Below are 56,432 nucleotides of genomic sequence, written 5' to 3' on the forward strand. Positions count from 1 at the left end.
GCCTCGATGTCGAGGTCGAAGCGCGAGGCCAGCTCGTCGCCTGAGTGCGGCCCCGTGCCGCTCACCATGACGCCGACCACCACCAGGGTGAACGCGGCGGCGACCAGCACGTGGCCGAGCCGGCGGATGTCGCGGTGGACCACGCGCCGCACGGGCCCGTCACCCTCGCCGGAGCGGACGTACAGCAGCCAGCAGACCGACATCAGCCCGATGGACAGGATGAAGTGCATGCCGACCGTGAACGGGTTGAGCAGCGTGCGGACCACGACTCCGCCCCACAGGGCCTGCAGGAGGATGCCCACGGGCTGCAGCCAGGCCAGCGTCAGCAGCGAACGCCGCCGGGGGGCGAGCCGGAGCGCGGCGATCACGCAGGCGGCGCCCACGGCCAGCACGAGGAATGTGAGCAGCCGGTTGCCGAACTCGACCGCCATGTTGATCATTGAGACCTCGGGGTGCGCGACCGGGACGAAGCTGTCCGGCGTGCACTTCGGCCACGTGGGGCAGCCGAGACCCGAGCCGGTGACCCGGACGCCGGCGCCGGTGACGGCGATGCCGGCGTTGACGACCACGGACGCCATCGCCCAGCCCCGCATCGACCGCGCCGTGGGCGCCCAGAACGACCGCAGGAAGCGCGCGAGAGGGTGGGGATTGTCCGAGGGTAGCTTCACGCCATCGATGGTACGGGCCGATACCCACGGTCCCGCCACCGGGAACGGGCTCTCGAGCGGGAGCTCGCGGTCCCGTCACCGGGCGCCGGCTTCGCCAGGGGAAGCCGGCGATTCCGCTGCTGGGAACGGGCTTCTCAAGTCGAAGGGTATGTGACATATTACTTCGCGGGAGGTGGGGATGTCCGACGTGATCGTGGTCGGGGCGGGCGTCGTCGGCGCGGCCTGCGCCTACTACGCCGCGCGCGCGGGCCTCGACGTGACCGTGGTCGACCGCGGTCCGGTGGCCGGTGGCACGACGGGCTCCGGCGAGGGCAACATCCTGGTCTCCGACAAGGAGCCGGGGCCCGAGCTGGAGCTGGCGGTACTGTCCAACGGGCTCTGGCGGACGCTGGCCGAGCACGGGGGGTTCGAGTTCGAGGCCAAGGGCGGGCTCGTCGTCGCCGAGACGGACGAGATCCAGCGGCAGCTCACCGACCTCGCGGCCGAACAGGGCGTCGAGCACGTCACGGTGGGCGGCGCCGAGCTGCGCGACTACGAGCCGCATCTCGCCGGCGACCTGGCGGGCGGCGTCCTCTACCCGCAGGACGCGCAGGTGCAGCCCATGCTCGCCGCCGCCGCCCTGCTGCGGCATGGCGCCGAGAGCTTCGGCCACGGCACGCTGCGGCTGCGGCTCGGCGTCACCGTGACCGGCTTCGTCCGCTCCGGCGACCGCGTGACGGGCGTGCGCACCTCGCAGGGTGAGATCCTCGGCGACGCCGTGGTCAACGCGGCCGGCACCTGGGGCGGCGAGATCGCCGCGCTGGCCGGCGTGGAGCTGCCCGTGCTGCCGCGACGCGGGTTCATCCTCGTCACCGAGCCCCTGCGCGAGCCGCTCATCCGGCACAAGGTCTACACCGCCGCCTACGTGACGAACGTCGCCAGCGACTCGGCCGGGCTGGAGACCTCTGCCGTCATCGAGGGCACCCCCGCGGGCACCGTGCTCATCGGCGCGAGCCGGGAGCGGGTCGGCTTCGACCGCACGACCTCGGTGCCGGTGCTGTCGCGGCTCGCGGCCCAGGCCGTGGCGCTGTTCCCCGCGCTGCGCGAGGTGCGGGCCATCCGCTCCTACTGCGGCTTCCGACCGTACTGTCCCGATCACCTGCCCGTCATCGGCGCCGACCCGCGCGTCCCGGGGCTCTACCACGCGTGCGGGCACGAGGGCGCGGGCATCGGGCTCGCCCCGGCCACCGGGCACCTGCTCGCCCAGCTCCTCACCGGCGAGCGGCCCGACGTCGACCTGCGTCCCTTCCGTCCCGAGCGCTTCTCCGAGGAGGCCGCGTGACCTTCCACATCACCGTCGACGGCCGGGAGATCCCCGTCGTGCCGGGCCAGACCGTGGGCGCGGCCCTGCACGCCGCCGGGGTGCGCTCGTGGCGGACGACGAGGTTCGGCGGCCGGCCGCGCGGGCTGTTCTGCGGAATCGGGGTCTGCTTCGACTGCCTGATCTCGGTCAACGGACGGCCGCCAGAACGAGCCTGCCTGCTGGAGGCCGAGCCGGGGGACGAGGTGACGACGGCGTGACGCAGGACCTCACGTACGACCTGGTGGTCGTCGGCGGCGGACCCGCCGGGGTGGCGGGCGCGCTCACGGCGGCGCTGGCCGGGCTGCGCGTGACGCTGCTCGACTCCGGCGCCCGCCTCGGCGGCCAGTACTTCAGGCACGCGGCCGTCCCCAGGCGCGAACCGGGGCTCGACCGGTTCCTGCGCCAGGTCCGCGAGCTCGGCGCACGCGCCGACGTGCTGACGCGCCACCAGGTGTGGAACGTCTCCCGCGAACCGGACGGGGACGTCACCGTGCACGCCCACACCCGCGACGCCTCGGGCGAGCGGCCGGTGACCCTACGGGCGCGCAGGCTGCTGATCGCCACCGGCGCCCACGACCGCCCGCTGCCCTTCCCGGGCTGGGACCTGCCAGGAGTGCTCACCGCCGGAGGCGCGCAGGCGCTGCTGAAGGGCGGGAACGTGCTCGCGGGCCGGCGCGTGGTCGTCTCCGGGACCGGGCCGTTCCTGCTGCCGGTCGCGACGGGGCTCGCCGGGGCCGGGGCGCGGGTGCTCGGCGTGTACGAGGCCGGTGGCGGTCTCGGCCTCGCCCGCCACCCGCTGCTGGCGCTGGGCAAGGCCGCCGAGACCGCCGGGTACGCCGCCGCGCTCGTGCGCCACCGGGTGCCGTACCGGCCACGTCACGCGGTCGTCGCCGCGCACGGCGAGCGCGAGGTCGAGGCCGTCACCGTGGCCCGCCTCGACGCGGACTGGAACGTCCTGACCACCTCGATCGTCGCCTGCGACACGGTCGCCGTCGGCTACGGGTTCGTGCCGCAGATCGAGCTCGGCACGCAGCTCGGCTGCGACACCCGCGCCGAGCCCGACGGCAGCGTCGTGCTGGCCGTCGACGCCGCCCAGCGCACCAGCGTGCCAGGCGTCTGGGCCGCGGGCGAGCCCACGGGCGTGGCCGGCTGGGCGCAGGCCGAGGTGGAGGGCCGCATCGCCGGGCGGGCCGTGGTGGCCGACGCCCGCCCGCAGGCCGTCCGCGGTTCCGACGGGGTGCTGCTGCGCCGGCGCAGCCGCGGCCGCGCGTTCGGCGCGGCGCTGCACGAGGCCTATCCGGTACGTCCAGGCTGGCAGGGCTGGCTGCGCGACGACACGCTCGTGTGCCGGTGCGAGGAGGTGCCGCTGGCCCGCGTCCGCGAGGCGCAGGAGCTCGGCGCCACCGACGCCCGCTCCGTCAAGCTCCTCGCCCGCCCCGGCATGGGCTGGTGCCAGGGCCGCATCTGCGGCTACGCGGTGTCGTGCCTGGCAGGGGAGCCGCCGGCCCCGCCCCGCCGGCCCATCGCCCAGCCCGTCACCCTCGGCGCGCTCAGCGAGGCCGCACCCCCTGACGCCGGCTCACAAGACGATCCCGCACACTGACACCCCGCGGACAATGGAGGACTCCCCGATGGAACACCGCACCAAGCCCTGGCAGGGCGTCATGGTGGCCACCGCGCTGCCGCTGCGCGACGACCTGTCCGTCGACTTCGACGCCTACGCCGAGCACTGCCGGTGGCTCGTCGAGAACGGCTGTGACGGAGTCGTGCCCAACGGCTCGCTCGGCGAGTACCAGACGCTCACCCCGGAGGAGCGCGCCAAGGTCATCGAGACGGCCGTCGCGGCCGTCGGCGGTCCCAACGTGATGGCCGGGGCCGGCGCGTACGGCGCCGCCGAGTCGCGCCGCTGGGCCGAGCAGGCCGGCGAGGCCGGCTGCGGCTCGGTGCTGCTGCTGCCGCCGAACACCTACCGGGCCGACGAGCGGGCCGTCATCGCGCACTACCGCGAGGTGGCCAAGGCCGGTGTGCCGATCGTGGCCTACAACAACCCCTACGACACGAAGGTCGACCTGACCCCCGCGCTGCTCGCCAAGCTGCACGAGGAAGGGCTGATCGTGGCGGTCAAGGAGTTCACCGGCGACGTGCGGCGCGCGTACGAGATCGCCGAGCTGGCCCCCGGGCTCGACCTGCTGATCGGCTCCGACGACGTGCTGCTCGAACTGGCCGTGGCCGGGGCCGTCGGCTGGATCGCGGGCTACCCGAACGCGCTGCCCGCCTCCAACGTCGCCCTCTACAAGGCCGCGGTCGCCCGCGACCTGGAGACCGCGCTGCCGCTCTACCGCGCCCTGCACCCGCTGCTGCGCTGGGACTCCAAGACGGAGTTCGTCCAGGCGATCAAGCTGTCCATGGACGTCGCGGGCCGGCACGGCGGCCCCTGCCGCCGGCCGCGCGAGGCGCTGACCGACGAGCAGGCCGCCGTCATCCGCGCGGCCACGGAGAAGGTGCTCGCCGAGGGGCTCAGATGAGGACGAAGCGGGTCTTCCACGCGGTCGACTCCCACACCGAGGGCATGCCGACCCGCGTCATCACGGGCGGCGTCGGGGTGATCCCCGGCGCGAGCATGGCCGAGCGCCGCGTCTACTTCCGCGACAACCTCGACCACATCCGCAAGCTGCTGATGAACGAGCCGCGCGGCCACTCGGCCATGAGCGGCGCCATCCTGCAGCCGCCCACCCGGCCCGACGCCGACTTCGGGGTGCTGTTCATCGAGGTGTCGGGGCTGCTGCCGATGTGCGGCCACGGCACCATCGGCGTGGCCACCGTGCTCGTCGAGACCGGCATGGTGGAGGTCGTCGAGCCGGTCACCACCGTGCGCCTCGAGGTGCCCGCCGGGCTCGTCGAGGTGGACGTGGCCGTCGAGGACGGCATGGCCATGTCGGTGACGCTGCGCAACGTGCCCTCCTACAGCGACCGGCTGGACGCCACGGTCACCGTGCCGGGCTTCGGCGAGATCCCGTACGACCTGGCCTACGGCGGCAACTTCTACGCCATCGTCGACCTCGACCGTTACGGGCTGCCGTTCGACCGCAAGGCCAAGAACGAGATCCTCGCGGCCGGCCTCGCCACCATGCAGGCCATCAACGCCGCCGACGAGCCCGTGCACCGCGAGGACGACCGCATCCGCGGCTGCCACCACGTGTACTTCAAGGCGCCGGGCTCCGACGCGCACCACTCGCGGCACGCCATGGCCATCCACCCCGGCTGGTTCGACCGCTCGCCGTGCGGCACCGGCACCAGCGCCCGGATGGCGCAACTGCACGCCCGCGGCGAGCTGCCGATCGGCCGCGACTTCGTCAACGAGTCGTTCATCGGCACCCGCTTCATCGGCCGGCTGCTGGAGGAGACGACCGTGGGCGGCGAGCTCGCGGTCGTCCCGTCGATCACCGGGCGGGCCTGGGTGACCGGCACCGCGCAGTACTTCCTCGACCCCCGTGACCCCTTCCCTGAGGGGTTCGAGCTGTGACCGTCGTCACGACCGTCGACTACCACACCGGTGGCGAGCCGTTCCGGATCGTCACCGGCGGGGTGCCCGAGATCCCCGGCGAGGACGTGCTCACCCGGCGCGACACCGCGATGGAGGCCGTCGACGGCGTGCGGCGGCTGCTGTGCCACGAGCCGCGCGGCCACGCCGACATGTACGGCTGCTTCCTCGTCCCGCCGGACGATCCAGGGGCGAGCCTCGGGGCGCTGTTCTGGCACAAGGACGGCTTCTCCACCGCCTGCGGGCACGGCACCATCGCGCTGGGCGCGTACGCCGTGCAGGAGGGGCTGGTCGAGGCCGACCCGGACGGCGAGACCGACGTGGTGATCGACGTGCCGTCCGGGCGGGTCACGGCCCGGGTGCGCTGCGCCGGGGGCCGGGTGCGTGCGGTGACGTTCGTCAGCGTCCCGTCGTACGTCCTCGCCCGCGGGGTGCCTGCCGGCGGGGTCGAGGCGGACCTCGCCTACGGCGGCGCCGTCTACGCCTCGGTGCCCGCCGCGGCGCTGGGGCTGTCGGTGGAGCCCCGCCACCTGAACGAGCTCATCGGCCACGCCCGCCGCATCAAGGCCGACCTGGCCGGGCATCCGGCCACCCGGCACCCGTCCGACGAGCGGCTGTCCGGGGTCTACGGCGTCATCTTCCACGACGACCTGCCCGACGAGGACGGCGCGGCCCACCAGCGCAACGTCACCGTGTTCGCCGACGGAGAGGTGGACCGCTCGCCCTGCGGTTCGGGCACCGCCGCCCGGCTCGCGCTGCTGCACGCGGCCGGCCTGCGCCGGCCGCTCGTCCACAGCGGCATCGTGGGCAGCCGGTTCCTGGCGCGGGTGGCCCGGGTCACCGCCGACGGGATCGTCGCGGAGATCGAGGGCATGGCCTACCGCACCGGGCGGCACGCCTTCGAGCTCGATCCCGACGACCCGATCGGAACGGGGTTCACCCTGCGATGAACGCGCTGCCGTACCTGGACGCCGCCACCGTGGCGAGGCTGGTGCCGATGGGCCGGGCCGTGGACGTCCTGGAGGATGCCCTGCGGGCCGGGCTCGACCCCGAGGCCACACCGCAGCGGCCGATCGCGGACCTGCCCGCCGGGCAGCTCCTGCTCATGCCCGCCGCCGCCGGCCGGTACGCGGGCGTCAAGGCCGTCACCGTCGCCCCGGGGAACCCGGAACGCGGGCTGCCCCGCATCCAGGGGGCGTACCTGCTGTTCGACGGCGAGACGCTGGCCCCGCTGGCGATGCTGGACGGCAGCGCGCTGACCTCGCTGCGCACGCCCGCCGTCTCCGCGCTCGCCGTCCGGCACCTCGCCGAGCCGCAGGCGCGGCGGCTCGTCGTGTTCGGCAGCGGGCCGCAGGCGTGGGGGCACGTGCTGGCGCTGCGCGAGGTGCGGCCGGTCGAGGACGTCACCGTGGTGGGCCGCGACCTCGCTCGCGCGGAGGCGCTCGCCGGCCGCTGCCGCGACCTCGGCCTGACGGCGCGAGGGTTGCCGAGCGCGCGGCACGAGGCGGTGGCGGACGAGGTCGCCAGGGCCGACCTCGTCGCCTGCTGTACGACCTCCAGGGAGCCCTTGTTTCCCGGTAGGCTCGCCCGCGACGGCGCCACCGTCGTCGCGGTCGGCTCCCACGAGCCGGACGCCCGTGAGATCGACGACGACCTCGTCGCCCGGGCCACCGTGGTCGTCGAGGCGCGCACGTCAGCCCTGGAAGAAGCCGGAGACATCCTCCTCCCGATCCACCGGGGTACGATCACGTCCCGTCATCTCGCCGGGACCCTCGCCGATCTGGCCGCCGGGAGGGTGACCGCCGGTCCGGGGCCGCGCGTGTTCAAGAGCACAGGCATGGCATGGGAAGACCTCGTGGTCGCGGCCGCCGCCTACGAGGCCTGGACGTAGAGAGGATGGGCGGATGGCTGCCGACGACCGGCTCGACCTGCCGATGGTGGGCGAGCGGCAGAGCCTGCGCGAACAGGTCGCGCAGGCGCTGCGTGCCGCGCTGATCACCGGGGAGATGCGCCCGGGGGTGGTCTACTCCGCGCCCGTGCTGGCCGGCCAGTTCGGGGTCTCGGCCACGCCCGTCCGCGAGGCCATGCTCGACCTGGCCAAGGAGGGCCTGGTCGAGGCGGTGCGCAACAAGGGCTTCCGGGTGACCGAGCTGTCCGACCGCGACCTCGACGAGCTCACCGAGCTGCGCCACCTCATCGAGGTCCCGACGGTCGTGCGGCTGGCCGACTCCTCGCGGGCCGAGGAGTTCGAACGGCTGCGGCCCGCCGCCGAGAAGATCGTCGCGGCGAGCGACCGTGGCGACCTGCTCGCGTACGTCGACGCCGACCTGCGCTTCCACGTCGAGCTGCTGGCGCTGTCGGGCAACGCCCACCTGGTGACCGTCGTGCGCGACCTGCGCAACCGGGCCCGCCTCTACGGCCTGGCGCAGCTGGCCGAGCGCGGCACGCTCGTCGAGTCGGCGCGCGAGCACCTGGCGCTGCTGGACGCGCTCAAGAACGGCGACGCCGGCACCGTCAGGCAGATCATGATCGAACACATCGGCCATGTCCGCGGCATCTGGGCCGAACACTGACGGGCCGAACACTGACGGGCCGATAACCGACGGGCTTCACGCTGACAGGTCGCACGCCGTCGGGTCCAACGCCGACGGGCCGCGGGCTGGGGACAAGTTCCGACATTCCCGGATCGTCCGGCGCCTCCCGGCGGTAGTCTCGGAGTGGGCCTGCCGAGCGACGCCGCGCGAGAGCGCGAGCGGTCCCGGCGGCCCCGACTCATCGGATCGGCCGTCCCCGCGGCAGGGCCGCACGCCCGCCGCCGGGACTCGCTGCCCGGTCACGCGGACACCCGCACTCCGCTGACCGCCGAAGGGCTCGGCCCACCCCGCCCACCGAGGCCGAGCCCCCGCCGCGCGCCCGACCCCATCCCAGGGGCGCGCGGCGGCCCGGGACCTACACCCGCGCCGTACGCGTCGAGCCGAGGCTGGCGGCCACGACGCACAGGATCGCCGCCCACTGCTGCACGTGCAGCACCTCACCGAGGATCAGCAGCCCGATCAGGGCCGCCACCGCGGGCTCCAGGCTCATGAGGATGCCGAACACATGCTTGGGCATCCGCCGCAGCGCGTTCAACTCCAGCGAGTACGGGATCACCGACGACAACAGCCCGACGCCCAGCCCGATGAGCAGCAGGTGCGGCTGCAGCAGGTCGGCCCCGCCCGTCGTCACCCCGACGGGCGCCACGGCCAGCGCCGAGACGATCATCGCGAACGACAGCCCCGTCGTCCCTGGGAAGCGCTGCCCGGCCGCCGACGACAGCAGGATGTAGGCGGCCCAGCAGACCCCCGCGGCCGCCGCGAACCCGATGCCCGCCCAGCTCACCGAGGCCGACTCCGTCCAGGGCGCGAGCATCGTGACGCCCGCCGCGGCGAGCGCCACCCACAGCAGGTCGATCCGGCGGCGCGAGGCGGCCACGGCGACGCCGAGCGGCCCCAGGAACTCGATCGCCACCGCCACGCCCATCGGCAGCCGCGACAGGGCCTCGTAGAAGGTGAGGTTCATCAGCGCGAGCGTCAGGCCGAAGGCGATGCCGACCGCCCAGGCGCCCCGCGAGAGCCCCCTGAGCCGGGGCCGCGCGAAGGCCCCCATGATGAGCGCCCCCGCCGCGATGCGCAGGAACACCACGGCGCTCGGCGGCAGCGCCGCGAACAGCTCCTTGGCGAAACCCGCGCCGAGCTGCACCGACAGGATCCCGAGAAGCACGAGCCCGGAGGGCGGGATCGAGTCCGCCGCGGTGCGCAGCGGGCCGCCCCGCCAGGGCGTGCGGCGACCGGGTTCGGTCATGTCGGCGCCGGCGTCGTCCAGGTCGAAGGCGGTCACGGAGCTCCTCGGGAGATGTGCGGGTAACCGTCAGAGCCTACTGACCTCGGCCAACATGACCGCCCTTAAGGTGGTACTGCCGCCTCATTGATCATTTACTTGGACAAATGGATATATGAACCCCCCTGCCGCCGCGCCCCTGGCCCGCCCTCCGCTGGCCCTGTCCATCGCCTCGTTCGTCAGCTCCTTCGACCGGTTCGCCGTCAGCCCGATGATCGTGCTCATCGCGGCCGACCTCGGCGTCTCGCTGTCGGCGTCCGTCGCCGCCGCCAGCGGCTACTACCTCGCGTACGGGCTGACCCAGCCGCTGTGGGGCGTGCTGTCGGACCGGCTCGGCCGGGTGCGGGTGATGCGCCTCGCCCTCTACGGCGCCGCGGTGGCCGGGGCCGCGTCGGCGCTGATGCCGGTGCTCGCGGCTCTCGTGGTCGCCCGCGTCGTGACGGGAGCCTGCTTCGGCGCGGTGATCCCCACGAGCCTGACGTACGTGGGCGACACCGTCGCGCCCGCCGTACGCCAGCGTGCCCTGACCGACCTCATGGCCGCCGCGGCCCTCGGTACGGCGCTCGCCACGGGGCTGGGCGGCGCGGTCGCGGGCCTGGTGGACTGGCGGGTGGCGTTCACCGTGCCCGCCGCCTGCGCCCTGGTGTGCGCGCTCGGGCTGCGCACGCTCCCCGAGCCGCCCCGGGCCGCGGGAACGGGCCAGGGAGTGGCCGGCTACCTCGGGATGGTGCTCCGGCACCGGTGGGCGCTGCTGGTGTTCGGGCTGGCCTTCACCGAGGGAGCGATCATGCTCGGCGCGATGCCGTTCCTCGCCACCGCGCTGCAGCACGACGGGCTGGCCGCCGCCGTGGCGGGCCTCGCCATCACCGCGTACGGACTCGGGTTGTGGGCGTTCTCCCGGCTGGTCAAGCGCGTGTCGGTGCGCTGGCCGGCGCCGGTGCTCATGCTCGTGGGCGGCACGCAACTGTGCGCCGGTTTCGCTCTCGTGAGCCTGCACGTGAGCGTGCCCGCCGTGGCCGTCACCGCGCTGCTGCTGGGCGGCGGCTGGTCGTTCCTGCACTCCTCGTTGCAGACGTGGGCCACCTCGATCCTGCCGCAGGCCAGGGGCACCACGATCGCGTTCTTCGCCGGCGCGCTGTTCGTCGGCAGCGCCGTCGCCTCGTGGGCGGCCGGCCCGCTGGCCGAGCACGGCAGGTACGGGCTGCTGTTCGGGATCGCCGCGGCCGCCGCCGTGCCGCTCACCGCGGTGGCCGCCGTCACCCGCCGCCGTTACGGCGCGCTCGCGGCCGAGGGCGCCCACTCCGGCTGACGGCTACTCCCAGCGGAACGTACGGGACACCAGCGCCAGTGACAGCACCGCCCACGCGGCCAGCACGCTCAGCGGGACCAGCGGCAGCGCGGCGCCCTGCGTGAGGACGGCGCGCAACCCGCCCGTCAGCGCCGAGATCGGCAGCAGCTCCAGCGCCGAGCGCAGCCCGTCGGGGAACTTCGTCAGCGGGAACAGCACCCCGCCCGCGCCGAGCAGCACCAGGTAGACCAGGTTGGCCCCGGCCAGCGTGGCCTCGGCCCGCAGCGTGCCCGCCATGAGCAGGCCGAGGCCGCTGAAGGCCGCCGTGCCCAGCAGGATCAGCAGGGCCGCGCCCAGGAACGACCCGTGCGGCCGCCACCCCAGCGCGAGCCCCACGGCCACGATCACCGCGGCCTGGATGATCTCCACGCCCACCACCGCGGACGTCTTGGCCAGCATGAGCCCGCTCCTGGACAGCGGGGTCGCGCCCAGCCGCTTGAGCACGCCGTAGCGGCGCTCGAAGCCGGTCGCGATGGCCTGCCCGGTGAACGCCGTGGACATGACCGCGAGCGCCAGCACGCCCGGCACCAGGAAGTCGACCCGCCGGCCGCCCCCGACGTCGATGAGGGGCGCGAGCGAGAACCCGGTCAGCAGCAGCACCGGGATGATCAGGGTGAGCAGCAGCTGCTCGCCGTTGCGCAGCATCGCCCGCAGTTCGGCCGCCGCCTGCGCGGCCACCATGCGCCAGAACGGCGCGGCGCCGGGCGCCGGGGTGAAGTCGAGCCCGGGCGCCGTGTCATGGGCGGTCATCGCAGCTCCCTGCCGGTCAGCTCGAGGAAGACGTCTTCGAGGGTGCGCCGCTCGATGCTCAGGTCGTCGGTCGTGACGCCCTCGGCCGCGCACCAGGCCGTCACGGTGGCCAGCAGCTCGGGACCTACTTGGCCCTCGATGATGTAGTGGCCGGTGGGCGACTCTTTGGCGGCGCTCCCGGTGGGGAGCGCGTTGAGCAGCTCCTCCAGCGCGAGCCCCGGCCGGGCGCGGAAGCGGAGCTGGCGTTCGGCCCCCGTCAGCGTGGCGGGACTGCCCTCGGCCACCACGCGCCCCTTGTCGATGATCACCACGTGGTCGGACAGCCGCTCGGCCTCGTCCATGTGGTGGGTGGTCAGCACCACCGACACCCCCGCCGCGCGCAGCTCGCCGACGAGGTCCCAGCAGGCGTGCCGGGCCTGCGGGTCGAGGCCGGCGGTCGGCTCGTCGAGGAAGACCAGCTCGGGACGGCCGACGACGGCCGCGGCGAGCGACAACCGCTGTTGCTGGCCGCCCGACAGGCGCCGGAAGGGAGTGCGGGCGTGCTCGGCGAGCCCCAGCCGCTCCAGCAGCGCCCGCGGCGGCAGCGGACGGGCGTGGAAGCGCGCGGACAGCTGCAGCCACTCGGCGCAGCGCATCGCCGGCGGCACCCCGCCGGCCTGCAGCATCACCCCGACCCGTGGCCGCAGCGCGGGGGTACGGGGATCGAGGCCGAGGACGCGGACGGTGCCCGAGTCGGCGGTGCGGAACCCTTCGCAGATCTCGATCGTGGAGGTTTTGCCCGCGCCGTTCGGACCGAGGACCGCGGTGACCGCCCCGCGATCGGCCCGCAGCGTGAGGCCGTCGACGGCGGTCGCGCCCCCGTAGCGTTTGACCAGGTCGACGATCTCGACGGCTGGGGAATCCATGGCCACGAGTTTAGGGACTCCGCCGGACGGTCCTGGCCTCAGGTGCCCGGCCACGCCGAATGATCCGCGTTCCGCCCGGCACGCGGCCGCGCGCCCCACGCCGCAGGGGTTGCGTTCCGGCGAGGTCCTGGGAGGGGGAGCGTTCCAGGACTATGATGGTAAATATCTGATAACCGGGAATTAGGAGGATCCTTACCCCGGTTGGGAACCCCGGGCCCTCGTGGGCCACATGCCTGCGAGGAAAGGGTGATCCATGTCCGTGGCCGAGGCCGCGTCCACGTCCACGTCCACCGGTTCGCGGGGCGGCCGGGCGCTGTTACTGGTCATCCTGGGTGCGCTGTCGGCGATCGGGCCGCTGTCCATCGACATGTACCTGCCCGCGCTGCCCGCCATCACCTCCGAGATGCTGAGCGCCCCGGCCCAGGTGCAGCTGACCCTCACGGCCTGCCTCATCGGCGTCTCCGTCGGCCAGGTGATCGCCGGCCCGCTGAGCGACGTGCGCGGCCGCAGGGTGCCGCTCATCGTCGGCGTGGCGGGGTTCATGGCGGCCTCGCTGCTGTGCGCGTTCGCCCCCTCGGTGCCCGTGCTCATCGCCTGCCGGCTGCTGCAGGGCATTCTCGGCGGCGCGGCCCTGGTCATCGTCCGGGCCGTCGTCCGCGACCTGTACGACGGCGCCGCCATCGCCCGCATCTTCGCCACGCTGATGCTGGTCAGCGGCCTCGCGCCGATCCTGGCCCCCATCGCGGGGGCGCAGCTGCTGGCCGTCACGTCCTGGCGGGGCGTCTTCGTGGCGCTCAGTGTCGCCGGGCTCGTCCTGCTGGTGGCCGTGCTGACCGGCGTACGCGAGACGCTGCCCGTGGCCGGGCGCGAGAGCGGCGGCCTGCGCAACACCGTCCGCACCTTCTGGCACCTGCTCGGCGACCGCGCGTTCATGGCCTGCGCGCTGACCGCCGGGCTGGCGTTCGCGGCCATGTTCGGCTACATCTCCGGCTCGCCGTTCGTCCTCCAGGAGGTGTACGGCGCCACGCCCCAGCAGTACTCGCTCATCTTCGGCCTCAACGCCTTCGGCCTGACGCTCACCGCACAGGTCGGCGGACGGCTGTCGGGCCGGGTGTCCCCGGCGCGCCTCGTGTTCACCGGGCTGGCGATCGCCCTTGTCGGTGCCGTGCTGCTGCTGACCGCCGCGCTGACCGGCCTCGGCCTGTGGGGTATCGTCGGCGGCCTGTTCGTCATCATGCTCGGCCAGGGCCTGGTGATGCCCGGGGCCGGCGCGCTGGCGCTCGCCTCGCAGCCGCCCCAGGTGGCCGGCAGCGCCTCGGCCCTGCTCGGGGTGCTGCAGTTCGCGCTGGGGGCGCTCTCGGCCCCGCTGGTCGGCCTGGTGGGCGCCGGCACGGCCGTGCCGATGGCGTGCGTGATGCTCGCGCTGATTCTCAGCTCGGCGCTCATGTTCACCTTCCTGAGCCGGAGAACCGCGGCGCGGGCTTAATTAGGTAAGCCTAACCTGCGTGAGAAATTGCATTCCCGTCCCTTCCCCGATCCGTTTGTGAACGGGGAAGGAATTACGGCACACTGATGTTGTGAAAAACATGCCCACGATCGAGTCCGGTAGCGAGCGCGGTACGCGTGCCCGCGTGGCCAGGCTGATCCTTGAGCATGGCCCGGTCGCGGCCGCCGCACTCGGCGAGCGGCTCGGGCTCACCCCCGCAGCGGTGCGCCGGCATCTCGACGCACTGCTGGCAGACGGAATGATAGAACCCCGCACGGTCCGGCCGCGCGGCCAGCGCGGGCGCGGGCGCCCGGCGAAGCTGTTCGCGATCACCGACGCCGGACGCAGCGCCTTCGAACACGCCTATGACGACCTGGCCGGCAGCGCCCTGCGCTACCTGGCCGAGCGCATGGGCCGTGAAGCCGTGACCGACTTCGCCCGCTCGCAGGTGTCCAGCCTGCTGCGGCGGCTGGAACCGGTCATGCGGACGGTGCCGGCCGACCAGCGCGTACAGGTGCTGGCGCAGGCGCTGTCGGCGGAGGGGTACGCCGCCTCGGCCAGCAAGGCCAAGTCGGGCGGCGACCAGCTCTGCCAGCACCACTGCCCGGTGTCGCACGTGGCCGCGGCCTTCCCGCAGCTGTGTGAGGCCGAGACGGAGGCGTTCGCGCAGCTGCTCGGCACGCCGGTGCAGCGCCTGGCCACGATCGCCCATGGCGACGGGGTCTGCACGACACATGTGAGCCCGCAGAGTCTGGGCGATCCCGCACAGAGAGACAAGAGCAAGGAGACCGGAAGGTGACTGTCACCGACCGCCCGGAGCTGGAAGGCCTCGGGAATTACAAGTTCGGCTGGGCCGACCCGGATGCCGCGGGCGCGGCGGCCAAGCGCGGCCTGTCCGAGGAGGTCGTCCGCAACATCTCCGCGCTCAAGAACGAGCCGGAGTGGATGCTCGACCTTCGCCTGAAGGGCCTCCGCCTGTTCGACAAGAAGCCGCTGCCGACGTGGGGCTCCGACCTCACCGACATCGACTTCGACAACATCAAGTACTTCGTGCGCTCGACCGAGAAGCAGGCGGCTTCCTGGGACGAGCTGCCGGCCGACATCAAGAACACCTACGACAAGCTCGGCATCCCCGAGGCGGAGAAGCAGCGCCTCATCGCCGGCGTCGCGGCCCAGTACGAGTCCGAGGTCGTCTACCACAAGATCCGTGAGGACCTCGAGGAGAAGGGTGTCATCTTCGTCGACACCGACACCGGCCTGCGCGAGCACGAGGAGCTCTTCAAGGAGTACTTCGGCTCCGTGATCCCGGTGGGCGACAACAAGTTCGCCGCGCTCAACACCAGCGTGTGGTCCGGTGGCTCGTTCATCTACGTGCCGCCGAACGTCGAGGTCGAGATCCCCCTCCAGGCCTACTTCCGGATCAACACCGAGAACATGGGCCAGTTCGAGCGGACCCTGATCATCGTCGACGAGAACAGCTACGTCCACTACGTCGAGGGCTGCACCGCGCCGATCTACTCCAGCGACTCGCTGCACAGCGCGGTCGTCGAGATCATCGTGAAGAAGAACGCCCGCTGCCGTTACACGACCATCCAGAACTGGTCCAACAACGTCTACAACCTGGTCACCAAGCGCGCCGTGGCCTACGAGGGCGCGACCATGGAGTGGATCGACGGCAACATCGGCTCCAAGGTCACGATGAAGTACCCGGCCGTCTACCTCATGGGCGAGCACGCCAAGGGCGAGACGCTGAGCGTCGCGTTCGCCGGCGAGGGCCAGCACCAGGACGCCGGCTCCAAGATGGTGCACCTGGCGCCCAACACCAGCTCCAGCGTCATCTCCAAGTCGGTGGCGCGCGGCGGCGGCCGCACCTCCTACCGCGGTCTCGTGCAGATCGAGGAGGGCGCCCACGGCAGCGCCAGCACCGTCAAGTGCGACGCCCTGCTGGTCGACCAGATCAGCCGCTCCGACACCTACCCCTACGTCGACGTCCGCGAGGACGACGTCTCGATGGGGCACGAGGCCACGGTCTCCAAGGTGAGCGAGGACCAGCTGTTCTACCTCATGAGCCGCGGGCTCGACGAGGACGAGGCGATGGCGATGATCGTGCGTGGCTTCGTCGAGCCGATCGCGCGCGAACTGCCCATGGAATACGCGCTCGAGCTCAACCGGCTGATCGAGCTGCAGATGGAAGGAGCCGTCGGCTGATGGGCCTGAACGAGAAGCCCTTGTCGACCCTGCACGAGAAGGCGTCCTACGAGCTCGCCGACTTCGAGGTCCCGACCGGCCGCGAGGAGGCGTGGCGCTTCACGCCGCTGTCGCGGCTGAAGGGCCTGCACAACGGCAAGGCCGAGCCCGTGGGCGGCGTCCGGGTCGACATCGACGCGGCCCCCGAGGTCACCGTCGAGACCGTCGGCCGCGACGACCCGCGGGTGGGCACGTCGTTCGTGCCCACCGACCGGGTCAGCGCGCAGGCGTGGAACAGCTTCGAGAAGGCCACCGTCATCACGGTGGGCCGCGAGACCGTCACGTCCCGGCCCACGGTCCTGACGCTGACCGGCTCCGCCGGTGAGGGCGCCGTCTACGGCCACATCGTGGTCAAGGTCGAGCCCCTGGCCGAGGCCACGGTCGTGCTCGACCACAAGGGCAGCGGCGTCTACGCCGACAACATCGAGTTCGTCGTCGGCGACGGCGCCAACCTCAAGGTCGTCAGCCTGCAGGACTGGGACGACGACGCCGTCCACGTCTCGCACCACCACGCCCAGCTCGCCAAGGACGCGACGTTCCGGAGCTTCGTGGTGACGCTCGGCGGCGACCTCGTGCGCCTGTCGCCCAGCGTGACCTACACCGCTCCCGGCGGCGACGCCGACATGTCGGGGGTCTACTTCGTCGACGCGGGCCAGCATCTGGAGCACCGCCTGCTGGTCGACCACTCGCAGCCCCACTGCAAGAGCAACGTCGACTACCGCGGCGCGCTGCAGGGCCAGGACGCCCACGCCGTCTGGATCGGCGACGTGATCATCCGGGTCGAGGCCGAGGGCACCGACACCTACGAGCTCAACCGCAACCTGATCCTCACCGACGGCGCCCGCGCCGACTCGGTGCCGAACCTGGAGATCCTCACCGGCGAGGTGGCGGGAGCGGGGCACGCCTCCGCCTCGGGCCGCCTCGACGACGAGCACATCTTCTACCTCCAGGCCCGCGGCATCCCCCACGACGAGGCGCGCCGCCTGGTCGTGCGGGGCTTCCTCGGCCAGCTCATCGAGAAGATCCAGATCGAGGAGGTCCGCGAGCGGGTCCTCGGCGCGCTGGAGGCTGAGCTCTCCCGATGAGTTTCGAGAAGGTCTGCACGCTCGAGGACATCCCCGACGGGGGCGTCCTCGGGGTCGAGGTGGGCGAGACCCCGGTGGCGCTCGTCCGCCGGGGCCGTGACGTCTTCGCGCTGCACGACGTCTGCTCCCACGCCGAGGTGAAGCTGAGCGAGGGCGAGGTGTACGACGGCACGTTGGAGTGCTGGCTGCACGGCTCGTGCTTCGACGTCCGCACCGGCAAGCCGACCGGTCCGCCCGCCATCAAGCCCGTGAACGTCTACACAGTCAAGATCGACGGCGACGACGTTCTCGTCTCGCTCTCGAAGGAGTCATAAGTGTCAACCCTGGAGATTCGTGACCTGCAGGTCGCCGTCGAGGACAAGGAAATCCTGCGCGGCGTCAACCTGACCGTGAAGTCGGGCGAGACTCACGCCATCATGGGCCCCAACGGCTCGGGCAAGTCCACGCTCGCCTACGCGATCGCCGGTCACCCCAAGTACACGATCACCGGCGGCCAGGTGCTGCTCGACGGTGCCGACCTGCTCGACCTGTCGGTCGACGAGCGGGCCCGTGCCGGCCTGTTCCTCGCCATGCAGTACCCGGTCGAGGTTCCCGGTGTGTCGGTGTCCAACTTCCTGCGTTCGGCCGTCACCGCGGTCCGCGGCGAGGCGCCCAAGCTGCGCGAGTTCGCCAAGGACCTGAAGAACGGCATGGACGCGCTGTCCATCGACGCCGCCTTCGCCCAGCGCAACCTCAACGAGGGCTTCTCCGGCGGTGAGAAGAAGCGCCACGAGATCCTTCAGCTCGAGCTGCTCAAGCCGAAGATCGCGGTGCTCGACGAGACCGACTCCGGCCTCGACGTCGACGCGCTGCGCGTGGTCTCCGAGGGCATCAACCGCTTCCGCGCCTCCGGCGAGACAGGCGTCCTGCTGATCACGCACTACACCCGCATCCTGCGGTACGTGAAGCCCGACTTCGTGCACGTCTTCGCGGGCGGCCGGGTCGTGGAGCAGGGCGGCCCTGAACTGGCCGAGAAGCTCGAGGCCGAGGGCTACGAGCAGTACACGAAGGCATCTGCATGACTTCCGCCAGCTTCGATGTGGAGAAGATCAGGAAGGACTTCCCGGTCTTCTCCCGCGAGCTGCCCGACGGGCGACCGCTCGTCTACCTCGACTCGGGCAACTCCTCACAAAAGCCCACCCAGGTCATCGAGACCATGCGGGAGCACCTGGCGCTGCACTACAGCAACGTCGGGCGTGCCATGCACGTGCTCGGGGCCGAGTCGACCGACGCCTACGAGGGAGCCCGCGACAAGATCGCGGGCTTCGTCAAGGCGCCGTCCCGCGACGAGGTGGTCTTCACCAAGAACGCCTCCGAGGCGCTCAACCTCGTCGCCTACTCCTTCGGCAACCCCGCCAACACCGATCCGCGCTTCACGCTCGGCCCGGGTGACGAGATCGTCATTTCCGAGATGGAGCACCACTCCAACATCGTCCCGTGGCAGTTGCTCGTGCAGCGCACCGGCGCGACGCTGAAGTGGTTCGGTGTCACCGACGACGGGCGGCTCGACTACACGCCCGACCTCATCACCGAGCGGACGAAGATCGTCTCGATCGCCCACCAGTCCAACGTGCTCGGCACCGTCAACCCGGTCGCCGAGGTGGCCAGGCGGGCGCACGAGGTCGGCGCGCTGGTCATGCTGGACGCGTCGCAGTCGGTGCCGCACCACCCGGTCGACGTCACCGAGCTCGGCGCCGACTTCGTGGCCTTCACCGGTCACAAGATGGTCGGACCCTCCGGCATCGGCGTGCTGTGGGGCAAGGCCGAGCTGCTGGAGGCCATGCCTCCGTTCCTCGGCGGCGGCGAGATGATCGAGGCGGTCTGGATGGACCACTCGACGTACGCGCCCGTGCCGCACAAGTTCGAGGCCGGGACGCCGCCCATCGTCGAGGCCATCGGGCTCGGCGCGGCGGTCGACTACCTCACCGAGATCGGCATGGACGCGATCGAGGAGCACGAGCGCACGCTGACGGCGTACGCGCTCGAGGCTCTGAGCGCGGTCCCCACGCTGCGGGTCATCGGCCCGGAGACGCTGGAGGGGCGCGGCGGCACGGTGTCGTTCACGCTCGAGGGCATCCATCCGCACGACGTCGGGCAGATCCTCGACGACCAGTTCGGCGTCGCCGTACGCGTCGGTCACCATTGCGCGCGCCCCCTGCACCTGCGCTTCGGAATACCGGCGACCACGCGGGCGTCGTTCTACCTGTACAACACCACGAGCGAGATCGACGCGCTCGTGCGCGGTCTCCACCACGTCCAGAAGGTGTTCGCATAGCCATGATCGGCGAGTCGATGTACCAGGAGCTGATCCTGGAACACTACAAGCACCCGCAGGGGCGGGGGCTGCGCGAGCCGTACGACGCCGAGGTTCACCACGTGAACCCGACGTGCGGCGACGAGATAACGCTCCGGGTCAAGGTGGGCGACGCCGGCAAGGTCCTCGACGTCTCCTACGAGGGCCAGGGGTGCTCGATCAGCCAGGCCGCCGCCTCGGTGCTGCACGAGCTCGCCACGGGCTCGACGGTCGAGGAGACGCTGGCCGTGATCGATGAGTTCACCCGGCTGATGCAGGGCAGGGGCCAGGTGGAGCCCGACGAGGAGATCCTCGGCGACGCGGTCGCGTTCGCCGGGGTGGCCAAGTTCCCGGCGCGGGTCAAGTGTGCGCTGCTGTCGTGGATGGCCTACAAGGACGCTGTGGTGAGGAGCGCCGCATGAGCAAGCCAGTGCAGACCCCGACCGACTTCGACGGCGAGGCCACCACCGAGGAGGTCATGGAGGCACTGAAGGACGTCGTCGACCCCGAGCTCGGCATCAACGTCGTCGACCTCGGCCTCATCTACGGGCTCAACCTCGACCCCGTCGACGGTGGCAAGCCCATGGCCACCATCGACATGACGCTGACCAGCGCGGCGTGCCCGCTGACCGACGTGATCGAGGACCAGGCCCACTCGGCGCTCGACGGCATGGTCTCCGACGTGAAGATCAACTGGGTCTGGCTGCCGCCGTGGGGCCCGGACAAGATCACCGACGAGGGGCGCGAGCAGCTTCGTATGCTAGGCTTCAACGTCTGATCTTTTTCTGCTGACTCGGCCGGCGTTCTGCGCCGGCCCATTCAGGGTGTCGGCGGCCGGGTTGGGAAATCCCCGCTCCATAACGGTGGAATATCCGATAACATCCCGGTCGTTGGCACCAGGTACACATACACCGACGTCTCATCGCGCGTATCGCATCGCCTGCGGCCGATGCCCTGGTGTATCTCCCTCACTTTGATCCCGCCCTCATGGCGGCGGGTGCCCCTGAACGTGTGCGGCCGATGTGCCGCACGTCCCGGCTCGTCCTTTCGCAGAAGTGACGTGCCACTTCGATGGAAAGGCACGAATTTCGTGACCATGCTTGACGCTGTCATGCCCACGCTCGAGGAGACCCCCGAGCCCGGCCCGTCCGAGTTCGAGCTTCTCGGCCTCCCCAGGCCGCTCGTCAACGGGCTGGCCAAGCTGGGCTTCGACAGCCCGTTCCCCATCCAGAGCGCGACCATTCCCGACGTGCTCGCCGGCCACGACGTGCTCGGCCGTGGCCAGACCGGCTCCGGCAAGACGCTCGCGTTCGGCCTGCCCACCATGGCGCGCATCGCCGGTGTCCGCCCGGCCCCCGGCCGCCCCCGCGCGATGATCCTCGTGCCCACCCGTGAGCTCGCCCTCCAGGTGCACGACGCCCTCGAGCCTCTCGGCCGCGGCCTCGGGCTGCGCATGAAGGTCGTCGTCGGCGGCATGTCCATGGGCAAGCAGATCGAGGCCCTGCGCCGTGGCGTGGACGTCGTCATCGCCACCCCGGGCCGTCTGGGCGACCTCATCCGGCAGGGCGAGTGCTCCCTGGGCGACGTCGAGGTCAGCGTCCTGGACGAGGCCGACCACATGTGCGACCTCGGCTTCTTCCCCGTCGTCACCGACCTGCTCGCGCAGACCCCGACCGATGGGCAGCGGCTGCTGTTCTCCGCCACGCTCGACGGCGACGTCGACAAGCTGGTGCAGCGCTTCCTCAAGGACCCGATCACCCACTCCGTGGCCCCGGCGACCTCGCCGGTCGACACCATGGAGCACCACGTGATGCAGGTCTCGCGCGACGACAAGTTCGACGTCGCCGCCGAGATCGCCAACCGTGAGGGCCGGACGATCATCTTCGTCCGCACCCAGCACGGCGTCGACCGGCTGTGCAAGCAGCTGGCCCGGGTCGGCGTCAAGTCCGGCGGCCTGCACGGCGGCAAGCGCCAGAACCAGCGCACCCGCATCCTCGCCGAGTTCCGCGAGGGCGCAGTCAACGTGCTCGTCTGCACCGACGTCGCCGCGCGCGGCATCCACGTCGACAACATCAGCCTCGTGCTGCACCTCGACCCGCCGCAGGACCACAAGAGCTACCTGCACCGCGGCGGCCGCACCGCCCGCGCGGGCGAGAAGGGCACCGTCGTCACGCTGGTGCTGCCCAACGAGCGCCGCTCGACCGACGCGCTCACCCGCCGCGCCGGCATCCACCCGTTCCGGCTCAAGGCCACCCCGGGCCACCCGCGGGTCGCCGAGGTGACGGGCGCCCGCACGCCGAGCGGCGAGGCCATCCCCGTGTGGGAGCCCGACGTCCGCAAGCCGCTGCGCCCGCGTCGCGACGGCGGCCCCTCCGAGCGTCGTGGCGGCCGTCGCAACCGCCGCGACTTCGGCGACGACCGTCGCCCGCGTCGCCACGACGGCGACGGCGAGCGTTCGTTCCCGTCGGGTGACGACCGTCGTCCGCGTCGGCACGACGGCGACGGCGAGCGTCCGTTCCCGTCGGGTGACGACCGTCGTCCGCGCCGGCACGGCGAGGGTGAGCGGCCCTTCGGGCGTTCCCAGGAGCCGCGCACGTTCAGTGACGACCGGCGTCGTGACAGCAGGCCGCGCGGCGGCTACCGCTCCGACGACCGTCCCTTCCGCCAGGACGACCGTGGCCAGCGTGGGCCGGGCTTCCGTTCCGACGACCGTCCGTTCCGTCAGGACGACCGCGGTCAGCGTGGGCCGGGCTTCCGTTCCGACGACCGCGGCCAGCGCGGGTCCGGGTTCCGCCCCGACGACCGCGGCACCCGCTACGGCGGCTCCGACCGTGGCCGCCCGTTCTCGGGTGACCGCGACCGCGGCGGCTACCGCTCCGACGACCGCGGACCGCGCGACGGCCACCGCTCCGGCGGGCCGTCCGACGAGCGCGGCGGCTACCGCCGCAACGGCGGCCGTCGCTTCGACCGCTGACCCAGCCTGACCGCTGCCCGCCGTACCCCCTTTCGAGGGAGGTACGGCGGGCAGCGGCGTTTCCGTGGGAAAGAAGGGCATCTGACCTGGTCCGTCTCGCGTGGCGGACGTGTGACCTCGCCACCGCGTGGCGCAGACTAGGCTTGACATCGCACGTCAGCCGACCGACGAGAGAGATCATGAAGACCTTCGAAGAGCTGTTCGCCGAGCTGTCCGAGAAGGCCAGGACGCGACCCGCGGGCTCGGGCACCGTGGCCGCGCTCGACGCCGGCGTCCATGCCATCGGCAAGAAGGTCGTCGAGGAGGCCGCCGAGAGCTGGATGGCCGCCGAGCACGAGTCAGACGACAGGGCGGCCGAGGAGATCTCGCAGCTCCTCTACCACGTCCAGGTGCTCATGATCGCCAAAGGCATCGGCCTCGACCAGGTCTACAAGCATCTCTAGGGCGCGGCGCGCCCACCACCGCAAGCCCCTGGAGAAGCACCTAGCGAGACATCGAGGACCTGACATGCTGCGTCTTGCAGTACCCAACAAGGGCGCGCTCAGCGAGGGCGCGCAGAACATGCTGAAAGAGGCCGGTTACCGGTCGCGCCGCGACAGCAAGGAGCTCGTCGTCGTCGACGAGGAGAACGGCTGCGAGCTGTTCTTCCTGCGTCCGCGCGACATCGCCGTGTACGTCGGCGAGGGCACGCTCGACGCCGGAATCACCGGCCGTGACATGCTCATCGACTCCGGCGCCCCGGTCGAGGAGATCATGACGCTCGGCTTCGGCGCCTCCACCTTCCGCCTGGCCGCCCGAGCGGGCACGATGCGCTCGGTCAAGGATCTCGACGGCCAGCGCATCGCCACCTCCTACGCGGGCCTGCTGGAGAAGTACCTCTCCGACGAGGGCGTCGACGCTCGCGTGATCAAGCTCGACGGGGCCGTCGAGACCGCGATCCGGCTCGGCGTGGCCGACGCGGTGGCCGACGTCGTCGAGACCGGCACCACGCTGCGCAACGTGGGCCTGGAGGTGTTCGGCGACCCGATCATGCGCTCCGAGGGCGTGCTGATCAAGCAGCAGGGCGCGGTCGACACGCACAGCCTCGAACAGCTCGTCCGCCGCCTGCAGGGCGTCGTCCACGCGCGCGACTTCGTCATGATGGACTACGACATCCGTGCCGAGCGCATCGAGGAGGCCATCGCGCTCACGCCCGGCATGGAGGGCCCGACCGTCTCGCCGCTGCACCGCGAGGGCTGGGTGGCCGTACGCGCCATGGTCCGGCGCAAGGGCCACCAGCAGGTGATGGACAAGCTGTGGGACATCGGCGCCCGAGCCATCCTGGTCACCGACATCTACGCCTGCCGCCTCTGAGCGACGGCCACCGCTCATCAACACCGAGCCGCTGAGTTCCGACGAGCAGCTCGGGTTCCGCTGACACGACCCCTGGGCCCGCGCCAGGCGCGGGCCCAGGGGATTCGCGAGACTCCTTCCGGCCGCACGCAGTGGCGACGATCACCAGTCGAAGGTGAGGAGGTGCTTCGGCGGGGGAGTGATCTTGACGGGCTTTCCCCAGTCCCGGTAGATGACGTTCAGCGTCATGGTCTTGACGTCACCGCCCTCCGTGGGGGTGAACCTGATGATGGCGTGGAAGCGGCGTGGCAGGTTGTCCTGGCCCACCCAGAGCTTCCACGTGATCGGCCCGCGCCACGAGTACTCCTCCTCCCTGGTCCCGAACGAGATCCCCGCCTGCCTCTCGCCCAGCTTCGGAACCGTCACCGTGCCGCTGTGCAGGGTCGTCTTCACCCCCTCGAAGGTCCCGCCGTCCGCGCTGGTCGCACCGTGGGACGCGACGAGCCGGAGGAAGCCCGGGTTGATCCCGTTGACCAGGTCCTCTCCCCAGATGACCCCGGCGAGGTTCCTCCCGTGCGACCATTTGCCCAGCGTCCTCGGTGACTTCCAGACGTACTTGCCGTCCTTGGCACGTACGTACGCCTGGGAGTAGAAATCCCGGCCGATGCTGATTTCCCGTGATCGGCCCGTCCCCTCGATCTCAGGGCGGATCGTCGTGGTGTCGGCGGCGTACACGCCGGAGGCCCGGAAGCGGTACGCGCCGGATGTCTTGCTGTCCCAGGCGGCCGCGGGACCGCCGCGTTGCTTGACGGAGAAGCGTACGCTGCTCTTCTTCGCGAACTGCTTCTTGATCGCTGCGATGGCGGAGTCGAGAGAGCCCGATCTTGTGGCGGCGTGCGCGGCGCCGCCCGGGATCGTGACGCTCAGCAGGCCGGCCACCACCAGTGCGAGGCTCATGCGTTTCATGTGCCGATGATCACAGGAGATGATCTCCATCGCGTCACGTGAAGCCCCGGGCTCCGGGGGAGAGGCGCCGGGGCCCGGGGGCGGCGCTCAGCGCAGGGACTGGACCGCTTTGATCGCGAGGTCGACCTCTTCGGGGTTGGTCACGATGCTGGTGCCGAAGCGCAGCAGCGGGGGGCTGTACGGGGTCACGCTCGCCGCCACCTTCTGCGTGTGCAGGCGCTGCACGGCCTGCATCGGGCTCATGCCCGCCACCGCGCAGCACACCAGACCCGCCGACAGCTCGGGTGCGCTCGGGGTGGTCAGCGTGACGTGCGTGATCTCGGCCAGCCCGGCCTTGAGCCGGGTGGCGAGCTCCTGCGTACGCTGCTGCACGCGGTCCTTGCCGATCGCCGTCATGAACGTGAACGCCTCCGGCATCGCCCACCGGTGCTCGAACGCCTTGTAGCCGCCCGGGGTGACGAGTTCGGCCGTGCTCGCGCCCGGTGCGCGGTCGTACTGCCAGGCCATGAACGCGGCCTCACTGAAGCTCGGGACGACGGGCGCGATCGCGTCCCACGCGCGGCCCCACACGATGCCGGTGCCGCGCGGGCCGAACAGCCACTTGTGCGTGCCGCTGGCCAGGAAGTCGCAGCCCAGGTCGGCCACGCTGTCGGCCATCGCGCCGAACCCGTGCACGCCGTCCACGCACAGCAGCGCCCGGTCGTGCTCGTCGCGGTTCTTGTTCTCCTCGGCCAGCATGTCGGCGATGGCGCGGATCGGCACGAGCACGCCCGTGCTGGAGTGGACCCAGGTCACCGCCACCACCCTGGTACGCGGCCCCAGCCCCTCCTTGATGGCGGAGACCATGCGGTCGGCCGAGGCCGTGGCGGGGTCGTCGTACAGCTTGACCTTGCGGACCTTCGCGCCCGTGCGGGCGGTCAGCAGGCGCAGGCCCTCGTGGGTGGCCAGGAAGTCGTGCTCGGTGGTCAGCACGTCCTGGCCGGGGCGCAGCACGATGCCGGAGTACAGCAGGCCGAGGCCCATCGTGGTGCTGTCGGTGAGCACCACCTCGCCTGGCTCGCCGCCGAGGTAGCTCGCCGCGGCCTCGCGTACCGTCCGGTCGGGTTCCCCGCCGCCGGGCGGGAGGTACTCGGGGTTGGCATCCAGGGCGTCGCGGTGCCTGCGGATCGCCTCGCGTACCGGCGCAGGGGCGGGGGCCAGCACGAACGCCGCGAACTGCGCGACGGCCGGGTCGAGCGCGAACTGGGCCCGTACGGACGCCCAGTCGGACGGGTCGAAGGCGGGCGCCTGGGGCGGCGAGGGGTTGGCGGGGGAGGGGCTCACGGTGCACGCGCTCACCCCGGCGAGCATGCCCGCACCGAGCAGGGCGCGTCTGTTCAGCGGCCGGTTCATGGTCCTTTCCTATCCCGCCCGCGCCCGGCCGCCCAGTACTTCAGAGCAGGAGTCGTCAGGCCCTGAGCGCCGTCACCTGCCTGATCAGGTCGGAGACGCGGACGATGCCGAGGCAGCGGTTGAGCTCGTCGGTGACCACCAGGTCGTCGTAGACCCGCGCGGCGTCGCGGCCGGCGGCCTGCATGGCGGCCACCGTCGGGGTCGTCCGGGGAACCGTACGCGGTGGGTCGGCCAGCCGCCGCGCCGGTTTGGAACCGTGCAGCGCGTGGCCGTAGCGGTTGGCGAACGACAACAGGAACCGGCTGCGGTCGAGGCTGCCCGTGGGCCGCTGGTACTCGTCCACCAGGATCACGCTGGTGATCGTGGGTTCCTCGCCGAACGCCGCCACCGCGTCCTCCGCCCTGGCGTCCTCCGGCAGGGTCACGGCCGGCAGCAGCAGCTCCTGCACGCGCGGGCCGAGCACGGCCGAGGCCGCGGAGTCGTCGGCGACCGGCAGCGGGACGCGCACCCGGCCGTCGGGGCCCGGGGCGAGCAGGGGGCCGTGCGCGAGGCGCGCGCCGAGGCCGCGGAGCACCGCGACCTGCGCCTCGTCCTCGACTCCCGGGGCCATGAGGTGCGCGCCGGCGCCGCGGGCGAGCGTCGCCACCGACCGGGCCACCGCCGCCGCGCGGTGGTCGCCCGGGATGCGCGCCACCACGTCGGGGTCCAGGGCGATCAGGTACGGGGCGTTCTCGGCGACCACATCGAGCGTCGGGCCCGTGCCGCCGACGTCGGTGAAGCCGTACAGGTAGCCGATCGCGCGCAGGCCGTCGAGGCCCACCTTCAGCAGGGGACGCTCGTGCTCCTGGCACGGTCCTGCGAGAAGGAGGATGGCCTCGCGGGGATGCCGGCCCGCCCGCCGCAGCGCCTCGTGGAGCGGGGTCAGCGCGGCCGCGCCCGCCAGCACCGCCCTGGTCGGCAGCTCAAGGATCATGGGCAGCGGGGCCGCCCGCAGGGCGCCGCCGGGGTCCACGAACGCGGGGTGCGCGAGGACGGCCCCGGTGTCGAGATCCACCAAGGGGCTGGTGAGCAGGGAGGACACGTACTGATGGTGCTCCTGCGACAGAGGGAGCAGAAGTAGCAGGAAACAGAATTAACCGATATTTCGGTCTTGGTTCCCCAGAAGGGGTGACCGGCCGCCGCGATCGCGGTAAGAGGCGGTGCGGCTGATCGGTTAGCCTTCGGGGCATGAGCGCGCGTCCGGCGAGGGGTGGCGGCCGGTGGGTCACGGTGCCGCCGGAGCGCCTGCATCCCTGGATCGACGGGTTCGCCGACCGTCACGGCCCCTTCTCGGCGACCGGTGACGCGCGCGTGGTGCGGCTGCTCGCCGACGACGGCGCGCTGGCCGAGCTGCACGTGCCGTTCCCGCCCATGACGCCGCCCGGTCCGCCGCACGTCACCAGGCTCGTCGCGCACGCGGGCGCCGACCGGAAAATCGGGGTCTTCCTCGTCCGCCTCGGCGGTTACGCGGCGGGCGTCTTCCACGGGTCCGTGCTGGTGGCCTCCAAGGTGGGGTCGCGGCTGGTGCAGGGACGCACGGCCGCCGGCGGCTGGTCGCAGCAGCGCTTCGCCCGCCGCCGCCGCAACCAGGCCGACAAGGCGTTCGACGACGCGGTCGAGACGGCGCTGCGGGTGCTCACGCCTCACCTGGGGGAGCTCGACGGGGTGGTGCTCGGCGGCGACCGCCGCGCGGTCGACGCCCTGCGGCCCGACCGGCGGCTCGCGCCGCTGCTGGCGCTGGAGACGGAGCCGTTCCTCGTGGTGCCCGACCCGCGCCTCGCGGTGCTGCGCGACACGCCTGCCCAGTTCCGGGCGGTGCGCGTGCGGGTCGTCGACCCCGAGTGAACGACGATCGTTGAGACGATTCAAAACCATCTGGGCCGGGGCTATGATGGGCCGGGTTCCCGGCGTTCGGCAGGTCCGCACCCGGCAGCGCTGTTCCCGCACTCGTTCTGGCAGCACCGGCTCCGTGAGGATCGATGGCGACCAGCAGCATCAAGGAGGTCGCGCAGCTGGCGCGCGTCTCCGTCGGCACCGTGAGCAACGTGCTCAACCGCCCCGAGATCGTCTCGCCCGCCACCCGCGAACGCGTCTTCGACGCCATCAGGGAGCTCGGCTTCGTCCGCAACGAGGTGGCCCGCAGCCTGCGCGCGGGCCGCAGCCGCACGGTCGGCCTCGTCGTGCTCGACGTCTCCAACCCGTTCTTCGTGGACGTCGCCCACGGCGCCGAGGCGGTGGCCGACGAGCACGACACGATGGTGGTGCTGTGCAACAGCGCGGGCGACCCGGGGCGCGAACGCCGCCACCTCGACCAGCTCGAACAGCAGCGGGTGCTCGGCATCCTCATCACCCCGGTCAGGACGGACGACCCCTGGCTGACCAAGATCGCGGCCAGGGGGACGCCGGTGGTGCTGGTCGACAGCCCGGCGACCGGGTTGCGCTGCTCGGTGGCCGTGGACGACCGGCTGGGTGGGCGGCTGGCCGCGGCTCACCTCCTCGAACGCGGCCACCGGCGCATCCTGTTCGCCGGCGGGCCGCCGTCCGTCAGGCAGGTGGCCGACCGGCACGCGGGCGTCGCCGAGGTGGTCGCCGCGGCCGGCGGGGGAGCCGAGCTGGTCGCGTGCGCCGCGCCCGAGCTCACCGTGGCTGGGGGCCGGGCCATCGGGGAGCGCCTGGCGGCCATGCCCGCCGCCGAGCGTCCGACGGCCGCCTGTTGCGCCAACGACATGATGGCGCTGGGCCTGTTGCAGGCCATGGCCGCCCACGGGTTGCGGGTGCCGGACGACCTCGCCATCGTCGGCTACGACGACATCGACTTCGCCGCGGCTGCGGCCGTGCCGCTGTCGTCGGTGCGGCAGCCGCGTGAGCTGCTCGGGCGCACCGCCGTCGACCTGCTGCTGGACGAGGTGGCCGACCCCGGGCGGCACCGGCACCGGCAGGTCATCTTCCAGCCCGACCTGGTGGTCCGCGAGTCGAGCGCGCCGCGCCGTACGTCCTGAGGGTCTGCGGGACGGCGGCTCGGGCGCGGCCCGCACAGTACGGAAATATGCGGATTTAGCGTCATTGACTTTGAGTCGATTCAACACTACTTTCGCCTCACCGGCGACGGTTCGTCCTCCCGTGACGGGGAGGGCTGACCGCTGGAGCGACACACCCCCCCTGTCCGCGCACACGCCGTCAGAAGGTACTGCGTGATGAGCCATCCAGCCATGTCGATGAAGGTGCAAGCGGTCTGCTCCGAGATCTTCTGGGCGGCCAGGCTCAACCTGATGTGGATGGTCTTCACGCTGCTCGGCGGAGTGGTGCTGGGCCTCGGCCCGGCCACGATGGCCGCCTACGTGGTGGCTCGCAGGCATGCCAGAGGTGAATCGATTCAGTGGCGCGACTACGCGTCCGCCTACCGGCGGGAGTTCGTCCGCGGCTCCCTGCTCGTCCTGCCCGTCGCCGTCGTGGCCACGGTGCTGGTCGGCAACCTGCTGTACCTGTCCGCCCCCGGTACCAGCCCCGGTACCGCCGCCGGCGGCGGGCTGCTGGTGGCGACGTACGCGGCGCTGGTCGTCCTGGCCGCGGCAGGGGCGTACCTCGGGCCGCTGTACGCGCACTACGAGCTGCCGCTGCGGGACTACCTGCCGAAGGCGTCGCTCGTGGCCCTGACCCGGCCGGCCGCCACCGCGCTGTTGCTGTTCGCCCTGTCGGCCGTCGCCTTCGTCGTCGCGACGGCCCCCGTCCTCGCCCCGATCGTCGGCGTCGGCGCGTGGATCTCTCTGAACACGTGGCTCTGCCAGCGCTTCTTCGAGGAGAACGAGGCGCGCCTGCAAGCGAAAGGGAATCAATGAGCGCATCTCGCCGCCGGAGCCTCGCCGGAGCGTTGACGCTGGTGTCCGCCCTCGCCCTGTCCGCCTGTTCGGACGACGGCGGCGGCGGGTCAGGCGCGGACGCCGGCACGGTGACCATGATGGTCCCGCTGTTCGGCACCGCGCCCGACCCCAAGGGCGAGATCCACCAGGCCGTCGAGAAACTGGCCGGCAAGAAGCTCGCCATCACCTGGACGCCGAACGCCGAGTACAACGAGAAGACCAACGTGGTGCTGGCCTCCGACTCGATCCCCGACGTCATGGTCATCCAGGACAACAAGAGCCCGTCGTTCGTCCAGGCGGCCAAGGCAGGGGCGTTCTGGGACCTCACCGACAAGCTCGACAAGTACCCGAACCTGCGGCCCAAGTCGGAACAGGCCTGGATCAACGCGAAGACCGACGGCCGCAACTACGGCATCTACCGGGTGCGCCCGCTGCTGCGCTCGGCGATCATCCTGCGCAAGGACTGGCTGGACAAGCTCGGCCTGAAGCCGCCGCAGACCACCGACGAGCTGTACGAGATCGCCAAGGCGTTCACCGAGCGCGACCCCGACGGCAACGGCAAGAAGGACACCTACGGCCTCATCCTGCCGAAGTGGCCCGGCGTCAGCTTCGCCGCCTCCAGCCCGTACAACGCGATCGACGTCTGGTTCGGCGCGCCGAACAACTACGGGACGCGCGACGGCAAGCTCGTGCCCGAGTTCGACGTGCCGGAGTTCTGGGAGGCGCAGAAGTACATCAAGCGCTTCATCGACGAGGGGCTGGTCAACGCCGACTGGGCCACCCTCGACACCGCCAAGTGGAACGACCCGTTCGTCCAGGGCAAGGGCGGCATCATCATCGACGTCAACGTCCGGGCCGGCCAGCTGTTCGACGAGCTCAAGGAGCTCGACGCCGAGACCTACGACAGCAAGGTCGCGATGGCCGGCAACCTGTCGCGGCCGGACGGGCAGAAGTTCTCCCTGCCGTTCACCGGCTACAACGGCATCGTCGCGGTCTCCAAGCAGCGCGTCCGCACCGACGAGCAGCTCGACGACGTGCTGCGGACGTTGGACAAGCTGGCCTCCAAGGAGGGCTCGATCCTGCTGAACAACGGCATCGAGGGCCGCAACTTCCGGGTCGAGAACGGCTACGCCGTCAAGATCGACGACCAGGACCCCGGGATGAAGGTCGTCAACAACGACGTCGAGTACGCCTTCATCCAGCTCGGCACCACCTCCAGCGTCGGTGTGGCAGGCGACGCGTACGAGTGGATGCGGCCGAGCCAGGCCGAGCAGGACTGGCTCAAGCAGCGCGACGAGCTGATGAACCTCGACCTGCAGACGGCCGTGCACGACCCCTCGCTGCCGGTGATCTCGCAGACCGCGGTCGAGCGCGGCGCGACGCTCAACCCGATCCCGACCGACGCCCGCATCAAGTACCTGGCGGGAGAGCTCACCGAGGAGCAGTTCAGGGCCGAGATCAAGCGCTGGTACGACTCCGGCGGCACCCAGATCCTGACCGAGCTGCAGGACGGGATCTCGAAGATCGGCGGCTGAGCCGGCTCGACCGAGGGGTCCGGGACGTCCCGGACCCCTCCGCTGAAAGCTGAAAGGAGGCCGTCGTGGCCACCGACCTCGCGCCGCCGGAGGCGAAGGCGGCTCCCGGGCACACGCCGGGCAGGGTGCCGATCCGCACGGCGCTGCTGCGCTATCGCTGGCTGTACCTCATGCTCGTGCCGGGCCTGGTGTACTTCGCGCTGTTCAAGTACCTGCCGATGTACGGCCTGACGATCGCCTTCCAGGACTTCGTGCCGTTCCTCGGCTACTCCGGCAGCCCGTGGGTGGGGCTCAAGCACTTCGAGGCGCTGTTCACCGGCCCCGACTTCGGCCGCCTGCTGTTCAACACGCTCTTCCTCGCGCTGCTGACGGCGGTCTTCGTCTTCCCCGCGCCGATCGTCGTCGCGCTGCTGCTGAACGAGCTGCGCGTCGGCGTCTACAAGCGGTTCGTGCAGTCGCTCATCTACATCCCGCACTTCCTGTCCTGGACGATCGTCTTCTCCCTGACGTACCTGCTGTTCTCGGTCGACTTCGGGTTGGTCGCGGGCTGGATCCACGGCCTGACGGGAGGGGCCAGGGTCGACTACCTGGCCCAGCCGGACTGGTTCAGGCCGCTGGTGATCCTGCAGTTGCTGTGGAAGACGTCCGGCTGGGGCACGATCATCTACCTCGCGGCGCTGGCGAGCGTGGACCCGAACCTGTACGAGGCCGCCCGCATGGACGGCGCCGGCCGCTGGCGGCAGTTCTGGCACGTCACGCTGCCGGCCATCCGGCCCACGATCGTGGTCATGGCCATCCTCACCTCGGGCAACCTGCTCGACCAGAGCTTCGAGCAGATCTGGCTGCTCACCAATTCGCTGAACCGCTCGGTCGCCGACGTGTTCGACACCTTCGTGTACTACGTCGGCGTCCAGCAGGGCGGCTACAGCTACGCCACCGCCGTCGGCCTGTTCAAGGGCGTGGCCGGCGTGATCCTGATCTTCGGCTGCAACTGGCTGGCCAAGCGCCTCGGCCAGCGCGGACTGTTCTGAACGTCGAGGGAGCCCGAGCCGTGTCCGGTCCGACCAAGACCACCGCCGCCGTCCGGCACTACAGCTCGCCGGGCAGCAGGGTGTTCGACGTCCTGAACCTCCTCCTGCTCGGCGGCCTGGCGCTGATCACCGTGCTGCCGCTGCTGTACGTGCTGGCCGGGTCGTTCGCCACGGAGGGCGAGATCTCCGCGCGGCCGTTCTTCCTGTGGCCGGAGAACGTCGTCACCAGCACGTACGCGTACATCTTCGCCAACGACACGCTGCTGCGGGCGCTCGTCACGACGGTCGTGGTCACGGCCGTAGGCACGGTGCTGCAGCTGACGCTGACGTTCACCATGGCCTACCCGCTGGCCAAGCGGTATCTGCCGGGCCGCACGCTGGTGCTGAACCTGGTCATCCTCACGCTGGTGTTCGGCGGCGGGATCGTGCCGACGTACCTCGTGGTGCGCGACCTCGGCCTGCTGGACAGCTACTGGGCGCTGATCCTCCCGCTGGCGATCAACCCGTTCTACCTGATCATCGTGAAGTCGTTCTTCCAGGAGCTGCCGCAGGCGCTGGAGGAGGCGGCCCGCATCGACGGCTGCACCGAGCTCGGCGTCTTCTTCAGGATCGTCCTGCCGCTGTCGAAGCCGATCATCGCGACGTTCTCGCTGTTCTACGCGGTGGCCATCTGGAACGACTACATGTCGCCGCTGCTCTACATCAACGACAACCAGAAGTGGACCCTGCAGGTGCTGGTGCGCCAGCTCACCAGTCCGGACGCCGCCAACGCCATCGGGGCGCTCGACTCCGTGGTCTTCTTCCCGGCGCAGGGGCTCAAGTTCGCCGTCGTGGTGATCGCGACCCTGCCGATCCTGTGCTTCTACCCGTTCCTGCAGAAGCATTTCGCCAAGGGCGTGCTGATCGGAAGCGTGAAGGAGTGAGCGCATGACCCACACCACCGGTCTGCGGTGGCTGGACCGGCCGGGGGAGCAGGGCACGACCTGGGGGGTGCCGTGGCCGCGCGGCGCGCTGCGGCCCGGCACGCCGTTCGCGCTGACCGGCGCGGACGGCCGGGAGGTGCCGGTGCAGAGCTGGGTGACCGCGACCTGGCCGGACGGCTCGCTCAAGTGGACGGCGCACGCCGCCGGGGCGGGTCCCGCTGCGGAGGCGTACCGGCTCGAACCGGGGCGCGAGCCCGCCGTCCCCGGCACGCCCGTGACCGTCACCCGCGAGGACGGCGCGCTGCGCGTCGGCACAGGAGTCGTCACCTGGACGATCGGACAGCAGGGCGGCGGCACGCTGGCCCGCTCGATCGCGCACGGCGACCGCGAGGTCGCCGCCGACGTGCGCCTCGTGAGCCTGCGCCAGCGCGGCCCCACCCCCGACGAGGGCGGACCGGTCGCCCGTGAGCAGCTCACCGGCCAGGTCGAGCGGGTCACGGTCGAGCAGGACGGCCCCGTGCGCGCCGTCGTGCGGCTGGAGGGCCGGCACGGCGACTGGCTGCCGTTCACCGTGCGCCTGTACTTCTACGCGGGCGCCGAACACGTGCGGATCATGCACACGTTCGTGCACGACGGCGATCCCGAGCGCGACTTCCTCGCTGGGCTCGGTCTGCGCGCCGACGTCGTCATGCGCGACGAACCGCACGACCGGCACGTCAGGTTGGCCGGCAGCCACGGCTTCCACACCGAGGCCGTGCGCGGGATCACCGGCCTGCGCCGCGACCCGGGCGAGAGCGCCCGCCGCGCCCAGGTCGAGGGCCAGCCGGCGGGCGAGCTGCACCCCGAGGTCGCGAGCCGGCTGCACCTCGTCCCCGCCTGGACCGACCACACTCTCGACCAGCTCAGCGCCGACGGCTACACGCTGCGCAAACGCACCGGTGAGCGGCACGGCTGGGTGACCGTCCCTTCGGGCACCCGTTCGGCCGGTTACGGCTACGTCGGCGGCGTGAGCGGCGGCCTCGCCTTCGGGCTGCGCGACTTCTGGCGCCTGCACCCCACCCGCCTCGACGTCAGGAACGCCGCGAGCGACCGCGCGAGCGTCACCGTCGGGCTGTGGTCGCCGTCGGCCCCCGCCATGGACCTGCGCTTCTACCACGACGGCATGGGCCAGGACACCTTCGCCGAGCAGCTGGAGGGCCTGGAGATCACGTACGAGGACTACGAGCCCGGCTTCGGCGACGCCCGCGGGGTGGCGCGTACGCACGAGCTGGGCCTGCGGGCGCACGGCCGCACGCCGTCCGCGCGCGACCTCGCCGCGCACGCCGCCGCCGCGAACGAGCCAGGCCTGCTGACGTGCGCGCCCGAGCGGCTGCGCGCCGCGGGCGTGTTCGGCGTCTGGGACCTGCCCGACCGCTCCACCCCCGCCCGCGCCGCCGTCGAGGACCGTCTCGACTTCCTGTTCGACCTGTACGTACGCGAACGCGAGCAACGCCGGTGGTACGGGTTCTGGGACTACGGCGACGTCATGCACACCTACGACCCCGACCGGCACACCTGGCGCTACGACGTCGGCGGGTACGCCTGGGACAACTCCGAGCTGTCGCCCGACCTGTGGCTGTGGCTGCAGTACGTGCGCACGGGCCGGGCCGAGGTGTTCCGCTTCGCCGAGGCGATGACCCGCCACACCGGCGAGGTGGACGTCTACCACCTGGGCCGCTGGAAGGGGCTCGGCAGCAGGCACAACGTGCAGCACTGGGGCTGCAGCTGCAAGCAGGTGCGCATCTCCAACGCCGCCTACCGGCGCTTCCACTACTACCTGACGGCCGACGAGCGCACCGGAGACCTGCTGGACGAGCTGTGCGCGCCCGAGGAGACGTTCCTCACCCTCGACCCCTTGCGCAAGGTCCGCGAGGACGTCTACACGCCCGACCCCGCGGCGCTGTCGGTCGGGCTCGGCACCGACTGGGGGGCGCTGGCCGCGGCCTGGCTCACCCGGTGGGAGCGCCACGGTGACGAACGGGCCAGGGACCGGCTGCTCGGCACGATGGCCGACATCGGCGCGCTGCCGTACGGCTTCCTGACCGGTGAGGGCAGGCTCGACCTCGCGACCGGGCGGATCGACAGCACGCGCGAGGCGATCTCCGTCTCGCACCTGTCGGCGCTGTTCGGGCTGCCGGAGATCTGCGCTGAGCTGATCGCGCTCGACCTCGGCGTGCCCGGCTTCGAGCGGGCCTGGCTCGACTACTGCCGGCTCTACCTCGCGCCGCCCGAGCAGCAGGAGGCCGAGGTGGGACGCAGGCTCAGCGGCATCTCGCTGGTGCAGGCGCACAGCAGGCTGCCCGCGTACGCGGCGGCGCGCGGCGGCGACGCAGGCCTGGCCGCCCTGGCCTGGCGGGCGTTCTTCGTCGACGAGGGCGACCAGCTCAACAGCAACCCCCTGCAGCGCGAGGACGACTGGCGGCTGACGCTGGTCGACGGGCCGCACGTGCCGCACCCGGTGCGGGAGGCGCCGTTCGTCGGGACCAACGGCGCGGCGCAGTACGGCCTGGCCGCGATCTGCAACCTCGCGCTGGTCGGACGCTACCTGCCCCAGGCCGACCAGCGGGGATAACCAGAGGTGGAGCTCTGTAACGGGGCCTACACTGATCCGTATGCATACTCCCGATTGACCGGCGTCGCACGCGCCCAATCCTCGTCTCCTAGCTCGGGAGTGTTCCGCCAATATGATCATCGCCAGTGACATCGAGCTGCGTGCGGGTGCACGTCTGCTCATCGACAAAGCCTCCTTCCGGGTCAACCCCGGCGACAAGATCGGACTCGTCGGCCGCAACGGCGCCGGCAAGACCACCCTCACCAAGGTGCTGGCGGGCGAGGGCCTGCCCGCGGCCGGCACCGTGACCACCACCGGCAGCGTCGGCTACCTGCCCCAGGACCCGCGCAGCGGCGACCTGCAGGTGCTGGCCCGCGACCGCATCCTGTCGGCGCGTGGGCTCGACCAGGTCATCAAGGAGCTGCGCGAGGCCGAGCTCGGCATGTCCTCCGCCGACGAGCGCACGCGCGAGAAGGCGGTCAGGAAGTACGGCCGCCTCGAAGACCAGATGCACGTGCTCGGTGGCTACGCCGCCGAGTCGGAGGCCGCCTCCATCGCCTCCAGTCTCGGCCTGCCCGACAGGGTGCTGAGTCAGCCCTTGCAAACGCTTTCCGGCGGTCAGCGACGCCGTGTGGAATTGGCACGAATTCTTTTCAGCGGGGCGGAAACTCTCCTTCTAGACGAGCCGACAAACCACCTTGATGCTGACTCAATCAGCTGGCTTCGCGATTTTTTGCGAAGTCATCAAGGTGGCTTGGTGATCATCAGCCATGACGTCGGTCTTCTTGAAGCGACGGTCAACAAGGTCCTTCACCTCGACGCCAACCGATCCGTGATCGATCACTACAACGTCGGCTGGAAGGCCTATCTCGCCCAGCGTGAGACCGACGAGAAGCGCCGCAAGCGCGAGCGCGCCAACGCCGAGAAGCAGGCCGGGGCGCTGCTCACGCAGGCCGACAAGATGCGGGCCAAGGCGACCAAGGCCAAGGCGGCCCAGGACATGATGCGCCGGGCGCACCGCCTGCTGTCGACCACCGAGGAGGAGCGCCAGAGCGACAAGGTGGCGCGGCTGCGCTTCCCCGACCCCCAGCCGTGCGGGCGCACCCCGCTGACGGGGGTCGAGCTGTCGAAGTCGTACGGCTCGCTGGAGGTCTTCACGGACGTCGACGTGGCCATCGACCGAGGTCACAGGGTTGTCATCCTCGGCCTGAACGGCGCCGGCAAGACCACGCTGCTGCGGCTGCTGGGCGGCGTGGAAAAGCCCGACACCGGCGAGATCCGGCCCGGCCACGGCCTGAAGATCGGCTACTACGCCCAGGAGCACGAGACGCTCGACGGCGACCGCACGCTGCTCGAGAACATGCGGTCGGCCGGCGGCACGTACACCGACACCGAGCTGCGCAAGGTGCTCGGGTCGTTCCTGTTCACGGGCGACGACGTCGACAAGCCGGCCGGGGTGCTCTCCGGCGGTGAGAAAACCCGTCTCGCGCTCGCCATGCTGGTGCTTTCCAGCGCCAACGTCCTCCTCCTCGACGAGCCGACCAACAACCTGGACCCCGTCAGTCGTGAACAGGTTCTCAATGCTCTGAGGTCCTATTCAGGAGCAATCGTCCTGGTCACGCATGACGAGGGTGCCGTTGACGCCCTGTCACCGGATAGGGTGATCTTGCTACCTGACGGAACTGAAGACGCGTGGAGCGACGAATTTTCCGATCTTGTGGCACTTGCCTGATCTTAATTTGAGTGGGTACGGATCTTTTCCCGTGGAGTAGGTAGCCGATCCCGCTGAAATGACTGATCATGGCGGAGTAACGCTGCGGAAGTCCGGCACTACAGGAGGTACTCGTGGCCGAGACACTGAAGAAGGGCACCCGGGTCACCGGGGCCGACCGGGAAAAACTGGCCGGCGATCTCAAGAAGCGCTACGCCGCGGGTGAGAGCATCCGCGCCCTGGCCGCTTCGACCGGTCGGTCCTACGGGTTCATCCACCGCATCCTCAGCGAGTCCGGTGTGACTCTGCGCGGACGCGGAGGGGCGACCCGAGGCAAGTCCAAGCGCTGACGGCCGCCTCGGAACGTGCGACCGCAGCCGCTCGTCCCCAGTCAGCCGCCGTCGCGCCCGGGCCAGAATCATCTTCTGTAGGCTCGGGCGCGACGGTCAGCACTCCGACGACAGGGAGCGGGCGATGGCGGGAGCGCAGGCGCGACAGCGCGGGGGGAACGCGGAGGACGTCTCCACCGAAAGGCTGGCGGAGATCGGGCTTCGCTACGAGGTGGACGGTGAGATCGCGACGATCACGCTGGACCGGCCGGACAAGCGCAACGCACAGACGTTCGCGACCTGGTCGGCACTGGCTCGCATCGGCGAGAACCTGCCCGAGCAGGTGCGCGTCGTCGTCGTGAGAGGTGAGGGACCGTCCTTCTCGGCAGGCATCGACCTGCGAATGTTCACACCAGAGGGAGTGCCAGGACAGGGCTCATTCAGCTCGGCGGCCGCACGTGGCGGCACCGACGTCGAGCAGCGCGTGAAGCAGGCCCAGGCAGGATTCCTGTGGCTGCGCCGCCCGGAGATCGTTTCCATCGCCGCAGTACAGGGGCACGCCGTAGGCGCGGGGTTCCAGCTCGCGCTCGCCTGCGATCTGCGGATCGTGGCCGAGGACGCCGCGTTCTGCATGAAAGAGCCCGCACTGGGCCTGGTGCCCGACCTGACGGGGACCAAGCCCCTCGTGGAGCTGGTCGGACCGGCCAGAGCGATCGACATCTGCCTGACGGCCAGGACCGTGTACGCCGACGAGGCCCTGCGCATCGGCCTCGCCGAGAAAGTGGTCGCCGGGGGCGACCTAGAGCAAGCCGTACGAGACAAGGCCGCGGAGCTGCTGTCGACCAACCGTGACGCGGCGATCGCGACCAAGCGGCTTCTCCAGGGGGCGCGCAGACGTTCCCTGGAGGAGCAGTGCGCCGCGGAGGGAGCCGCGCAGGCCGCCCGGCTGAAGGCCCTGTTCGGCTGACCCCTGTCCGGCTGAGGGCGCGGGCGGTTTCGGGCGCGATTTCGCGGTCAGCGGACAGGGGAATCCCCAGGCGCCGCCGGGTGCTGAGGTGGCTGGACACCCCGGCCGCGCCGACGCCGGGGGCAGAAGGAGGGACCCCCGCATGGCGATGATGGGCGGAGGCTTCGGGCCGGGCGTGTGGTCGTCGCTGCGCCGCGACGGCTCGGTGACGAAGCAGCGGCTGCGCCCCGGCACCGTGCGGCGCATCGCCCGCTACGCCCGCCCGCACTCGCGGCACATCGTCGCGTTCCTGCTGCTCGTCGTCGTGGGCGCGGTCATCGTGATCGCCAACCCGCTGCTCATGAAGGCGATCATCGACGAGGGCGTCCTGCCCCGGCGCACCGAGGTGGTCGTCTGGCTGGCCGTCGCGATCGGCGCGCTCGCCCTGGTCGACGCCGGGCTGACGCTGGTTCAGCGGTGGTTCTCCGCCCGCATCGGCGAGGGCCTGATCTACGACCTGCGCACCGAGGTGTTCGACCACGTGCAGCGCATGCCGGTCGCGTTCTTCATGCGCGCCCAGACCGGCGCGCTGGTCAGCCGGCTCAACACCGACGTGATCGGCGCCCAGCGCGCCCTCACCAGCACGCTGTCGTCCGTCGTCGCCAACGTCGTCAGCCTGGTGCTCGTGCTCGGCGCGATGCTCGCGCTGTCGTGGCAGGTGACGCTCGTCGCGCTCGTGCTGCTGCCGGTCTTCGTCCTGCCCGCGAAGTACGTCGGCCGCCGCATGTCCGTGCTGACCCGCGAGCAGATGCAGCTCGACGCCGAGATGAGCTCGGTCACCACCGAGCGGTTCAACGTGGCCGGCGCGATGGTCGCCAAGCTCTACGGCCGTCCCGACGAGGACGCCGCGGTCTACGGCGCCCGCGCGGCCAGGGTGCGCGACGTCGGCGTGACCGTCGCCATGTACGGCACCGTCTTCCGGGTCGCGCTCGGCCTGGTCGCCGCGCTCGCCACCGCCCTCGTGTACGGCATCGGCGGCGTCCTGTCGATCTCCGGCGCCTTCGAGCTCGGCACCCTGGTGGCCCTCGCCGCGCTCCTCATGCGGCTCTACGGCCCGCTCACGTCGCTGTCCAACGTGCACGTCGACGTGATGACCGCGCTCGTGAGCTTCGACCGGGTCTTCGAGATCCTCGACCTGCGGCCCATGGTGTCCGAGAAGCCCGGCGCGGTCCCGGTGCCCGACGGCCCCGTCACGATCGAGTTCGACGACGTCCACTTCCGCTATCCGGCGGCCGAGGAGGTGTCGCTCGCCTCGCTCGAGTCGGTGGCCAAGCAGGACACCGGCCCGTCCCAGCCGGTGTTGCGGGGCGTGTCGTTCACGGCCCGGCCAGGTGCGCTCGTCGCCCTAGTCGGCCACTCCGGCGCGGGCAAGACCACCATCACCTCGCTGGTGTCGCGGCTCTACGACGTCAACGAGGGCGCGGTGCGGATCAACGGCTTCGACGTGCGCGACGCCACGCTCGCGTCCCTGCGCGACACCGTGGGGGTGGTCATGCAGGACGCTCATCTCTTCCATGACACGATCGCAGCCAACCTCCGCTATGCCAGACCGGAGGCGGACGACGAGGACATCTGGGACGCTCTCAGGGCCGCGCAGATAGGTGACCTGGTCGAGGGCCTCCCCGACGGGCTCGAGACGGTGGTCGGCGAGCGCGGCTACCGGCTGTCCGGCGGCGAGAAGCAGCGCCTGGCGCTCGCGCGGCTGCTGCTGAAGGCGCCGCGCGTGGTCGTGCTCGACGAGGCGACCGCCCACCTCGACTCGGAGTCCGAGGCGGCGGTGCAGGTCGCGCTGAAGACCGCGTTGCAGGGCCGCACGTCGCTGGTGATCGCCCACCGGCTGTCGACGATCAGGGAGGCCGACGAGATCCTCGTCGTCCACGACGGGCGTGTCGCCGAGCGCGGCCGGCACGACGAGCTGCTGGCCAGGGGCGGCCTGTACGCCGAGCTCTACCGCACCCAGTTCAAGGACTCAGGTAGCCCAGCCGGCTGAGCTCCTCCCTGGCCACCTTCTCGGCCAGCGCCAGGTCGTCGCGCCGCAGCCGGCGCCAGGCGCCCACCTGCGGGATCGCGGCGTCGTACAGGACGGCCTTGGCGACGCGGGTCTCCAGGAACTCGCCGAGCGCGGCCGTCGCCTGCGGGGGACGCCGTACGAGGTCCTCGTACCGCAGGGTGAGCAGTTGCCCGGCGGGCAGCGTGCGGCGCAGCTCGGCGCTCAGCCGCACGGCGCTGCGCCAGCGCAGCGCGCTCTTGCCCGCCACCGGCATGGCCTTCCAGCGGTCGAGATGCTCGTCCTTGTTGACGCCGAGGAACGCGTTGGGGAACTCGGTCTGCTCCGACAGCATCGCGGGCTTGAACCAGGCCAGGCACGCCGGGTCGGCCAGCATGTCGGCGACCACGTCGCGCCCGTCGCGGATCAGCTGGACGAACCGCGCGTCGGGGAACGCCTGGAGCAGCACGGGCGCGCTGTAGATCAGGTCGGGGCTGCCGTCGCCGAAGCGGGTGACCTCGGCGGTCGACACGCACGGGCCGGCTCCCGTGACGCCGCCGGCCTCGCGGCACGCCGCCGCGCACCCGGCGCACGAGCCGGGCAGGACCTGCCACGACTCGGCGAGCGCGTCGCGCAGCACGCGTACCGCGCCCGAGGTGGCGGCGATGGACGGCTTGCGGGCGAAGGCGTACACCACGTGGGCGACGCACGCGCGGCCCGTCGTCACGTGGAAGCCGGGGGAGCGCTTGAGGGCGCGGGCCAGCAGGTCCGTGCCGGAATGCGGGGCTCCGAGCAGGAAGACCGGCCGTCGGACCTTGATGCCGTTGACCACGAGGATGTGGGGCGGAAGTCGCATACGGAAAGCAAGTGTGACACCGTTTGCCAGGTGAACGAGCCAATGCCGGTGTCGCTTCTCACAGGAGCGGGCATCTCCACCGCATCCGGCATCCCCGACTTCCGGGGGCCCCAGGGCGTGTGGACGAAGAACCCGCAGGCGGCGGCCACCGTGACGATCGACAGCTACCTCGCCGACCCCGAGGTCCGGCGGGCCGCGTGGCGCGCCCGCCTCGACCACCCTGCCTGGAACGCCCGCCCGAACGCGGCCCACCTGGCGCTGGCCGACCTCGAGCGCGCCGGCCTGCTGCGCGCCCTCGTCACGCAGAACATCGACGGGCTGCACCAGCGCGCCGGGTCGTCGCCGGACAAGGTCGTCGAGCTGCACGGTACGCTCCACCGCGCCGAGTGCGTGTCCTGCGACCTGATCACGCCCATGAGCGAGGTGCTGGCCCGGGTGACCGCCGGCGAGGACGACCCGCCCTGCCCGCGCTGCGGCGGCGTCCAGAAGTCCAACACGATCTTCTTCGGCCAGGACCTCGATGCCGAGGTGCTCGACGCGGCGATCGACGCCGCCCGCTCGTGCGAGCTGTTCGTCGCGGTCGGCACGTCGCTGACCGTCCACCCCGCCGCCGGGCTCTGCGGGGTGGCGCTCGACGCGGGGGCCCGGCTGGTGATCGTGAATGCCGAGCCCACACCCTACGACCCCTTCGCCGACCGCGTCATCCGCGAACCGATCGGCGAAGCTCTGCCCATGTTCGTCAAGGAGTTGACCCATGCGACAAGGTGACACCGTCGCCGTCGTCTCGCCCTCGGGCCCCGCCGACGCCGCCAAGCTCCGGCGCGGCGCCGAGCGGCTGGAGAGCCTCGGTTACAAGGTCGTGGTGGGCGAGCACGCGCTCGACCGCCACGAGTTCGGCTACCTCGCCGGCGACGACGCCGCCAGGGCGGCCGACCTGCAGGCCGCCTGGTGCGACCCGTCCGTCTCCGCGGTGTTCTGCTCCCGTGGCGGATACGGCGCCGGCCGGCTGCTCGGCCTGCTCGACTGGGACGCCATGCGCGCGGCCGGCCAGAAGGTCCTGCTCGGGTCGAGCGACATCACCGCGCTGCACCTGTCGTTCGCCGTCGAACTGGGCGTGCCGACGCTGCACGGGCCGATGGTGGCCGGCGACGTCCTCGCCGCCGAGGACGGCCCAGAGCCGCGTACGTGGGAGAGCCTGCGCGCGGCGCTGTCCGGCGAGCCCGTACGGGTCGAGGGCGACCGCGTGCTGGCCGAGGGACGCGCCGAGGGCGAGCTGGCCGGCGGTAACCTGTCGCTGCTGGCCTCCCTGTGCGGCACGCGGTGGCAGCCGTCGTTCGCCGGCAAGGTCGCCTTCCTCGAGGACATCGGCGAGGAGCCGTACCGGATCGACCGGATGCTGACCCAGCTGCTGCACGCGGGCGCGTTCGACGGGGTGCGGGGGATCGCGCTCGGGTCGTGGGTCGACTGCGGCGATCCCTACCCGGTGCTGGCCGACCGCCTGAAGCCGCTCGGCGTGCCGATTCTCGCCGGGTTGCCAGTGGGACACGGGTCACCACAGATGAGCGTGTGGCTGGGGTCTCTTGGTGTTATCGATACCGAATCGTGCTCGCTGACTGGTCCGAACAGCGATGGGGAGCAGGCAAGGTAAGAGGGACGAATACGACAGAAAGGTACACGGCGTGTGAGTTGGTTCAGGCGTGAACGAGAGCCCTCCCGCCGGCCCGTCGAGGACGTCGATCTCGACTCGCTGCTGGCGCTCGTCGCGGAATCTCTCGGCTACTTTTTCGAATTCGCCCGTGACGGCGCGTCCGTGACGCTGCGCGGCGACCGGGAGGACGGGCCGGGAGGCAGCGGCGCCCTGATCGTCAAGCTCACGGGGCTGCGGCGCGAGGCCGGGCGCAGGGCCAGGGAAGACTGGCCCAAGCTGGTCTCCGAGCACCTCGCGCACGCCGTGGCCACCGCGGGCGACTGGCTCGACGTGTGCGACATCGAGCAGGCCAGGCCGCTGATGCGCACCCGTGTCGAGGCCGTGGACGACGTGGCCGACCTGACCCGCGTCGTCGGCCGCCACCTCAACGCCGACCTGGTTGAGCTGCTCACCGTCGGCGGGCGCGTCGTGCGGCCCGAGGAGGCCGGGTGCTGGCCGATGGCCGCCGGGCAGGCGCTCGACCTGGCCGCCGGCAACGTCCGCGGCGAACGGCTGCGTGCCGAGTCGATCGGCGTGTCGGGCACCTCGGTCACCCGGCTCACCGCCGAGAGCCCGTCGGCCGCCACGCACCTGCGCTGGCTGGACGACTACCTGGCCGTGCCGGACGACGGCGCGCTCGTCGTGCTGCCCGATCCGTACACGCTGCTCGTGCATCCCGTCGACGGCATCGGCGTGGTGCGCGCCATCGAGCGGCTGCGCGTGCACGCCGCCAGGACCGACGGGCTCAGCCCGCAGGTCTACTGGTGGCACGAGGGGCGGCTGACCCTCATCAAGGCCGAGATCGTCACCCGCCAGGGCCAGATCCGCCTCGTGGTCGCCCCACCCCCGGCCTTCGCGCAAGTGCTCGCCCGCCTGGCAGTCTGATCCCCGCGCACCGCTCCGCCCGCCTCCCGCACGGGCCCGCCTTGCGGTACGGCCCGCGCGCCTCTCGCACGGGCCCGCTTTGCCGTACGGCCCGCGCCGCCGCTCCTGCCACTCCGCCCGAACTCGCCTCGACCGCTGCTCAGGCGCGGCTCACGTAGTCGCGCAGATGGACGGCCGTCAGGGAGTCGCTGTCGGCCAGCAGCCGCGCCGGGGGACCCGAGAACACCACCTGGCCGCCGTCGTGGCCGGCGCCGGGGCCGAGGTCGACGATCCAGTCGGCGTGGGCCATGACGGCCTGGTGGTGCTCGATCACGATCACCGTGTTGCCGTCGTCGACCAGCCGGTCGAGCAGGCCGAGCAGCTGGTCGACGTCGGCCAGGTGCAGCCCCGTCGTCGGCTCGTCCAGCACGTACGTGGTGCCGCCCCGCGCCATGTTGATGGCGAGCTTGAGCCGCTGGCGCTCGCCGCCGGACAGCGTGGTCAGCGGCTGGCCGAGGCCCACGTAGCCGAGGCCGACCGCGGCGAGCCGGTCGAGGATCACCCCGGCCTGACCGCCGGGGAAGAACTCGCGCGCCTCGGCCACCGGCATCTCCAGCACCTCGCTGATGTTCTTGCCGCGCAGCCGGTAGGTCAGCACCTCGGGCGTGAACCGCTTGCCCTCGCAGTCCTCGCACACCGAGGCCACCCCGGCCATCATCGCGAGGTCGGTGTAGATCAGGCCGATGCCCTTGCAGGCGGGGCAGGCGCCCTCGGAGTTGGCGCTGAACAGGCCCGGCTTGACCCCGTTGGCCTTGGCGAACGCCGCCCGGATCGGGTCGAGCACCCCGGTGTAGGTGGCCGGGTTGCTGCGGCGCGAGCCCCTGATCGGCGACTGGTCGGCCACGACCACGCCCTCGCGGCCCGCGACGTAGCCGTGGATCAGGGAGCTCTTGCCCGACCCCGCGACGCCGGTGACCACGGTGAGCACGCCGAGCGGCAGGTCGACGGACACGTCACGCAGGTTGTGCAGGGTGGCGTTCGCGACCGGCAGCCATCCGGACGGCTCGCGCGTGGTCTCGCGCAGCCGTACCCGGTGGTCGAGGTAGCGGCCGGTGAGCGTGCCGGAGGCGGACAGCCCCACGAGATCACCCTCGTAGCAGACCTGGCCGCCGGCCGTGCCCGCCCCAGGGCCGAGGTCGACCACGTGGTCGGCGATCGCGATCAGCTCGGGCTTGTGCTCGACGACGAGCACCGTGTTGCCCTTGTCGCGCAGCTGCAGCAGCAGCGTGTTCATCCGCTGGATGTCGTGGGGGTGCAGCCCGGCCGTGGGCTCGTCGAAGACGTAGGTGACGTCGGTGAGGCTGGAGTTGAGGTGGCGCACCATCTTGACCCGCTGGGCCTCGCCGCCCGACAGCGTGGCGGACTCGCGGTCGAGGCTGAGGTAGCCGAGGCCGATGCCGACCAGGGAGTCGAGGGTGGACAGCAGCCCGTCGAGCACCGGGCCCACCGCGGCCTCGCCGATGCCGCGGACGAACGCGGCGAGCTCGTCGATCTGCATCGCCGAGCACTCGGCGACGGTGCGCCCGGCGACGCGGGCCGAGCGGGCGGCCTCGTTGAGACGGCTGCCGCCGCACGAGGGGCAGGTCGCCAGCCTGATCGCCCGGTCGGCGAACGCCCGCGCCGACGGCTGCATCGACTCGCGGTCCTTGCCGAGGTAGGACTTGCGCACCTTTTGGACCAGCCCCTCGTAGGTGAAGGTGCCGGCGCCGTACTTGAGCTTGGTGGCGGGTTTGTGCAGCAGGTCGTCCCACTGCTGGAGGGTGAAGTCGGCCAGTTTGACGGCGGGGTCGAACAGGCCGGAGCCGGCCACGACCTGCCACTGCCAGCCGCCGACCGCGAACCCCGGGATCTTGATGGCGCCGCCGTCGAGCGACAGCTCGCGGTCGACCAGCTCGTCGACGTCGATGTCGGACGCCTTGCCGAGGCCCTCGCACTCGGGGCACATGCCCTCGGCCCGGTTGAAGCTGAAGGCGTAGGCCGGGCCGACGTAGGGGTGGCCGACGCGGCTGAACAGGATGCGGAGCATGGTGTGGGCGTCGGTGACGGTGCCGACGGTGGAGCGCGGGTTGGCGCCCATGCGCTCCTGGTCGACGATGATCGACGCGCTGAGGTTGTGGAGCGCGTCGACGTCGGGCCGGCCGAGGCTCGGCATGAACGACTGGACGAACGCGGTGTAGGTCTCGTCGATCAGCCGGCGCGACTCGGCGGCGATGGTGTCGAAGACGAGCGAGGACTTGCCGGACCCGGAGACCCCGGTGAAGACGGTGAGGCGACGCTTGGGGATGTCGAGGGAGACGTCCTTGAGGTTGTTCTCCCTGGCGCCGCGGACCTGGATGTGGTCGTGGCTGTCAGCGGCGGTGTGGTCGTGGGGCTGGTTGGGGGACACGGCACCTTCCATGTCGGCTGACCGGTGATGTGTGAGGCCGGGACAGCGTACCCGCGGTGGCCGACGATTCTCGGGCCGCCAACGGCCCGTGAAATCACGACGAACGACCGGCGACCGCGTCCTGCGGGGCCGTGGCCTGGGGCTAACGTGGCAGAAATGCCGGTGGCTGTTCCGTCTGCGGAGTTCGTTGCGAATGCATGACATTGATCGGGGGACGCGCGCACGCGCGGTCCACGCGAGGGGAAGGCTCGTCTCGGTGGAGATCGAGCCCGGGCTGCTGCGCGAGCCGCCCGGCCGGATCACCGCCCACGTCGCCGAGGCGGTGGACGCCGCGTTCCGCCGGGCCAGGTCCGCCGACGGCGACGCCGCCCTGGTGGAGCCGCTGGCACTGGCCCGCGAGCTGCGGGCGGTGCGGGCCGGGCTAGACGCGCGGATGGCGCGGGTGACGGCCACGATCGAGGCCAGCCTGGCCAGCACGCGCACCGGGACGCACGTCGGCGCCGCCGCCGCCGACGGCGAAGCGCCGGGCGGCGTGCCCGTGATGGACTTCGGTGAGCTGTTCGGGCCGCTCGTCGAGGTGCTGGAGACCATCGGCGCCGTACCGGACGACGACGTGCGCGGCGTCTCAGGCGGGCCGGTGCGCGCGGTGTGCGCGCCGGGGCCGCGGTTGGTGTCGCTGCACGTGCCGGGACGCGCCCTGCACGGCGGGCCCGCGCAGGTGGGTGCCCGCGTGGTGACCGCGGTGAACGCCGCCCTGGACGACCTGGAGACCGGGCTGCGGCGGCGGCACGACGAGGCAGGCGCCGGCACCGAGCGGATCAGGGCCACGGTGGAGGAGCTGCGCGAGCTGGGTGTCGCCAGGATGCGCGCGTACATCGGGGGCATGGCCGGGCTGATGGCCGGGATCAGGCCGGAGCCCGGCTCCCGCTGACGGGTCTCACACGGTCAGGTCTCACACGGTCAGGTCGCCGCGGCTCGTACGGTCGCGGCGCGTTCTGGGCCGGGCGGGCGCCGTCCGGGTGATCGTGAGGATGGCGATGTCGTCGCGGGGAGTGCTCTTGGTGAACTCGCGCAGGTCGGCCGCCAGCGTCTGCGCCAGCGGCTCGGGCGGCGGGACGGCGGCCCACTCGCGCAGGCGCTCCTCCAGCGGGTAGAAGTCGCCGTCGGGGCTGCGGGCCTCGGTGACGCCGTCGGTGCACAGCAGCAGCGTCGCTCCGGGCGGGAAGGCGAACATGGCCTCGCTGCGCGGCGTCTCGGTCAGCGAGTCGAGGCCGAGCGGCACGGCGGGGTCGCCGAGGTTGACCTGCCTGGCCTGGCCGCCGGCGATGACGTAGGGGGCGATGTGCCCGCAGTTGACCGTCTCGACCAGGGTGCCGGTGCCGAAGTCGAGCGCGAGCGCGGTGACGAGGCGCTCGGGCTCGCCGGTCTGCGCGGCGAAGGTGTTCTGCCTGACCACGGAGTTCTCGAGGGCGGCCACGAGGCCGGTCAAGGTGTCCTCCCGGTAGGCCGCCTCGCGGAACGACCCGAGGACGGCGAGCGCGGTGCCGATCGCGGGCAGGCCCTTGCCCTGGACGTCGGCGATGAGCACGCGGGTGCCCATCTGGGAGACGGCGACCTCGTACATGTCGCCGCCCACCATCGCGTCCTCCTCCACCGGCTGGTAGAGGCCGTTGACGATGACATCGGCCGTGCGCAGGGGCAGCGGGCGCACGATGAGCCGCTGCAGGGCGGCGGCCGCGGAGCGCAGCCGGTGGACCTCCTCCTCGCGGCGTACGCGATAGCGGCAGCCCGCGACGCTCAGCGTGCCGAACAGCGCCGTGAACGAGGTCGCCAGGAGGCTGTCGTCGGGGGTGCCGCCCAGGAACTGGATGATCGCCACCTCGACGAGCACCACCCAGACGGACGCGATGACGGTCTGGCGGACGGTGCCGAGGCCGGAGACGATGGCGGGCAGGAAGATCAGCAGGGGGAAGAGCCGCACCGCCGGGCCCGTGGACGTCAGGTCGATGGCGATCACGACGGACGTGACGAGGAGCAGCCCCGTCACGAACGCCGTCATCGGCAGGCGCGGAGCGTTCCCGCGCGTGCCGTCTCCCGCCACTGGTTACCGTCACCCCCGTGTCGTACTCGTACCAGCGTATTGTCCTCCCGGCATGCCGACGCACGTTCGTGAGTAAAAGACGGAGGCCGCCCCAAGGCGACGGTGGTCGTTCACCGGGGCGGGAATTACGGGCGGGCGGCGGGCTTTTTCGCGGGAGCGCGTACGGGCGTTCCGGCGTTGTTTGTTTTCTCGGGAGTCGGTTTTCTCTGTAGCCGGGGGACCTGGGACGTTGACCCACCGTAATCGAACCGGCCACCCTTTGGCTACGGTCAGTAAACAGTCGTACCCTTTCTGCCGGGGTTTATGGATATTGGTGAAGAAATGCGCAGGGCCGTGTGGGCCGGAGGTTGCGAATCTCCTTCCCATCTCGCGGGAAACGCGTTGACAGCAAAAGATGATCTTGTAAACATCAGGAGTTGAGAGCGCCTCGCACATTCATGCCAGGAAAGGGAGCGTCCATATGGACATCGAACGCGCGGCATCCGGAGCGGAAGACCGCGCGGAGAAGAATCCGTGGACGCTGCTGCCGGTCATGGTGGTGCGGAATGCCGGCTCGCCCTGGGACCTCGTCCTCTCCCTGGCCTACCCCAGGGCCGCAGAGGCCGCCGGCCAGGTGGCCCGCCTGGAGCGCCGTGCCCAGCGCCTCCTCGCCGCCGCGACCGGCGAGACGACCTCGCCCGACCCCACACCCCCGCCAGGAGAGATCCCGTCTCCCGGCCTCGCGCCCGCCTCCGGCGCGGCTGCCGGCTCCTGCGAGGTGGTCCCCGGCGCGCCCGGGGGTGGACGGCTGTCGCGCGGGACGCGTGGCCGCCTGCGCGATCTGCGTCCGCTGCCCCCGCGGACGCCCGGCTCCGTCGCCTGGCTGGCCGACTGGAACCAGGCGACGCGGCTGCTGGAGGAGGCCCGCGCCGCCCTGGCGGGCGCGGTGGGCGGAGACGCGCCGCCCGTGCGGGCCGCCGTCGCCGCGATGGTGACCGACGAACGGTTCCTCGACGCGCTCGTACGCACCTCGCCCGGCCTCTACCGCGACCTGCGCCACGGGGCCGAGCCCGGCAAGGTCCGCAGGCAGCTGGCCTCGCGGGCGCAGCGGCTCTCGACCAGCTCCGGGACGTGCGGCTGCTTCGGGCCCGTCGGCTACGGAGCCGTCGAGCGGGCCGCCGCCCCCGGCTACACCTGGCAGGGGCCGTACGTGTGGCCGCGGCGCGCGGCCTTCACTTCGGCGCGGGTGGTCGAGGCGCTCCAGCAGCGCGTCCTGACCGATCCCGCGCTCCTCGCCGGGCTCGTCCCGCGGCGTACGACGTGGACCGGCGACGTGCCCGACGGGGCCGCGTTCGTGGCCTGGTGCGACGGTCGCCGCACCCTGGCCGAGATCGCCGCCGAGACGGGCATCGGCATGGAACGCGCCGCCGCCGCGCTGGCCGTGGCCGCTCGCCGTGGGCTGCTCGTCCACGACCTGTGCCCGCCCGCCGGGGTTTGCGACCCCCTCGGCTGGCTGCACGAGCGTCTGGCCGTCCGGGGCGTCACCGTCCCGCCCGGCACCGTCCCGCAGCAGGGCGCCCCCGATCGCGACGCCCGCCCTGGCATGGACGCTCCGGGCGCGGACGCCCCGGTGGCCGCCGAGGAGACCGGGTGCGCGAGCGTCGGCGAGTGCGGCCTGACCGGCGTACCAGGCCCGGCCGGGCGCGGGCGCGCGGGCCGGCGACGCTGCGGGTGCGGCAGGACACGAACGACGGGCCCGCCGCAAGAGGACGGATCGGGCGACGATGAGGCGGGCGCGGGGGGCGGGGTGGAGGCGTCGGGCAGGGGAGTGCCGGCGCAGCGGCGGGCGCTGCCGGCGACCTCGCAAGGCCGTGACGGGGAGTCGTTGCTCGGACGCCGGGTCGGGGAGATCGCCGAGCTGCTCGGGCAGTACCCCGTCGCCTCGCCCGACGTGAAACTCGCCGTGCAGCGGCGGATCGAGGCGCTGGCGGGCGGCGGGCCGGGCGACGGCCGTGTGATCGTGCACGAGGCCGTCGCCGGCACCCTGCGGGTCACGGCGGGCGGCGGGCTGGCCGCCGACCTGCGCGGTCGGGTGCCCCGCGTCCTCGACCTGCTCGCCGAGGACGCCGACCGCACCCGGCGACGCGCCAACCGGCAGCTCGCCGGGCGGCTCGGCCGCGGCACGTTCCCGCTGGCCGAGGCGCTGCGGACCACCGGCGAGCTCGGGTCCGGCCACGCCGACCCGCTGTCTGACCGCCTCGCCGCCCTGGTCAGGGACGCGCCCGACGGCGTCGCCGCGCTCGATCTGTCCGGTCTGCTGGACGAGCCCGCCGCGCCCGCCGCCCCGGTGCTCTGCACGGCCGACGTCCTGGTGGCCGCGTCGTCGCTGGAGGCGTACGAGGAGGGGGTGACGCCGCTGGTGGTGGGCGGGCTCCACGACACGGTGCTGCTCACGCCGTGGTCGCTGCAGTTCCACGAGCAGTCCGCCGCCCGCCTCGCCGAGCGCGACGCGGCGGTCGAGCGGGCGCTCGACGGGTTCACCGTGCTGAACGTCGTCCCGCACCGCTCGGGCGGTGCGCCGCCGCCGCAGCTGCCCGGCCCCGTCCTGGAGCTCGGCGGGGTGGCGGCCGGGCGGAGCCGCAGGATCGGCCTCGACGAGCTGTACGTGCGCAGCGACGGCCGGTGCGCCACCCTGCACGCCCAGGGCATGGACGAGCCGCTGCTGCTGCACGACGGCGAACACGCCACAGCCCTGAACGCGGAGCTCTACACGGCGCTGTCCCTGCCCGCGGTCCGGCTGCCGCGCCTGCCCGACCTGCCGCACGTCCCCCGGCTCACCTGGGGCAACGTCGTCGTCACGCGGCGGCGCTGGAGCGTCGGCCAGGCGTCGCTCGAGGCGCTCGGACGGGCCCGCGGCGACGGCGAGCTGCTGGTGGAGATGGCGCGGGTACGCGAGGCAGCCGGCCTTCCTGTGACGTTCTTCGCCGGCTCATCGCGGCGGCGCAAGCCCTTCTACGTCGACACCCGCTCGCCGGCGCTGATCGAGGCGCTCGGCCGGCTCGGGGTCACCGCCGGACGGCTCACGCTGACCGAGACGCTGCCGGGCCCGGAGGAGTGCTGGCTGCGTGACGGCGAGCAGCGCTTCGCGGCCGAGTTCCGCTGCGTCTACCTGCGCCCGGCGGCCTCCCGCCGCCACAGCCCGGCCTGATCACCAGCCTCTCCGGCGTGGTCGGCATTGCCCGGTTCGGGTGGGTGGTGAGGATGGTGTGGGGGTGAGGCACCATGGGAGGCGTGACTTCGAGCGCCGCGTACACCCTTGACGACAGCACCGCCGACCTGGCCGGACTGGTCGAGCTGGTCGGCAGGGGAGAGGTGGCCGTCCTCAGCGGGGCCGGCCTGTCGACCGAGTCGGGCATCCCCGACTACCGCGGTCCGACAGGTCTGGCCAGGCGCGCCGACCCGATGACCTACCAGCGGTTCGTCGGCGGCGAGGAGGCCCGGCGGCGCTACTGGGCGCGCAGCCACGTCGGCTGGAGCCAGATGCGCCGCGCCCAGCCCAACGCCGGGCACCGCGCCGTCGCCGAGCTGGAGCGGCGCGGCCTGCTGGCCGGCATCGTCACCCAGAACGTCGACGGCCTGCACCAGGCGGCAGGAGCGCGGCAGGTGATCGAGCTGCACGGCGGCCTCGACCGCGTCGTGTGCCTGTCGTGCCGCGAGCGCACGCCCCGCGCCGAGCTCGACCGCCGCCTGCGCGAGGCGAACCCCGGCTGGCGGGCCACCAGCGACGCGATCAACCCCGACGGCGACGCCGTGCTCACCGACGAGCAGGTCGCCGGGTTCCAGGTGGTCGGCTGCGCCACGTGCGGCGGGGTGCTCAAGCCCGACGTGGTGTTCTTCGGCGAGAACGTACCGAAACCCCGCGTCGACGAGTGCTTCGACATCGTCGGCCGCGCGCGGGGCCTGCTGGTGCTGGGGTCGTCACTGGCGGTCAGGTCGGGGCTGCGGTTCGTCATCAGGGCGGCCGAGCTCGGCATCCCCGTCGCGATCGTCAACCAGGGGACGACCCGCGGCGACGCGCACGCCGAGCTCACGCTCGACGCCCCGCTCGGCCCCACCCTCAGCCGCCTCGCCGCCCGGCTCGCCGCGGAACAGGGAGAATAGCCGGTATGCCTCCGCGTACGTGCCCGTGCGGCCTGCCCGCCCCCTACCGCGACTGCTGCGGCCGCTTCCACCGGGGCGAGGCCGCGCCCGCCACCGCCGAGCAGCTCATGCGCTCCCGCTTCAGCGCGTTCGCGACGGGCGACGAGGCGTACCTGCTGCACAGCTGGCACCCGTCCGACCGCCCGGCCCGCGTGGGCCTCGACCGGAAGGTGCGCTGGACGCGGCTGGAGGTCCTGCAGACCACCGGCGGCAGCGTCGTCCACACCGAGGGCACCGTACGCTTCCGCGCCCACTACCTCGACCGCGGCACCCCAGGTGAGATGGAGGAGAACAGCAGGTTCGTCCGCCTCGAAGGGCGCTGGGTGTACGCCGGCGCGCTCTGAGGCCGGGTCAGGCCGACGCGCGGATCACCAGCTCGGTCGGCAGGATGACCGGCTCGACGTTCTGCTCGCCGTCGATGAGGGCCAGCAGCAGGCGTACGGTCTCCTGCGCCACCTCGGCCAGCGGCTGGCGGATCGTGGTCAGCGGCGGGTGGGTCGAGACGGCCACCGAGGAGTCGTCGAAGCCGCCCACCGCCACGTCGTCGGGTACCCGGCGGCCGGCGGAGCGCAGCGCGGCGAGCGCGCCCGCCGCCATCAGGTCGGAGGCGACGAAGACGGCGTCGAGATCGGGGGCGCGCTCCAGCAGCTCGGTCATGGCCCGTTCGCCGCTGGCCCGGGTCCAGTCGCCGTGGGCGATCAGCTTCTTGCTGGCCTTGCGGCCGAGCACGTCGGCGAACCCCTCGAGGCGCTGGATGCCGCCCGGCGTGTCCATCGGGCCGGTGATCATGGCGATCCTGCGGCGGCCCTGGGCGACGAAGTACTCGGTCATCTGCCGCGCGCCCAGCCGCTCGTCGGCCGCGGCGTACGGGATGACGCCCTCGCTGCCGACGACGGCGCCGCAGGAGACGGCGGGCGGGCCGGAGCGCAGGGCGTCGATGAACGGGTCGCCGGCGTGGGTGGACATCAGCAGCACGCCGTCGGCGTGGCCGCCGCGGACGTAGCGGACCACGCGCTCGCGGTCGCCCGCGTCGCCCGCCAGCATCATCACCAGCGACATGTCGCGCTCGGCCAGCATCCGGATCGCGATCCGGATGGTCGTGCTGTAGTTGGGGTCCTCGAACAGCTTCTCCTGCGGCTCCGACAGCACCATCACGACCGAACCGGTGCGCTGGGTGACGAGGCTGCGGGCGGCCCGGTTGACGACGTAGCCGGTCTCGGAGATGGCCCGCTCGATCGCCACGCGCGCCTTCGGGCTGACGTACTTGTCGCCGTTGAGCAGGCGCGACACCGTGCCGCGGGACACGCCCGCGGCGGCGGCGACGTCGTGGATCGTGGGGCGTTTCATTTGACGGCTCCGGAGGACAGGTCGGTCCTCCAGTATCGCTGCATCGTGAGGAACAACGCGATCAGCGGCAGGAGCGACAGGAACGCCCCCGTGAGGATGAGGTTGTAGAGCGCCGGCTGGTTGGCCCCCGAGGCGAGCAGCGTGAACAGCCCGACCGTGAGCGGGAACTTCCCGTCGTCGCCGAGCATGATGAACGGCAGCAGGAAGTTGTTCCAGATGGCGACGAACTGGAAGAGGAAGATCGTCACCATGCCCGGGACCATGAGCGGCATCGCCACCCGCGACATCAGCCGCCACTCGCCGGCCCCGTCGATCCGTCCCGCCTCCAGCAGCGAGTCGGGGACGGCCGCGGCCGCGTAGATGCGGGCCAGGTAGATGCTGTACGGATGCAGGATCTGCGGCAGCAGCACGGCCCAGTACGTGTCGGCCAGGCCGATCTTGGAGAAGAGCAGGTACTGCGGGATGGCCAGCACCACCGCGGGCACCAGGATGCCGCCGATGAGCAGGTTGAAGATCAGGCCCCGGCCCGGGAAGCGGTACTTCGCCAGCGTGTAGCCGGAGATCGCCGACACGGCGGTCGACAGCAGCGCGCCGCCGCCCGCGTACAGCAGGGTGTTGCCGGCCCACAGCCAGAACACGCCGTCGCGGTAGGCGAACAGGTCGGTGACGTTGTCGAGGAAGCCGGTGCCGAAGGAGAGCGTCGAGGTGCTGAACAGCTCGCCCGGTGACTTGGTGGCCGCGATCAGGACCCAGATCACCGGGAAGACGCAGTAGAGCGCGCCGATCAGCAGCAGCGCCGTCGGCACGACGCCGAGCGGCCGGCGCCCGCCCGCGGCGCGGTGCCGCGCGGCGACGGTTTCGGTGGGGGTGCTCATCAGCCCTCCCCGAAGGCGCGGTTGCGGACCACGCGCAGGAACCCGAACGACAGGACGAGCGAGATCGCCGCGATGACGATCGAGGTCGCGGCGGCCGAGTACAGGTCGCCGGTGACGAACGCGTCGCGGTAGACCTTCATGAGCGGGCTCCAGGTCGAGCTGATCGTGTTGGTGAGCGGTCGCAGCGTGGTGGGCTCGGTGAACACCTGGATCGTGGCGATGATCGAGAACACCGTCGTCAGGATGATCGCCGGGGTCAGCAGCGGCACCTTCACCCGCAGGGCGATCTGCAGCTCCGAGGCGCCGTCGAGGCGGGCGGCCTCGTACAGGTCGCGGGGGATCGCGCGCAGCGCGGTGTAGAGCACCAGCATGTTGAAGCCGACCCCGCCCCACACCGCCACGTTCGCCATCGAGTACGTGACGGTGGTGGCGCCGAGGAAGTCGACGTCCAGGATCGCCCGGAAGGGGCTGAGCGAGGGCAGGTAGAGGAACCCCCACAGCAGGGTGGCCGCCACGCCCGGCACGGCGTACGGCAGGAAGATGGCGATGCGGGAGAAGCGCGCGAGCCGGACCCGCGTCGCGTCCAGCATGAGCGCGAAGACCAGCGCCAGCCCGAGCATCACGACGAGCACGAGCGTGCCGTAGCCGAGGACGCGCAGCCAGCCCTGCCAGAGCTCGGCGTCGGACAGGGCGGCGGCGAAGTTGTCGAAGCCGACGAACACCTCGCGGCGCGCCCCCTTGCCCAGCCCGAGCCCCGACACCTTGGTCCTGCGCATCGCCAGGTAGACGGTGTAGCCGATGGGCACCGCGAGGAACAGCGTGAAC

The 56,432-nt window shown here is 71.8% G+C and carries 52 protein-coding genes (2 of these 52 running past the window's edge); 39 read left to right on the forward strand and 13 right to left on the reverse strand.

All coding sequences use genetic code 11. From position 1 onward, the window contains the following. Positions 1-668: the 5' portion of a COX15/CtaA family protein gene (locus tag BLR04_RS15925; RefSeq protein ID WP_090764985.1), read on the reverse strand. Its footprint begins 319 nt before the window's first position; only the first 668 of its 987 coding nucleotides appear in the window; it begins with the start codon at positions 666-668; the stop codon falls past the left edge of the window. 178 nt (positions 669-846) lie between these two features. Here BLR04_RS15925 and BLR04_RS15930 point away from each other — a divergent pair, with 178 nt between their 5' ends. The 8 genes from BLR04_RS15930 to BLR04_RS15965 are packed head-to-tail and all read left to right on the forward strand — an operon-like array spanning position 847 to position 8,124. Next, positions 847-1,989, forward strand: a complete 1,143-nt coding sequence (locus BLR04_RS15930) for an NAD(P)/FAD-dependent oxidoreductase (protein WP_090764988.1) — start codon at positions 847-849, stop codon at positions 1,987-1,989. Beyond that, entirely contained in the window at positions 1,986-2,228 is a 243-nt protein-coding gene (locus tag BLR04_RS15935; RefSeq protein WP_090764991.1) for a (2Fe-2S)-binding protein, read from the forward strand. The genes BLR04_RS15930 and BLR04_RS15935 overlap by 4 nt, the downstream gene beginning before the upstream one ends. Then, complete coding sequence (locus BLR04_RS15940) at positions 2,225-3,613, forward strand: FAD/NAD(P)-dependent oxidoreductase (RefSeq protein ID WP_090764994.1); 1,389 nt, start codon at positions 2,225-2,227, stop codon at positions 3,611-3,613. Before BLR04_RS15935 ends, BLR04_RS15940 begins: the two co-directional genes overlap by 4 nt. 28 nt (positions 3,614-3,641) lie before the next feature. Next, positions 3,642-4,535 (forward strand): dihydrodipicolinate synthase family protein, encoded by an 894-nt coding sequence (locus BLR04_RS15945; RefSeq protein WP_176903113.1) that lies wholly within the window; start codon positions 3,642-3,644, stop codon positions 4,533-4,535. Beyond that, positions 4,532-5,533 carry a proline racemase family protein gene (locus tag BLR04_RS15950; RefSeq protein ID WP_090765000.1) on the forward strand — a complete coding sequence of 334 codons (1,002 nt, stop codon included), beginning with the start codon at positions 4,532-4,534 and terminating at the stop codon, positions 5,531-5,533. Before BLR04_RS15945 ends, BLR04_RS15950 begins: the two co-directional genes overlap by 4 nt. After that, a complete protein-coding gene (locus BLR04_RS15955) occupies positions 5,530-6,501 on the forward strand; it encodes a proline racemase family protein (protein WP_090765002.1) in 972 nt (323 codons plus the stop codon). The genes BLR04_RS15950 and BLR04_RS15955 overlap by 4 nt, the downstream gene beginning before the upstream one ends. After that, a complete protein-coding gene (locus BLR04_RS15960) occupies positions 6,498-7,442 on the forward strand; it encodes an ornithine cyclodeaminase family protein (protein ID WP_090765004.1) in 945 nt (314 codons plus the stop codon). The genes BLR04_RS15955 and BLR04_RS15960 overlap by 4 nt, the downstream gene beginning before the upstream one ends. Positions 7,443-7,455: 13 nt before the next feature. Continuing rightward, positions 7,456-8,124, forward strand: a complete 669-nt coding sequence (locus tag BLR04_RS15965) for a GntR family transcriptional regulator (RefSeq protein WP_090765007.1) — start codon at positions 7,456-7,458, stop codon at positions 8,122-8,124. A 376-nt stretch (positions 8,125-8,500) separates the two neighbouring features. Here the strand turns inward: BLR04_RS15965 and BLR04_RS15970 are convergent, their stop codons facing one another. Continuing rightward, on the reverse strand, positions 8,501-9,427 hold the full coding sequence (locus BLR04_RS15970) for an EamA family transporter (RefSeq protein ID WP_425413440.1): 927 nt from the start codon (positions 9,425-9,427) through the stop codon (positions 8,501-8,503). A gap of 115 nt (positions 9,428-9,542) precedes the next feature. On the opposite strand from BLR04_RS15970, the gene BLR04_RS15975 reads away from it, so the two are divergent. Beyond that, positions 9,543-10,736: an MFS transporter gene (locus BLR04_RS15975; protein ID WP_090765009.1), complete on the forward strand. Its 1,194-nt coding sequence runs from the start codon at positions 9,543-9,545 to the stop codon at positions 10,734-10,736. Positions 10,737-10,739: 3 nt separating this feature from the next. On the opposite strand, the gene BLR04_RS15980 is transcribed toward BLR04_RS15975, so the two are convergent. Together BLR04_RS15980 and BLR04_RS15985 are read right to left on the reverse strand one after the other, a co-directional pair. Next, entirely contained in the window at positions 10,740-11,525 is a 786-nt protein-coding gene (locus BLR04_RS15980; protein ID WP_090765013.1) for an ABC transporter permease, read from the reverse strand. Next, positions 11,522-12,430: an ABC transporter ATP-binding protein gene (locus BLR04_RS15985; RefSeq protein WP_090765016.1), complete on the reverse strand. Its 909-nt coding sequence runs from the start codon at positions 12,428-12,430 to the stop codon at positions 11,522-11,524. The genes BLR04_RS15980 and BLR04_RS15985 overlap by 4 nt, the downstream gene beginning before the upstream one ends. Positions 12,431-12,683: 253 nt before the next feature. Here BLR04_RS15985 and BLR04_RS15990 point away from each other — a divergent pair, with 253 nt between their 5' ends. The 12 genes from BLR04_RS15990 to hisG all read left to right on the forward strand — a co-directional run bounded on the left by BLR04_RS15990 (position 12,684) and on the right by hisG (position 23,907). Further along, on the forward strand, positions 12,684-13,916 hold the full coding sequence (locus BLR04_RS15990; protein WP_090765019.1) for a multidrug effflux MFS transporter: 1,233 nt from the start codon (positions 12,684-12,686) through the stop codon (positions 13,914-13,916). Positions 13,917-14,016: 100 nt separating this feature from the next. Beyond that, positions 14,017-14,715 (forward strand): helix-turn-helix transcriptional regulator, encoded by a 699-nt coding sequence (locus BLR04_RS15995; protein WP_090765022.1) that lies wholly within the window; start codon positions 14,017-14,019, stop codon positions 14,713-14,715. Next, positions 14,712-16,124: a Fe-S cluster assembly protein SufB gene (sufB, locus tag BLR04_RS16000; RefSeq protein ID WP_090765024.1), complete on the forward strand. Its 1,413-nt coding sequence runs from the start codon at positions 14,712-14,714 to the stop codon at positions 16,122-16,124. Before BLR04_RS15995 ends, sufB begins: the two co-directional genes overlap by 4 nt. Beyond that, positions 16,124-17,248 carry a Fe-S cluster assembly protein SufD gene (gene sufD / locus BLR04_RS16005; protein ID WP_090765026.1) on the forward strand — a complete coding sequence of 375 codons (1,125 nt, stop codon included), beginning with the start codon at positions 16,124-16,126 and terminating at the stop codon, positions 17,246-17,248. The genes sufB and sufD overlap by 1 nt, the downstream gene beginning before the upstream one ends. Next, complete coding sequence (locus BLR04_RS16010) at positions 17,245-17,562, forward strand: Rieske (2Fe-2S) protein (RefSeq protein WP_090765029.1); 318 nt, start codon at positions 17,245-17,247, stop codon at positions 17,560-17,562. The genes sufD and BLR04_RS16010 overlap by 4 nt, the downstream gene beginning before the upstream one ends. Further along, positions 17,563-18,309: a Fe-S cluster assembly ATPase SufC gene (sufC, locus tag BLR04_RS16015; protein ID WP_090765032.1), complete on the forward strand. Its 747-nt coding sequence runs from the start codon at positions 17,563-17,565 to the stop codon at positions 18,307-18,309. Next, positions 18,306-19,562, forward strand: coding sequence for a cysteine desulfurase (locus BLR04_RS16020; protein WP_090765035.1), 1,257 nt, complete (start codon positions 18,306-18,308; stop codon positions 19,560-19,562). The genes sufC and BLR04_RS16020 overlap by 4 nt, the downstream gene beginning before the upstream one ends. A gap of 2 nt (positions 19,563-19,564) precedes the next feature. Beyond that, a complete protein-coding gene (gene sufU / locus BLR04_RS16025) occupies positions 19,565-20,002 on the forward strand; it encodes a Fe-S cluster assembly sulfur transfer protein SufU (RefSeq protein ID WP_090765038.1) in 438 nt (145 codons plus the stop codon). Then, positions 19,999-20,358 carry a metal-sulfur cluster assembly factor gene (locus BLR04_RS16030; RefSeq protein ID WP_090765041.1) on the forward strand — a complete coding sequence of 120 codons (360 nt, stop codon included), beginning with the start codon at positions 19,999-20,001 and terminating at the stop codon, positions 20,356-20,358. Before sufU ends, BLR04_RS16030 begins: the two co-directional genes overlap by 4 nt. Before the next feature lie 318 nt (positions 20,359-20,676). Further along, positions 20,677-22,554 carry a DEAD/DEAH box helicase gene (locus BLR04_RS16035; protein WP_218128991.1) on the forward strand — a complete coding sequence of 626 codons (1,878 nt, stop codon included), beginning with the start codon at positions 20,677-20,679 and terminating at the stop codon, positions 22,552-22,554. Positions 22,555-22,733: 179 nt separating this feature from the next. Next, complete coding sequence (locus BLR04_RS16040) at positions 22,734-22,997, forward strand: phosphoribosyl-ATP diphosphatase (protein WP_020547470.1); 264 nt, start codon at positions 22,734-22,736, stop codon at positions 22,995-22,997. 64 nt (positions 22,998-23,061) lie between these two features. Further along, complete coding sequence (gene hisG, locus BLR04_RS16045; RefSeq protein WP_090765046.1) at positions 23,062-23,907, forward strand: ATP phosphoribosyltransferase; 846 nt, start codon at positions 23,062-23,064, stop codon at positions 23,905-23,907. A gap of 141 nt (positions 23,908-24,048) precedes the next feature. Here hisG and BLR04_RS16050 read toward each other — a convergent pair whose 3' ends face one another. The 3 genes from BLR04_RS16050 to BLR04_RS16060 all read right to left on the reverse strand — a co-directional run bounded on the left by BLR04_RS16050 (position 24,049) and on the right by BLR04_RS16060 (position 27,325). Continuing rightward, a complete protein-coding gene (locus BLR04_RS16050; protein ID WP_143022062.1) occupies positions 24,049-24,852 on the reverse strand; it encodes a hypothetical protein in 804 nt (267 codons plus the stop codon). A gap of 87 nt (positions 24,853-24,939) precedes the next feature. Then, positions 24,940-26,244 (reverse strand): aminotransferase class V-fold PLP-dependent enzyme, encoded by a 1,305-nt coding sequence (locus BLR04_RS16055; protein WP_090765054.1) that lies wholly within the window; start codon positions 26,242-26,244, stop codon positions 24,940-24,942. Positions 26,245-26,299: 55 nt separating this feature from the next. Continuing rightward, positions 26,300-27,325 (reverse strand): EAL domain-containing protein, encoded by a 1,026-nt coding sequence (locus BLR04_RS16060; RefSeq protein WP_090765057.1) that lies wholly within the window; start codon positions 27,323-27,325, stop codon positions 26,300-26,302. Between the two features lie 146 nt (positions 27,326-27,471). Here BLR04_RS16060 and BLR04_RS16065 point away from each other — a divergent pair, with 146 nt between their 5' ends. The 11 genes from BLR04_RS16065 to BLR04_RS16115 all read left to right on the forward strand — a co-directional run bounded on the left by BLR04_RS16065 (position 27,472) and on the right by BLR04_RS16115 (position 41,255). Then, complete coding sequence (locus BLR04_RS16065) at positions 27,472-28,128, forward strand: acVLRF1 family peptidyl-tRNA hydrolase (protein ID WP_090765060.1); 657 nt, start codon at positions 27,472-27,474, stop codon at positions 28,126-28,128. 134 nt (positions 28,129-28,262) lie between these two features. After that, the gene (locus BLR04_RS16070) at positions 28,263-29,282 is read left to right on the forward strand and encodes a LacI family DNA-binding transcriptional regulator (protein ID WP_090765062.1); all 1,020 of its coding nucleotides are present in this window, start codon (positions 28,263-28,265) and stop codon (positions 29,280-29,282) included. A gap of 195 nt (positions 29,283-29,477) precedes the next feature. Further along, positions 29,478-30,119 (forward strand): YesL family protein, encoded by a 642-nt coding sequence (locus tag BLR04_RS16075; RefSeq protein WP_245740284.1) that lies wholly within the window; start codon positions 29,478-29,480, stop codon positions 30,117-30,119. Further along, positions 30,116-31,675, forward strand: coding sequence for an extracellular solute-binding protein (locus BLR04_RS16080; RefSeq protein WP_090765065.1), 1,560 nt, complete (start codon positions 30,116-30,118; stop codon positions 31,673-31,675). Before BLR04_RS16075 ends, BLR04_RS16080 begins: the two co-directional genes overlap by 4 nt. Before the next feature lie 65 nt (positions 31,676-31,740). Next, positions 31,741-32,706 (forward strand): ABC transporter permease, encoded by a 966-nt coding sequence (locus BLR04_RS16085; RefSeq protein ID WP_090765068.1) that lies wholly within the window; start codon positions 31,741-31,743, stop codon positions 32,704-32,706. A 20-nt stretch (positions 32,707-32,726) separates the two neighbouring features. Further along, the gene (locus BLR04_RS16090; RefSeq protein WP_090765071.1) at positions 32,727-33,629 is read left to right on the forward strand and encodes a carbohydrate ABC transporter permease; all 903 of its coding nucleotides are present in this window, start codon (positions 32,727-32,729) and stop codon (positions 33,627-33,629) included. 4 nt (positions 33,630-33,633) lie between these two features. Then, entirely contained in the window at positions 33,634-36,240 is a 2,607-nt protein-coding gene (locus tag BLR04_RS16095) for an exo-rhamnogalacturonan lyase family protein (protein ID WP_090765074.1), read from the forward strand. 112 nt (positions 36,241-36,352) lie between these two features. Next, a complete protein-coding gene (locus tag BLR04_RS16100) occupies positions 36,353-37,951 on the forward strand; it encodes an ABC-F family ATP-binding cassette domain-containing protein (RefSeq protein WP_090765076.1) in 1,599 nt (532 codons plus the stop codon). Positions 37,952-38,064: 113 nt separating this feature from the next. Next, on the forward strand, positions 38,065-38,280 hold the full coding sequence (locus BLR04_RS16105; protein WP_020547488.1) for a helix-turn-helix domain-containing protein: 216 nt from the start codon (positions 38,065-38,067) through the stop codon (positions 38,278-38,280). Positions 38,281-38,404: 124 nt separating this feature from the next. Then, on the forward strand, positions 38,405-39,226 hold the full coding sequence (locus BLR04_RS16110) for an enoyl-CoA hydratase/isomerase family protein (protein ID WP_090765079.1): 822 nt from the start codon (positions 38,405-38,407) through the stop codon (positions 39,224-39,226). Between the two features lie 142 nt (positions 39,227-39,368). Further along, positions 39,369-41,255 (forward strand): ABC transporter ATP-binding protein, encoded by a 1,887-nt coding sequence (locus tag BLR04_RS16115; RefSeq protein WP_090765082.1) that lies wholly within the window; start codon positions 39,369-39,371, stop codon positions 41,253-41,255. On the opposite strand, the gene BLR04_RS16120 is transcribed toward BLR04_RS16115, so the two are convergent. After that, positions 41,227-42,108, reverse strand: a complete 882-nt coding sequence (locus BLR04_RS16120) for a sulfotransferase family protein (RefSeq protein ID WP_090765084.1) — start codon at positions 42,106-42,108, stop codon at positions 41,227-41,229. The two genes, BLR04_RS16115 and BLR04_RS16120, sit on opposite strands and share 29 nt — an antisense overlap. Before the next feature lie 42 nt (positions 42,109-42,150). On the opposite strand from BLR04_RS16120, the gene BLR04_RS16125 reads away from it, so the two are divergent. The 3 genes from BLR04_RS16125 to BLR04_RS16135 are packed head-to-tail and all read left to right on the forward strand — an operon-like array spanning position 42,151 to position 44,680. Further along, entirely contained in the window at positions 42,151-42,876 is a 726-nt protein-coding gene (locus BLR04_RS16125) for an SIR2 family NAD-dependent protein deacylase (RefSeq protein WP_090765086.1), read from the forward strand. Further along, positions 42,863-43,756: a S66 peptidase family protein gene (locus BLR04_RS16130; protein ID WP_090765089.1), complete on the forward strand. Its 894-nt coding sequence runs from the start codon at positions 42,863-42,865 to the stop codon at positions 43,754-43,756. The genes BLR04_RS16125 and BLR04_RS16130 overlap by 14 nt, the downstream gene beginning before the upstream one ends. 33 nt (positions 43,757-43,789) lie before the next feature. Continuing rightward, entirely contained in the window at positions 43,790-44,680 is an 891-nt protein-coding gene (locus BLR04_RS16135) for a hypothetical protein (protein WP_090765093.1), read from the forward strand. A 139-nt stretch (positions 44,681-44,819) separates the two neighbouring features. Here the strand turns inward: BLR04_RS16135 and BLR04_RS16140 are convergent, their stop codons facing one another. Continuing rightward, positions 44,820-47,117, reverse strand: coding sequence for an ATP-binding cassette domain-containing protein (locus BLR04_RS16140; protein WP_090765096.1), 2,298 nt, complete (start codon positions 47,115-47,117; stop codon positions 44,820-44,822). Positions 47,118-47,361: 244 nt separating this feature from the next. On the opposite strand from BLR04_RS16140, the gene BLR04_RS16145 reads away from it, so the two are divergent. Continuing rightward, complete coding sequence (locus BLR04_RS16145; protein ID WP_090765101.1) at positions 47,362-48,036, forward strand: hypothetical protein; 675 nt, start codon at positions 47,362-47,364, stop codon at positions 48,034-48,036. Positions 48,037-48,057: 21 nt separating this feature from the next. Here the strand turns inward: BLR04_RS16145 and BLR04_RS16150 are convergent, their stop codons facing one another. Next, positions 48,058-49,164, reverse strand: a complete 1,107-nt coding sequence (locus tag BLR04_RS16150) for a PP2C family protein-serine/threonine phosphatase (protein WP_090765104.1) — start codon at positions 49,162-49,164, stop codon at positions 48,058-48,060. A gap of 502 nt (positions 49,165-49,666) precedes the next feature. Here BLR04_RS16150 and BLR04_RS16155 point away from each other — a divergent pair. The 3 genes from BLR04_RS16155 to BLR04_RS16165 all read left to right on the forward strand — a co-directional run bounded on the left by BLR04_RS16155 (position 49,667) and on the right by BLR04_RS16165 (position 53,729). After that, complete coding sequence (locus BLR04_RS16155) at positions 49,667-52,393, forward strand: lantibiotic dehydratase (protein ID WP_090765107.1); 2,727 nt, start codon at positions 49,667-49,669, stop codon at positions 52,391-52,393. A gap of 83 nt (positions 52,394-52,476) precedes the next feature. Beyond that, a complete protein-coding gene (locus BLR04_RS16160) occupies positions 52,477-53,346 on the forward strand; it encodes an NAD-dependent protein deacetylase (protein ID WP_245740286.1) in 870 nt (289 codons plus the stop codon). 5 nt (positions 53,347-53,351) lie between these two features. Then, positions 53,352-53,729 (forward strand): YchJ family protein, encoded by a 378-nt coding sequence (locus tag BLR04_RS16165; RefSeq protein ID WP_090765113.1) that lies wholly within the window; start codon positions 53,352-53,354, stop codon positions 53,727-53,729. Positions 53,730-53,736: 7 nt separating this feature from the next. Here the strand turns inward: BLR04_RS16165 and BLR04_RS16170 are convergent, their stop codons facing one another. The 3 genes in view from BLR04_RS16170 to BLR04_RS16180 are tightly spaced (each overlapping or abutting the next) and all read right to left on the reverse strand, a layout consistent with a single transcriptional unit that may run on beyond the window. After that, on the reverse strand, positions 53,737-54,732 hold the full coding sequence (locus BLR04_RS16170; protein WP_090765115.1) for a LacI family DNA-binding transcriptional regulator: 996 nt from the start codon (positions 54,730-54,732) through the stop codon (positions 53,737-53,739). Next, complete coding sequence (locus BLR04_RS16175; protein ID WP_090765117.1) at positions 54,729-55,607, reverse strand: carbohydrate ABC transporter permease; 879 nt, start codon at positions 55,605-55,607, stop codon at positions 54,729-54,731. Before BLR04_RS16175 ends, BLR04_RS16170 begins: the two co-directional genes overlap by 4 nt. Further along, positions 55,607-56,432, reverse strand: partial view of a carbohydrate ABC transporter permease gene (locus BLR04_RS16180; protein ID WP_090765120.1) — the 3' portion only. The gene runs 59 nt beyond the window's last position; 826 of the gene's 885 nt are visible here — the last part of the coding sequence; the start codon falls outside the window, past its right edge — the gene reads right to left on this strand; it ends in the stop codon at positions 55,607-55,609. Before BLR04_RS16180 ends, BLR04_RS16175 begins: the two co-directional genes overlap by 1 nt.

It is taken from the genome of Nonomuraea maritima (assembly GCF_900100395.1).
In the GTDB taxonomy this organism is placed as follows: domain Bacteria; phylum Actinomycetota; class Actinomycetes; order Streptosporangiales; family Streptosporangiaceae; genus Nonomuraea; species Nonomuraea maritima.

Bases quoted from the DNA above. Each gene is read 5' to 3' on its own strand.
- BLR04_RS15930 (WP_090764988.1), top strand. From the start codon at position 847: ATGTCCGACGTGATCGTGGTCGGGGCGGGCGTCGTCGGCGCGGCCTGC.
- BLR04_RS16170 (WP_090765115.1), bottom strand. From the start codon at position 54,732: ATGAAACGCCCCACGATCCACGACGTCGCCGCCGCCGCGGGCGTGTCC.
- BLR04_RS16175 (WP_090765117.1), bottom strand. From the start codon at position 55,607: ATGAGCACCCCCACCGAAACCGTCGCCGCGCGGCACCGCGCCGCGGGC.
- BLR04_RS16030 (WP_090765041.1), top strand. From the start codon at position 19,999: ATGAGCAAGCCAGTGCAGACCCCGACCGACTTCGACGGCGAGGCCACC.
- BLR04_RS16110 (WP_090765079.1), top strand. From the start codon at position 38,405: ATGGCGGGAGCGCAGGCGCGACAGCGCGGGGGGAACGCGGAGGACGTC.
- BLR04_RS16040 (WP_020547470.1), top strand. From the start codon at position 22,734: ATGAAGACCTTCGAAGAGCTGTTCGCCGAGCTGTCCGAGAAGGCCAGG.
- BLR04_RS15960 (WP_090765004.1), top strand. From the start codon at position 6,498: ATGAACGCGCTGCCGTACCTGGACGCCGCCACCGTGGCGAGGCTGGTG.
- BLR04_RS16140 (WP_090765096.1), bottom strand. From the start codon at position 47,117: ATGGAAGGTGCCGTGTCCCCCAACCAGCCCCACGACCACACCGCCGCT.
- BLR04_RS16080 (WP_090765065.1), top strand. From the start codon at position 30,116: ATGAGCGCATCTCGCCGCCGGAGCCTCGCCGGAGCGTTGACGCTGGTG.
- BLR04_RS16070 (WP_090765062.1), top strand. From the start codon at position 28,263: ATGGCGACCAGCAGCATCAAGGAGGTCGCGCAGCTGGCGCGCGTCTCC.
- BLR04_RS16035 (WP_218128991.1), top strand. From the start codon at position 20,677: ATGCTTGACGCTGTCATGCCCACGCTCGAGGAGACCCCCGAGCCCGGC.
- BLR04_RS16010 (WP_090765029.1), top strand. From the start codon at position 17,245: ATGAGTTTCGAGAAGGTCTGCACGCTCGAGGACATCCCCGACGGGGGC.
- BLR04_RS16075 (WP_245740284.1), top strand. From the start codon at position 29,478: ATGAGCCATCCAGCCATGTCGATGAAGGTGCAAGCGGTCTGCTCCGAG.
- BLR04_RS15995 (WP_090765022.1), top strand. From the start codon at position 14,017: ATGCCCACGATCGAGTCCGGTAGCGAGCGCGGTACGCGTGCCCGCGTG.
- BLR04_RS16050 (WP_143022062.1), bottom strand. From the start codon at position 24,852: ATGAAACGCATGAGCCTCGCACTGGTGGTGGCCGGCCTGCTGAGCGTC.
- hisG (WP_090765046.1), top strand. From the start codon at position 23,062: ATGCTGCGTCTTGCAGTACCCAACAAGGGCGCGCTCAGCGAGGGCGCG.
- BLR04_RS15965 (WP_090765007.1), top strand. From the start codon at position 7,456: ATGGCTGCCGACGACCGGCTCGACCTGCCGATGGTGGGCGAGCGGCAG.
- BLR04_RS16120 (WP_090765084.1), bottom strand. From the start codon at position 42,108: ATGCGACTTCCGCCCCACATCCTCGTGGTCAACGGCATCAAGGTCCGA.
- BLR04_RS16130 (WP_090765089.1), top strand. From the start codon at position 42,863: ATGCGACAAGGTGACACCGTCGCCGTCGTCTCGCCCTCGGGCCCCGCC.
- BLR04_RS15980 (WP_090765013.1), bottom strand. From the start codon at position 11,525: ATGACCGCCCATGACACGGCGCCCGGGCTCGACTTCACCCCGGCGCCC.
- BLR04_RS16020 (WP_090765035.1), top strand. From the start codon at position 18,306: ATGACTTCCGCCAGCTTCGATGTGGAGAAGATCAGGAAGGACTTCCCG.
- BLR04_RS15945 (WP_176903113.1), top strand. From the start codon at position 3,642: ATGGAACACCGCACCAAGCCCTGGCAGGGCGTCATGGTGGCCACCGCG.
- BLR04_RS15985 (WP_090765016.1), bottom strand. From the start codon at position 12,430: ATGGATTCCCCAGCCGTCGAGATCGTCGACCTGGTCAAACGCTACGGG.
- sufD (WP_090765026.1), top strand. From the start codon at position 16,124: ATGGGCCTGAACGAGAAGCCCTTGTCGACCCTGCACGAGAAGGCGTCC.
- BLR04_RS15990 (WP_090765019.1), top strand. From the start codon at position 12,684: ATGTCCGTGGCCGAGGCCGCGTCCACGTCCACGTCCACCGGTTCGCGG.
- BLR04_RS16125 (WP_090765086.1), top strand. From the start codon at position 42,151: ATGCCGGTGTCGCTTCTCACAGGAGCGGGCATCTCCACCGCATCCGGC.
- BLR04_RS16150 (WP_090765104.1), bottom strand. From the start codon at position 49,164: ATGACGGCGTTCGTGACGGGGCTGCTCCTCGTCACGTCCGTCGTGATC.
- BLR04_RS16095 (WP_090765074.1), top strand. From the start codon at position 33,634: ATGACCCACACCACCGGTCTGCGGTGGCTGGACCGGCCGGGGGAGCAG.
- BLR04_RS16155 (WP_090765107.1), top strand. From the start codon at position 49,667: ATGGACATCGAACGCGCGGCATCCGGAGCGGAAGACCGCGCGGAGAAG.
- BLR04_RS16165 (WP_090765113.1), top strand. From the start codon at position 53,352: ATGCCTCCGCGTACGTGCCCGTGCGGCCTGCCCGCCCCCTACCGCGAC.
- BLR04_RS16100 (WP_090765076.1), top strand. From the start codon at position 36,353: ATGATCATCGCCAGTGACATCGAGCTGCGTGCGGGTGCACGTCTGCTC.
- BLR04_RS15950 (WP_090765000.1), top strand. From the start codon at position 4,532: ATGAGGACGAAGCGGGTCTTCCACGCGGTCGACTCCCACACCGAGGGC.
- sufU (WP_090765038.1), top strand. From the start codon at position 19,565: ATGATCGGCGAGTCGATGTACCAGGAGCTGATCCTGGAACACTACAAG.
- BLR04_RS16065 (WP_090765060.1), top strand. From the start codon at position 27,472: ATGAGCGCGCGTCCGGCGAGGGGTGGCGGCCGGTGGGTCACGGTGCCG.
- BLR04_RS16055 (WP_090765054.1), bottom strand. From the start codon at position 26,244: ATGAACCGGCCGCTGAACAGACGCGCCCTGCTCGGTGCGGGCATGCTC.
- BLR04_RS15975 (WP_090765009.1), top strand. From the start codon at position 9,543: ATGAACCCCCCTGCCGCCGCGCCCCTGGCCCGCCCTCCGCTGGCCCTG.
- BLR04_RS16115 (WP_090765082.1), top strand. From the start codon at position 39,369: ATGGCGATGATGGGCGGAGGCTTCGGGCCGGGCGTGTGGTCGTCGCTG.